This window comes from Bradyrhizobium sp. UFLA05-108 (genome assembly GCF_059803455.1).
In genome coordinates, this window is record NZ_JBANAZ010000031.1 from 1 (window position 1) to 56,164 (window position 56,164).

A 56,164-nucleotide genomic window follows, 5' to 3' on the forward strand; every position below is an offset into this window, starting at 1 on the left:
GATCACGGCGTTCGAGGGGTGTCCACACCCTCACCGCCGCTTACCCCAGTCGCCGCTTACCCCATAGCATCTGGATTGCCCGCGAAAGCTATCGCGGGCAATGACTGCGAGGGTGAGGTTATTCCTTCCGCGCAAATTCCGTCGGCGTGCGTCCCGTCACCTGGCGGAAGGCTGCCGAGAAGGCAGGCACGCTGGCATAGCCGAGCTGCGAGGCGAGCTGCTTGACCGAGACTTCAGCATCGGTCGACAGTCTTTCGATCGCGGCCGCGATGCGGGCGCGCTGGCACCAGCTCTTGAAGCTGAGCTGCGTCTCGGAGGAGAACAGCCGGGACAACGTGCGCGCGGAGGTTCCGACCTCGTGCGCGAGCGTCTCGATCTCGTAGCTCCCGGTCGGATCATCCAGCACGATCAGGGCGGCGCGTCGGCAGCGGGGCTCCCGCGGCAGCGGCACGAAGGTCGCGGAATCCTCGGCCTGGTGCAGTTCCAGCATCACCAGGCGAACCAGCAGCTCCGTGCGCTCGGGCGCATTGCGAGAATCAAAGAGCGCCAGGATCGCCTGGTGCAGGAGCGGCGACACCCGCACCACGAACTCCTTGCCGAGCCCCTTGGCGCGCTGCTCGCGTTTCAGCCAGGGCAGGTCGAAATAGAGGGTGCGCATCTCGATGTCGGCGAGCACGTCGATGGCGTGTTCGAGATGGGCCGGCACCCAGACCGCGCGGTCCGGCGGCACCAGCCAGCGGCCCTTGGGCGTGGTTACCTGCATCGTGCCTTTCGCGGCATAGACGAGCTGCGCCTCGCGGTGCATGTGCGGGTCGAGCCGCAGGCCCTTGGGGTAGTCGCGCGCGACGAGGTGCACGCCGGCGGTCGAGCGGTGATTTCCGTGCACTTCCTTGATTGGCGTTTCGACGACAGTCATTGGCAGCATCCCGTCATGACTCCGACATATAACCCATTTCGGGACAGGAGAGGATTCGCACGTCATGAACAACCCCGGCCGGGTGATCGGTTTCGTCAACGCCGCCCATTTCATCGATCACTATGCGATGCTGATCTTCGCCGCCGCCGTGATCATCATGGGGCCGGCGCTCGGCATGGCCTATTCGGAGCTGCTGCCTTACGCGACACCGGGTTTCATCGCCTTCGGCGCGGGATCGCTGCTGACTGGTTGGCTGGGCGACCGTTGGAGCCGCCGCCACATGATGGTGATCTTCTTCATCGGCATCGGCGTCTCGATGATCTCGGTCGGCTTCGTGCAGACGCAGGTCGAGCTTGGCGCGGCGCTGCTCGCGATCGGCATCTTCGCCTCGATCTACCATCCCGTCGGCACCGCGATGATCGTGTCCTATGCCGACAGGCTCGGCCGCGAGATGGGGCTGAACGGCGTCTGGGGCAATCTCGGCGTTGCATCGTCCGCCTTGGTCACTGGCGTGATCGGGCAATATCTCGGCTGGCGTTTTGCCTTCATCGTTCCAGGCGTCGTCACGATGCTGATCGGCATCGCCTTCGCCATGACAGTCGTGCATGAGGATCGCAAGGGCAGCAAGCAGGCGGCGGCGCAGGCGCGCGTTGCAAAGCAGGACATGTGGCGCGTGGTCCTTGCACTGCTGATCGTCGTGATCGCGATCTCGACGACCTTCAATGCTGTGACGGTGGCGCTGCCAAAGCTGTTCGCCGAACGGCTCGCGGATCTCACCAGGAGCCCGGCGCTGTTGGGGGTGATCGCCGCCTGTGTCTACGTGTTCGGCGCGATGACGCAGTACACGATCGGCCGGCTGCTCGATCATTATTCGCTGAAGACGGTGGCGCTGCCGCTGTCCTTCATGCTGGCGCCGTTCCTGTATCTGGCGGCGAGCCTGTCCAACCTGCCGCTGATCGTGGTCTCGATCGGCATCGTCATGGGCGCGTTCGGGCAGGTCACGGTCAACGACGCCATGGTCGGCAAATACACCACCGAGGAATGGCGCTCGCGCGCCTATGCGGTGCGCTATTTCGTCGGCTTCACCGCGGCCGGCGCCTCTGTCGGCCTGGTCGCCTGGCTTTACGAGCAGGGCGGCTTCGTCACCATGCTGCGGGCCTTCGCCGCGCTCTGCCTGCTCGCCATCGCGGCTGCGATCATCCTGCCGCGCGAGATCAGGACGCCGCAGCCGGCGTGACGGATCATGTCCACCGGAGGCGGGAACTCGCTCCGCCTCCCGCGGGTTCTACCCCTAGTCGCCGGCACCGCGCTGGATCAACCGAAGGGGAAACGATATCTGCATGCAGTGGAGCCTGCTCCGACCGGTCGGCTTCGTTCCCGCGGCGCTTGTCCTCACGACCATTGCGGCCGGCGCCGAGGGCGGCAAATCCACAGGTCCGTCTGAATTTCTCCTGGTGGCGCAGATCGTGGTCCTGATCGCCGTGGGCCGCGGCCTCGGCGAGATCATGCAGCGCGTCGGGCAGCCTTCGGTGATCGGCGAATTGCTTGCCGGCATCCTGCTCGGGCCGTCACTGTTCGGCTGGATCTGGCCCGAGGCGCAGCAGGCGGTGTTTCCGAAGACGCCCGAGCAGAAGGCGATGATCGATGGCATCGCCCAGTTCGGCATCCTGCTTTTGTTGCTGCTGACCGGCATGGAGACCGACCTCAAGCTGGTCAGGAAGATTGGCAAGGCAGCCATCGCGATCTCGATTGCCGGCATCATCGTTCCCTTCGCCTGCGGCTTCGCGCTCGGAGAATTCCTGCCCGATGCGCTCCTGCCCAATCCGCAAGCGCGGCTGGTGGCCTCGCTCTTCATGGGTACGGCGCTGTCGATCTCGTCGGTGAAGATCGTGGCTGTGGTCGTGCGCGAGATGAATTTCATGCGCCGCAATGTCGGCCAGATCATCGTCGCGACCGCAGTCATCGACGACACGATCGGCTGGATCATCATCGCCGTCATCTTCAGCCTCGCATCGCAAGGCACGCTCGATGTCGCTTCCGTCGCCAAGGCCGTGATCGGTACGCTGGCCTTCCTCGCCGTCAGCTTCACCGTCGGCCGGCGGCTGGTGTTCCACCTTATCCGCTGGGCCAACGATACCCTCGTCAGCACCGCGCCGGTCATTACCGTGATCCTGCTGCTGATGGGTACCATGGCGCTGATCACGCATCTCATCGGCGTGCACACCGTGCTCGGCGCCTTCGTCGCCGGCATCCTGGTTGGGGAGTCTCCGATCCTGACCCGGCAGATCGACGAGCGCCTGCGCGGATTGATCTCGAGCTTTTTCATGCCGGTGTTCTTCGGTCTCGCCGGGCTCAGCGCAGATCTCACGGTGCTCCGCGATCCCCATCTCCTGATGCTCACCGGCCTGCTCGTCCTGATCGCGAGTGTCGGCAAGTTCGGCGGCGCCTTCGTCGGCGGGACCATAGGCGGTCTGAGCTACCGGGAATCGCTGGCGCTCGCGAGCGGGATGAACGCGCGCGGCTCGACCGAGGTCATCATCGCGACCATCGGCCTTTCCATCGGCGTGCTCAGCCAGAACTTGTTCACGATGATCGTGACGATGGCGATCGTGACGACAATGGCAATGCCGCCGATGCTGCGCGTGGCACTGTCGAAGCTGCCGATGAGCAGGGAGGAGAAGGAGCGGCTCGAGCGCGAGGAGTTCGAGAAGCGCGGTTTTGTCGCCAATCTCGAGCGGCCCCTGCTGGCCGTCGACGAAAGCGTCAACGCTACCTTTGCCGCCCACATCGCGGGCCTGGTCGCCGGCATGCGTGGCCTGCCGATCACGGTGCTGCAAATTGGCCGACGAGCGAAGGAACAAGAAAAGGGAGTCAGCGAAGGGGAGAGTCACGAAGCCGTGGTGAAGAGAGCCGCCGAAGCTGTCGCCGGCATTGGCGGCGGAGAGGGCGGCCACGTCGACGTCATCACGCGAACCCGGCGGGCGGAGCTGGGCGAAGCGATCGCCGACGAAGCGCGGAAGGGATTTGACCTCCTGGTCGTGGGCGTCGACAAGGTTACCGCGACCAAGGATCGTTTCGACAGGAAGGTCGAGGATGTCGCAGCGGAGTTCGAAGGGCCGCTTGCGATCGTGGCGGCCAAAGGCAAGCACTTGAAGCAACCGATGCCCGACGCATTCAACATTCTCGTTCCGGTCTCCGGCAGCGGCGTCTCCAAGCGCGGCGCGGAAGTTGCGGTCGCGCTGGCGCAGGCGGGATCAGGCTCGCTCCGCGTCGTCTATGTGGCGACGACCCGGGACAAGGGCGCGCAGCGTGGTACGTCCCGCGGACTGACCAAGGAGGAGGGCATCCTCAAGGACACAAGCGATCTCGCCGCTCGTTACGACGTCGACATCACGACGACGTTGCGCGTGAACCGCGCGCCGGAGGCGGCGATCCTCCGTGAGATCGACACCACCGATGTCGATCTCGTGGTCATGGGCGTCGACCGCATCCAGGCCGATCATCTCTCCTTTGGAGGCGTCGCTGATGCGGTGCTCAGGCAGTCGAAGGTTTCGGTGCTCCTGGTGTCGAGCGGCGAGGCACGCCGGACTCCCGCGGAGAAAGCCTAGCACTTCATCTCTGCGCCTTGCAGGTCGCGGTTACCCGCCTTGGTCCACGCTTGGCCACTCACAAGCGGGATACTTTGGGAGCCAAAGCGAAGTGCGAAATTGGCTGGCGCCGACATTTCGTTTTTGTTACATTTTTGTGACATAGGCCACACCTGCTGCTCTGCTCGACTTGATAGGGTTGAGTCCATGATGGCGCATCTCAGGCTACCGATCATCTTCATCGCCCTTGTCGTTGCGACCCAGAGCCTGGCCGCCGAGACCAGGGGTGCGGGCTCCACTTTCGTTTCGCCCGTGATGGCGAAATGGATCGACGCCTACAAGGCAACGACCGGCAATACCGTCAGTTATCAGGCGGTGGGCTCGAGCATTGGCGTCGGCTTGATCAAGAAGGAAGCCGTCGATTTCGGCGCGACCGATATGCCGCTTGACCCGAAAGAGTTGCAGAAGCTCGACATGATGCAATTTCCGATCGTGATCGGGGGCGTCGTCCCGGTTGTCAATATCGAGGGCGTGAAGCCGGGCCAGATTCGCTTCACGGGCCAGATGCTGGCGGACATCTACCTCGGCAGGCTGAGATCATGGGATGATCCAGCCATTCAGGCGGTCAACCCCGATCTGAAGCTGCCGGCCAAGCCGATCACCGTCGTCCATCGCATCGATGGATCCGGGACGACGTTCAACTGGTCGAACTATCTCTCGAAGATCAGCGCGCAATGGAAGGCAAGCGTAGGCGAGGGTACCTCGGTCGAGTGGCCGCTCGGGCTGGGCGGAAAAGGCAATGATGGCGTCGCCTCGCTCGTCAGTCTGGTCCCCGGCTCGATCGGCTACCTTGAATATTCCTACGCGCTGCAGCGGCTCGACAGGATTTCCTTCGGCGTGGTCCAGAACAGCGCCGGCAACTTCGTCAGCCCCAACGCCAAATCATTCCAGGCAGCAGCCTCGAGCGCAGCCTGGACGACGGCGAAAGATTTCTATCTCGTTCTCACCAATGCTCCCGGGGAAGATGCATACCCCATCACGGCCACGACATTCGTGTTGATGCACAAGCAGCCAAAATCGCCGGAGAGGTCGACAACCACCATCGACTTCGTTCGCTGGTCTCTGGAAAGCGGCAAGTCCCAGGCCGAAATGCTCAACTACGTTCCCCTGCCGGCCGCGTTGATCCAGCAGATCGAGTCGTATTGGCAGCAGAGCCTTCAAGCCTCCACGATGTCGGCATCGGCCGCCAGCAAGCAATGACATTTGTGTGTGGCGTTGGTATGCCGATCGCCTAGGGTCTCGCGAACCGTCACATCAAATGAGCGATGGGGAATTGGGTCGCAACGGAACGACGGCTTGGGCTCAATCGCGTCGACATGGCCACATCCTCTCTCTCGTCCGCCATGGACAACACCTGACGTCACCACATTCGTCCGAGAGCCGTCTGCAGGTCATGAGAGCCAGAGGCCCAACAGGGCTGGCTAGGTCGTCCCCACGTGTTGCGACAATGACATCATGCACCTGATTTGCCGCGACGCGTCAAATTGTGTCGGAAAATACGAAAATCTCCGTTCCGTCGCGTCGACAGGGGCACGGCCGCCAGCGTTAACGATGTCTGCATCCTGATAATTCGTCGATACTTCTTAGCGAAGTCTTATGGGGTTCATCCTTAGGTAGCAGGCGACTTCAGTGTCAGGAGTAACCACAATGTCGTTCGGCAAGCGTCAATCCGGAGTTGGTGCCGGTGCACAAGCTCTTAACGTCGACATGGCTGCTGCACGAAGCTCGGCCGGCACCGACGCGGCTCAGGCGACAGGCGGCCCGCTTCGCTGGCTCATCCTGTTTCTCGCTTGTTGCGGGGGGCTTTACGGGCTGTTTGTCAGCTATGGTCCGGACATCGTGCGCGACCATCGCCTGGCCGGAACCTGGCAGCCAGCGTATGACTTGCAGGCTATGGAGGGTAAGTGCAAGCGAACAAACTTCGTGATCACCTTCTGCACGGCCAAGATCAAATCTGTCGCCAAGCCTGATCAAGCGCCGATCGATGTTGGTTTCTACATGCTCTTCTCAGGCGGTGGCGGGGAGGCGCTCGTGCCGGTGCGCTCAACGACCGACCGCACGGCGGTCTCGATCTTCTACGCCGCGGAAGCAAAGCTCTGGAACCGTACGCTGTCGTTTGTTGTCTCGGCGGGCATATTGGCTCTGATGGCCTTCGTCGCGCTCTCGCTTCTCGGGAAAGCGGTCAGGTCATGATGACCGACGTCTGACCGCGAGCGTCACCTCGCCGATCATTTCGAAAGCACCGTTCATTGTATCCGTAAGGTTTCTGAAGAACATCCCGGATTCATCCACTCCCTTTGCAGATCGAGTGCGTAGGCCGTGTCATTGCTCAAAGTTCTTGGCGCCATCTGCGGCATTTTGCTGTTTTGGGGCTATTTCCAATTGCCTTCCGGCTCCGGCGACGTGGCGTCTCGACAGACCCTGTCCATCAGCGAGGAGACGGACCGCGTCCTGCTCGGCTGGAGCGGGCCGGTGCAGGAGCCGATGAGCGAGCGTGTCGCTGCGGCCCTTGATCGTTACAAGGCCGATCGACGCCGGCTCGTGCTCGTCCTCAACTCGCCGGGCGGCTCGATCGAGCATGGACGCAAAGTCGTCGCCGCGATCCGCGCCCGCGATCGTGCGATCGATACGCTCGTCCAGAAAGCCGGCGTCTGTGCCTCGATGTGCGTTCCGATTTTTCTCGCTGGCGCCAGCCGGATGGCCGATCCCGAAGCCTACTTCATGTTTCACCAGGCCAGCTTACAGAGCAGTGCCAGGGAAAGCATGAAGCAACGGGAGTTCGGCAGCGTCGAGAATGCTTTCTTCTCGGAAATGGTCAAGTCGATCGAGACGCATGCCACCGACGAGTTCTTCCGTAACGACATCGGCATCCGCGGCGTTAGCGAGGTCTGGCTTGCCATGATGCGTAAGAAGATCTCGGGCAGCGATATCTGGATGAGCGGTCAACAGCTCGTAGATGAGGGCTCTGGCATCGTCGATAGCCTTGTTCGCACGCCCGCTCGTTAGCAGACATCAGCCAACTGCACCAAGTCTGAGGGCACGTACCAGGGCACAGGATCAGCTCGGCCGCCCGGTATCCGTCCTAACGCAGGCGTTGCGATCATGACTGTATGCACCTGATTTGCCCGACGCGTCAAGTTATTTCGTAAAATACGAAATTTTCGTGCCGGCGTCGTCAGCTACTTTGCATGGGGTTGTTTTCGACATTTTTGCTCCTCCCTCGTCGGAGAGAGGGGAGCGCTTAGGATTTCGCCTCGACGGCCGGCTTCGCCACCGGCGCTGTCTTCTTCGACGCACGCCAGTTCTCGAAACGCTGCACCACCACGAAGAAGGCAGGCACGAACAACACGGCGAGGCAGGTCGAGGCGAGCATCCCTGAGAACACGGTGATGCCGATCGACTTGCGGGCGCTGGCGCCGGCGCCGGTTGCGAGCACCAGCGGCACGACGCCGAGGATGAAGGCGAACGACGTCATCAGGATCGGCCGGAAGCGGGCGCGTGCCGCTTCGATCGCGGACTCCAGCAACGGTTTGCCGTCGCGGACGTGCAACTCCAGCCCGACCTCGACGATCAGGATGGCGTTCTTGGCCGACAGCGCGATGAGGAGGATCAGGCCGATCTGGCAATAGAGGTTGTTGTCGATGTTGAGGCCATTGAGCACCAGCATCGGCCCGATCAGCGACAGCGGCACCGCGAGGATCACCGAGATCGGTGCGTACCAGCTTTCGTACTGGCCTGCGAGCACGAGATAGACCAGCAGCATGGCGAGGCCGAACACCCAGTAGATCTGGTTGGAGACGGCCTTCTCCTGATAGGACATCGCGGTCCATTCGAAGCCGGTGCCGGGCGGCAGCGTCTTGTCCGCGATCTCCTTCATCAATTGCAGGGATTCGCCGGACGAGTACCCCTGCGCCGGCAGGCCGACGATGGTCGAGGAGGGATAGAGATTGTAGAGGCTGATCAGCGACGGACCCGTGGCCGGCGTGATCGTGGCGACGGTGCCGATCGGGATCATGTCGCCGTTCGAGTTGCGAACCTGCATGTTGGCGATGTCGCGCTCGGTGACGCGGAACGCCGGATCGGCCTGGGTATAGACCTGGAACACGCGGCCGAACTTGTTGAACTGGTTGACGTAGGATGAGCCGAGATAGGTCGACAGCGCCGAGAATACCTGGTCCGTCGTCACATGCAGCGTCTGGGTCTTGATGCGGTCGATCTCGACGTTGAATTGCGGCACCGACGAGCGGAACGAGGACGAGACGCGCTGGAGCGCACTCTGGCTCTGGGCGTTAGAGACCATCGCGCTCGTGATCGCCTGGAGCTTTGCGAAATCGCTGTTGCCGTCGCGCAGCTCGACCTGCATCGAGAAGCCGGCGGCGTTGCCGATGCCCTGAATCGGCGGCGGCGGCAGCACCAGCGTGCGTGCCTCCATGATGGTCGCGACCCTGTCGTTCAGGCCGTACACCAGCGAACGCAGATCCTCGCCTTTGCCCCGCGCATCCCAGTCCTTCAGGATGATGTAGGCGACGCCGGCATTCGCGAGGCTCGCGCTGTTGTCGAGCGCGGAAATGCCGGCAATGGTGATGACCTGCTGGACGCCCGGCGTGTCCTTGATAAGCTCGCTGGCCTTGTCGAGCACCTTCTGGGTTCGCTCGAGAGAAGCGCCGTCGGGTAGCTGCACGGCGGCGATCAGATAGCCCTGGTCCTCGATCGGCAGGAAGCCGGTCGGCACCCGTGAGAGGCCGTAGCCGCCGATCGCGATCAGGACCAATGCAATCGCGACCGAGACCGTGGCGTTCCTGACGAGGGCGCCGATCAGCCGCGTATAACCCCGCTCGACGCGGTTATAGACGGCGTTGAAGCCGCGGTAGAAGAAGTTGCGCTGCTCCGGCGGCACGGTCGGCCGCAGCCACAGCGCGCACTGCGTCGGCTTCAGCGTCGCCGCGTTGATGGCGCTGAGCAGCGCGGTCGCGGCGATCACCAGCGCGAATTGCGAATAGATGCGACCCGTGAGTCCTGCGAGGAACGAGGCCGGCAGGAACACCGAGATCAGCACAAGAGTAATTCCGACGATCGGCGCGAACAGCTGGTCCATCGCCCGGATCGCGGCGTCGTGACCGTTCATGCCCTGCTCGATGTTGTGGGCGGCGCCTTCCACAACGACGATGGCGTCGTCGACCACGATGCCGATCGCGAGCACGATCGCAAACAGCGTCGACATGTTGATGGTGAAGCCGAGCGCGGCCATGGCGGCGAACGCGCCAATGATGGTCACCGGCACCGTCGTCGCCGGCACCAGCATCGCGCGCCAATCCTGCAGGAACACCAGGATCACGACCAGGACCAGGAGACCCGCCTCGATCAGGGTCATGTAGACCTCATGCACCGAGGCCTGCACGAATTTGGTGGTGTCGAACGGCGTGTCGTATTTGATGCCTTCCGGAAATCGCTTGGCGAGTTCCGCCATCTTCTTTTCGACGGCCTGCTCGACCTGCAGCGCATTGGCGCCGGGCGACTGGAACACGCCGATGCCGGTGGCGGGCTGCTTGTTGAGCGAGAATATCTGGCTGTAGGTCTGCGCGCCCAGCTCGACCCAGCCGACGTCGCGCACGCGCGTGACGTCGCCGCTGGTGCCGGTCTTGACGATGATGTTCTCGAACTGCGTGGTGTCGTCGAGGCGTCCGTTGACGTTGAGAGTGTACTGGAACGCCTGACCCGGCGGCGTCGGCGGCGCGCCGACCTGGCCGGCCGACACCTGTTGGCTCTGCTGCTGGATCGCGTTGATGACGTCCTGCGGCACCAGATCGCGGGCCAGCAGCTTGTTGGGATCCAGCCACACCCGCATCGAATACTGGCCGGCGCCGAATACCGTGACGTTGCCAACGCCGGGCAGGCGCGAGAGCTCGTCGCGGATGTTGATGGTGGCGTAGTTGCTCAAATAAAGGCTGTCGAACCTGGAGTCCGGCGAGGTCAGCGTTACGAACAGCAGGATCGAGGTCGACCGTTTCTGCACGGTCACGCCCTGGTTCTGCACCGATTGCGGGAGTTGCGACAAAGCGCTGGAGACGCGGTTCTGCACCAGCACTTGCGCGAAGTTGAGGTCGGTGCCGATCTTGAAGGTCACGGTCAACGTGTAGGTGCCGTCGGAGCCGCTGTAGGACTGCATATAGAGCATGTCCTCGACACCGTTGACCTGCTGCTCGATCGGCAGCGCGACCGTGTCGATCACGGTTTTCGCGCTGGCGCCGGGATAGCGCGTGGTGACCTGCACCGTGGGCGGTACCACGTCCGGATATTGCGCGATTGCGAGGTTGAACAGAGCGACGCCGCCGATCAGGATCATCAGAAGCGCGATGACGTTCGAGAGGACCGGCCGCTCGATGAAGAATTTTGAGATCATGGCCGGCAGCTCCTACTTGGCAGACGCCTGTGGCTGCTCGATCTTCGTCAGCTGCGGATCGATCTTCTGGCCCGGGATCACCCGCAACAAGCCTGCGATCACGACACGGTCGTCCGGCTTCAGGCCGTTCTCGATCACGCGCAGGCCGTTGTCGACCTGACCAATTTGCACCTTGCGCTGCTCGACCGTGTTCTCGTTGTTGACCACCAGCAGATAGCGGCCGCCCTGGTCGCTGCCAAGGGCTGTGTCGGGGACAAGAAGCGCATTCTTGTCCTGGTCGAAGGGCACGCGGACGCGGACGAAATAGCCGGGCAGCAAAACCCGCTTGTCATTGGGAATGAGGCCGCGCACCGCGAGCGTGCCGGTCGACGAGTTGAGGGTGGGCGAGACATAATCGAGGTGGCCCTCATGCGGATAGCCGGTCTCGGTTTGCAGGCCGACCTCGACCGGCAACTGCTTGAGGTCGGCGACGGTCATTCCGCGGCGGGCTGCTTCGGCGCGGATGCGTAGGACGTCCTGCTCATTGACCGTGAAGTTCACCCAGATCGGGTCCAGCGCGACAATGGTCGCGAGCTGCGTCGGGGAGGAGACGCCGACGAGCTCGCCGATCGAGACCAGGTGCGCGCTGACGATGCCGTCGAAAGGCGCCGAGACCTTTGTGTAGCCGTAATTGACCTCGGCGAGCCTCGTGTTGACCTGGGCCTGCTGGAGACTGGCTTGGGCGTTGTCACGGGTGGATGTCGACGTGTCGAGGGTCGATTGTGAGACCGCCTGGCGCTGCACGAGCTCGGTCTGCCGCTTGAAGTCGGCTTCGGCCTGCTTGAGCGTGGCCTGCGCGCCGACCTCGGCGGCCTGCGCCTGTTCGACCTTCAGCTTGTAGGTTTCCGGCTCGATCGTGAAGAGCTGGGTGCCCTGTTTCACGAAGGTGCCGTCCTGATAGTCGATCGTTTGCAAAAAGCCCTGCACGCGGGCCACGAGATCTACGCTCTTGATCGGCGCAGTGTTGCCGGTGGCCTCGACATAGCGCGTCACTGCGCGCTGCACGGGCACTGCGACATCCACCTTGGGCGGCGGCGGCGGCGCGTAGACGTTCTTCTGATCGCACCCCGCAAGTGCGACGACGACGGTCATTGCGGCGAGGAGCCGCCCGATCTGTCCAGGCTGTTGATCGTGCCGTGCGGGACAAGCGAGATTCGCGCGCGTCATTGCGGTGTTCCCCGTCTGTTGTATGCCTGCGGCAGGCCGCCTCGCGATTTGATAGCAACAAACGGGGGGCCGTGGAACACCATAGCCATGGCGGCGCGATGGTCTTGCACTGCGAAGAGCGGCGCGGCATGTGACAGTTTTGTCTGTGATTACGGCAAATCCGCTTTTCACCGGGCGCACGATCGATCACAATTTCGACGGGGTACGGATGACGGACGAGCGGACGGGGAGACACATGACATGCCAATCTCGATCTGGCCGGCCTGCGCCGGTCTCGCGCTCGCGGCGATGATGGCGGTGCCGGCGATGGCGGAGGATCTCAGGGCTGAAATTGCGCCGAGCGGCAAATTGCGCGTCGCCATCGCGATCAGCCCGGCCGGCGGCGCGTTCTGGTCGACCAGGACTGAAGCAGGCTTCGCCGGCGTGCCCGTCGACCTCGGCAAGGCGATGGCGGGCGAGCTCGGCGTGTCAGTCGAATATGTGGTGCACAACAATTCCGGACAGATCACCGACACGGCCGCGAGGGGGAGCTGGGATGTCACGTTCCTGCCGAAGGATCCCGAACGTGAGACCAAGATGGCGTTCGGGCCGATCTACGAGGTCGCCGACGCCACATACATCGTCAAGCCGGGATCGGGCGTGACCAATTTTGCGACGCTCGACCAGCCCGGCATCAAGGTTGCCGCCGTCAACGCCACGACCACGATGCGCGGCGCCGTCGCGCATCTAAAGGCTGCGAAGGTGACGGGCTATCAGACCTATGACGAAATCTTCGAACTCCTGAAGAACGGTGAGATCGACGCCTTCGCGCTGTCGCGCGACCAGCTCAACAAGATGGCGCAAAAGATTCCCGGCACGCGCGTGCTGGACGAGACCTTCAAGAAGACGGTCACTGCGGTCGCCGTGCCACTCGGCCATTCGCAGGCGCTGGCGTTCGTCACCAAGTTCATGACCGATGCGCTCGTCAATGGCACCTTGCGCAGAGCCTATGACGCCAACGGCCTGAAGGACGCGCCGATCCGGACGGAATAGGGCGTCCCTTCGTCGAAACGAGCGCGCTGAGGATCTCGGCCAAACACGCCGCCCAAAAAAAACGCAGCCTCGCGAAGGCCGCGTGATGCGGTCTGCGTCAAACCGACACAGACCTGTCATTCACGGCGGTTAGTTTGCCGCGCGTCGATGTCATAATTTTTGATCTTGGGGCAATAAGATGAAAAACAAACTTCTCGGCACGACCGCGATTCTCGCGGTCGCGATGGCGCTCGTGTGCGGCGCACCGGTGTTCGGTCAGGACGACTTCGATCGCGATCAACGCCACCACCACACCGAGACGCCGATCAAGCATCTCGTGGTCATCTTCAACGAGAACCGCTCGTTCGACAATTATTTCGCAACGTATCCGAATGCGACCAACCCGTCGGGCTCGATTCCTTTCGTTGCCAAGCCGCATACGCCGAAGGTGAACAACCTCGCCAACGCCAACTTGCTGACAAGCAATCCGAACAACAACGCGGCCAACGGCGCCGGCGCGACGAATCCTTTCCGTCTTGACCGCACGCAGGCCAACACTCAGTCGCAGAACCATGCCTACACGCCGGAGCAGCAGGCCTATGACAACGGCAAGGCTGATCTGTTCCCGAAATATACCGGTCGCGGCACAGCCGGCGGCGTCGGTGCTTTCGGCACCACCGGCCAGGTGATGGGCTATTTCGACGGCAACACCGTCACCGCGTTCTGGAATTACGCGCAGCACTTCGCGATGAACGACAATGCCTACACCGACACCTATGGTCCGTCGACGGTGGGCGCGTTGAACGTGATTTCGGGCCAGACCAATGGCGCAGTGGCGGTGCTCGGCAATAATCCCACGCAAATCATCGCAGACGGCCAGGGTGGCCTCACGGTGATCGGCGACCCCGGTCCCGCCTATGATCCTTGCAGCACGCCGGGCTACACGACGCAGGTCACGATGACCGGCAAGAACATTGGTGATCTGCTCAACGATGCCGGCATCAGCTGGGGTTCGTTCATGGGCGGCTTCGATCTTTCCGTGACCAACTCGAACGGCACCACCGGCTGCGCACGCAGCTCGTTTTCGACCGTCGTCGGCGCCGCCAAGGCGGACTATGTTCCGCATCACGCCTGGTTTCAGTTCTACAAGTCGACCGCGAATTCGACCCATGCGCGGCCGAGCTCGGTCCATGCGATCGGCCACACCTACGAGAAGGACGGCAAGACCCTCGATCCCGCCAATCACGGCTACGACCTCGAGGATTTTTACGCGGCGGTGAAGGCAGGCAATCTCCCAGCGGTCTCCTACGTCAAACTGCCTGCCTATCAGGATGGCCATGCTGGCTATTCCGATCCCCTCGACGAGCAGCAGGGAACGGTCGAGCTGATCAACTTCCTCCAGAAGCAGCCCGAGTGGCGCGAGACGGCTGTCATCATCACCTATGACGACTCGGACGGCTGGTATGACCACGCTTACGCCACGCCTACGAGCGCCTCCTACGACACGACCGCCGATCAGCTTAACGGTTCCGGCCAGTGCGGCCTCGGCACCGCCAAGCAGCCGCAACAGAACGGTGTCAGCGGCAAGCCCGTCAACGGCCGTTGCGGTCCCGCCACCCGCGTGCCCTTCGTCGTGATCTCGCCCTACGCCAAGACCAACTTCGTCAGCCACACCGCCATCTCACAGGCTTCGGTGGTGCGCTTCATCGAAGACAACTGGCTGCACGGCAAGCGCCTCGGCGGCGGCTCGTTCGATGCAACGGCCGGTTCGATCATGGATCTGTTCGATTTCCATCAGGACCATGGCCACGATCTCAGGATCGACGCGCTGTTCCTCGACCCGACCTCTGGCACGGTCGTGGTCAGCCCCCCGGACGAGCACCATCACCACTAGGATTATTGGACGTCATATGAACAGCCGCATCGTGTGGCTCCTCGGCGCCGGCCTGCTTTGCATGGCCGGCGCCGTCGTTGCGGCGGAGACGCAAGAGCGTCCGGGCATGAATCCGAATCCGGTTCGCTTCATGCGTCCGCCCGTCGCGCCGCTCTCTGCGATGGCGCAGCTTGGGCGCGAGATCTTCTACGACGCCTCGCTCTCCTCGTCCGGCGCGCTGTCCTGCGCATCGTGCCACAGCCCGGACCACGCCTACGGTCCGCCGAACGACGGGCCGGTGATGCTCGGCGGCCGGACGGTGTCGCAGCAAGGTGCGCGCGCCGTTCCCTCGCTGACTTATCTCGAGCGACAACCGAATTTCAGCATCGGCCCCGACAAGGGCGACGACGACAACGTGATTGATCTCGCGCAGATGGCCGCGCTCGGCCAGCAGGCCGCGCGCGCGACGAAAGTCGCCGGGGGCGCCGGATCCGCTGCCAACATCGTGCCGCAAGGAGGTCTGTTCTGGGACGGCCGCGCCGACACGCTCCAGGAGCAGGCGCTCGGTCCGCTGCTCGATCCCAACGAGATGGACGGCGGTAGCATCGAGGTGGTGGCGGACAAGTTGCGCCACGCGGCTTACGTCCCGCGTTTCACCGAGCTGTTCGGCGCCGGCGTGCTCGAAAACCAGCGGCTGCTGGTCGCGGAGGCGATGTTTGCCGTTGCACGCTATCAGGTGGAAGAGCCGAGCTTCCATCCCTATACGAGCAAGTACGACTACTGGCTGGAGGGCAAGGCGCGGCTTTCCGAAAGTGAGCTGCGCGGCCTCAAATTGTTCAACGATCCCGAGAAGGCCAATTGTGCCGGCTGCCACACCTCCGCGCCGACCCGCGATGGCCTGCCGCCGCTTTTCACGGACCATCAATACGAAGCGCTCGGCGCGCCGCGCAATGCCGCGCTCGCGCGCAACCGCGATCCCGATCATTTCGATCTCGGGGTCTGCGGCCCGTATCGCACCGACATCGCCGAGCAGACGCAATATTGCGGCATGTTCCTGACGCCGACTTTGCGCAACACGGCAATACGCCGCGCCTTCTTCCACAACGGCGTCTTCCGCACGCTCGAAGAGGTGATGGACTTCTACAATTTCCGCGACACCAATCCGGAAAAAGTGTTTCCGCGCGGAGCCGACGGGATCGTGCTGAAATACGACGACCTGCCGGCGAAATATCACGCCAATGTCGACGTCAGCGATCCGCCGTTCGACCGCCACCTCGGCGACACGCCGGCGATGACGGCGCAGGACGAAGCTGACATCATCGCCTTCCTGAAGACGCTGACGGACGGCTATCAGCCGGAGCGCTGAGCTCGGGGCCTCACGGCGCGACGGGACCTGCGACGGCGATGGCGTGCGGTTGCTCGCGCCGCAAGCGGCGGCCGTTCAGCACCGTGCCGATGAAGGTGTAACGCACCATCCATTGGTAGCTCGCCAGCATCACGGGAATGGCGACCACGAGAATGGCTGCGAATTTGAACGGCCATGCCCAATCGAGCTGGGAGACCACGACCTGGAGCGCCATGACGATCGGCATGTGGATGAGATAGAGCCAATAGGAGGCATCGGCGAGATAGCGTCGGGCCGGGCTGAAGCCGGACAGAAACCGCAGCGCAAGCCCGATGATAGCAAAAGTCGTCGTCCAGATCGCAGGCGCGTAACAGATGGCGCTGGCGAGCCTGATCGTTCCGACGCTGACCGGCAAGGCCCGCGCAGCCGGAGAAGACAGCACAAGCGTCAGGACGAAGCTGATAGCAATCAGAATGACGGCGGCGACGAGATTGGAGAGCCAGCGCGTCCTCAAGGTGCCGAGCAGATCGATCTGGCGATGCAGGAGCCAGCCGAAGCCGAACGCGACGCCGTAGCTGATCAACGCCTGCGCGTTGGTCAGGAAAGACTGATCCGGCGTGCGGACGCCGAACCAGCCGATCCATTTCGGATCGAGGCTGAGAGCGACGCCGATCGGCAGGGCGAGAAGCAGAGGCGCCAACCGGCTTCCCATGAGGTGGGCGATCAGCCGGTCGACGCCGGCGCGAAACCGGCCGGTCCGGTCCAGCCGGACAATGCCGCCGCGTAGCAGCAGCGTGGCGGCATAGAGTTCCAGCAGCACGTAGAGAAACCAGAAATGGGCGAGGGGAAATTTGGGCAGCGCCGGAGGCCAGGGACTGCCCGACACCGGTCCACCATGCGGGAAGGCGCTGGCCCAGATCGTGACGGCTGCCATCGCTGCGAAAATAATCGGCCAGCCGACGAGGAGCGGAAGTCCTATCCGGTGCAGCCGATCGGCAATGAAGTCGCGCGGCCCGCGGCGATGGAAGCTCATATGGGCGAAAAAGCCCGCCATGACGAAGAAAGTCGTCATCCGGAACACGTGGATGACGAAGAACAGCAGCGCCAATGTCGTGCTGGGCTGGGTGTCCTGGATCACCCAGAACCGTGTCGGCGCCGGGACGAACGAGAGCGTTGCGTGCAGGACGATGCCGAGCAGGAGCGCAAAGCCCCTGACGGCATCGAGGGCGTGGAGACGTTCCGCAGCGGAAGTGGTCGGGCTGGACATGAAGGCCTCGGGGATAGGAGGGACGACGTCAGTGAGCCTGCCGGACGGCGAGGATCCGCTCTCGCCCGATCCACAATTCGGCTAGCCGAATCCTTGGGACGATTGGCCGATTTTGCGATTCGTCTCGCTTTCGACCTCCGGCGGCTGCGCGCGCGCCAGGGCGTCGCGCCGGAATTCGGTGGGCGTCATGCCGGTTGCGACCTTGAAGGCGCGATTGAAAGGACCTATCGACTGGAAGCCGGCGTCCATGGCGATGGTGAGGACCGGGACGTCGCGCTGGCTTGCCTCCGACAGCGCCGCCTTGGCCTCCTCGATCCGGTAGCTGTTGAGGAAGGCGTTGAAGTTGCGATGGCCCAGCCCCTCGTTGATCGCTTCCCGGAGTCGGTATTCGGGCAGATCGAGCATCGCCGCCAGCCGGCCGATCGAGAGCCCTTCCTGCCGGTAGACCCGCTCGACGGTCATCAGGCTGTCGAGACGGCGCAGCAGCGCCGGGGCGATCGATGCGCGATCACCCCCGTTCGGGGTGGCCGCGGCCTCGCTGTCAGCATTGGACGAGGCGATTGCCGCGGTCGCATCACGCGGAGTCGCGGTGATCTGGGCACTGAACAGACCGAAACCTCCGAGCATCGCCAGCATGAACAAGCCGGCCGCTGTGGCAAGACTGCCGGATATGCCGGCGCCGGTGACGGGCGGAGGCGGCAGGCCTGATGCGGCGATGAGGACGACGAAGACGAGGTTGATGACCAGTGCCACGGTGCGCAACCGGCGCCGCTGGGCAACCAGGTCGGCACGCCAGGTCCTCACCATGTGAACGGCGGCGGACAGCATCAGCAGGACGACGACCACGGCCAGCACATCGGCGCCGCGGTGCGCGATCGCCGGATAGCTCGTCCAGGCGAGGCTGACCGCGAAGCTGAACCCGACCATGACAAGCCACATTGCAGCATGCCAGGGCAGGGGGACGAAATCGTCCTCGAACGTGATCCGGGCCCACAGCCAGATTACGACGGGTTGCCCGGACAGGATCGACAGGGTCCACCAGAGCGAGGATTTCGGGATGAACGGTGCGGTCGCGATCGCGAAGGCCGCGCCTCCGGCCGACATCGCGATGCCAAGCACTATGTGCTTGTTGACGGGCCGAAGCCGCAGCAGCACGAGCACCATCAGGAGAAACACGCCGCTTGCCGCGCCGCGGAGCCCGAGATCAAGCGCCGTGAAACCCATCATGGTCACAATTCAGATTATCCCGTTCGATGCTTCCAATCTCGCATCAGCCGTAGGCCGGGACAATCCAAAATTGCGGACGGCGGTCGGGCTTTCCCGGCCGCCAAGTAAAGCTGTAGCCAAGCCTACAGGGCGTGTTTTGAACTCTCCGGCGCCAGGAGGATGCCGATGAAGGCGCAGGCCGCGATCGCTTCGAAATAGAGAATGACGGGCGTGAAGCTGCCGCCCGCTCCTCCCATCAGTGCGGTGCCGACCAGCGGCGCGATGCCGCCGCCGAGGATGATGCCGAGCTGCTTGCCGAGCGAGGAACCGCTGACGCGGACCTCGGTCGGAAACAGTTCTGCCGTGAAGGCTGCTTCAGGTGCGAACATCAGCGCGTGGATGATGCCGATGGAGACGACGAGGCCCATGATGAGCAGCGTCGGATCCTTGGTCGCGACGAGCTGGAAGTAGATCGGGTACCACGCCGCGGCGAGCAGGATGCCAACCGCCATGAACGGGCGCCGGCCGAACCGGTCCGAAAAGCTCGCGATCAGCGGCACCATGCACATCTCCAGCACGTTGGCGACCATGGTGCCGAACGTGACGTTGGACTGCGCCATGCCGAGCGTCTTCACGGCATAGCCGAGCACGAACACCGTGCTCATGTACTGGAACGTGCTGTGCACCATGTTGGCGAGACAGCCGAACATGACGGACTTCTTCCACGACCGCACCACGTCGAGCAGCGGCGCCTTCGGCCGCGCGGCCGATGCCTCGACCGCCCTAAACAGCGTGGACTCGTCGACCTGGAGGCGGATGTAAGTGCCGAGCACGACCAGCACGAGGCTCAGCACGAAGGGCACGCGCCAGACCCATTGCGCAAAATCCTGCGGGGTCGAGACGAAGCCGAGCAGTGCGATGAAGCCGGACGCCAGGATCACGCCGATCGGGCCGGAGGCGTTGACAAAGGAGGCGAAGAAGCCGCGCCGTGCCGAGGGCGCATTCTCCAGCGTCAGCGAGACCGCGTTCATGTATTCGCCGCCGAAGGCGAAGCCCTGCACGAAGCGCAAGACGACGAGCGCGATCGGTGCCAAGAGCCCGATCGCGTCATAGCTCGGCAGGCAGCCAATCAAGAAGCTCGCGACGCCCATCAGCACGAAGGTAATCGTCAGCATCGCCTTGCGGCCGAGCCGGTCGCCGTAATGACCGAACACCATGCCGCCGAGCGGGCGCGCGACGAAGCCGACCGCGAATGTCGCGTAGACCGCCAGCATGCTCGCGGTCGAATCCATCTTCGGGAAGAAGAAGCGGTCGAACACCACGGGGGCGGTGAAGGCGTAGATGAAGAAGTCGTAGTGCTCGATCACCGATCCGAGCGAGGACGCCACGACGAGCTTGCGATACGCGGGCGTGACCGGTGCCGTGTCGGTCCGGCCCGTTCCTCCGACCATGACATCTGCGCTGTTACTCATGATGTTCCCCCTGTTTTGTCTTGTTGTGTGTTTTGACGTCAGAAGTGCGCTGGCGCGCGGGCGAAGCCGCCTGGGCTTCGCCGCAGTTGCAGGCCGCTTCTGGCGCGCGGATTGCTCACCGTGCCTCGTCGACGATCGGATTGCGCAGCACGGCGAGCCGCTCGACTTCGACCTCGACGACGTCGCCGGGTTTCATCCACAGCGGCGGAGTGCGCTTGGCGCCGACGCCGCCCGGCGTGCCGCTGACGATGACATCGCCGGGCTCGAGCCGCGTGAAGGTCGAGCAGTATTCGATCTGGCGCGGAATATCGAAGATCATGTGCTTGATCTGCGCCTCCTGCACGACCTGCCCGTTGAGGCGGGTGGTAAGCTTCAACTCGGCAAGTTCGCCGAGCTCGTCCGGCGTCATCATCCACGGGCCGAACGCGCCGGTGTCCGGAAAATTCTTGCCCGGCGTGAACTGATGGGTGTGGCGCTGGAAATCGCGGACGCTGCCGTCGTTGTAGCAGGCATAGCCGGCGACATGGCCCATCGCTTCACTGCGGGAGATGTAGCGCCCGGCCTTGCCGATGATGACCGCAAGCTCGCCCTCGAAGTCGAGGTCGGTCGAGACGCGCGGCCGGATGATCGGCTTGAGATGCCCGGTCTGGCTGTTGGCGTAGCGCGAGAAGATCGTGGGGTGCTCGACCTCGGCGCGGCCGGTTTCCTTCCGATGCGTCTCGTAGTTCAGGCCGACACAAAGGATCTTGTCTGGATTGGGTACGACCGGCAGCCAGATGAGCTTCGCAAGCGGGCTGGCAGCCGCTTTCGACTTGGCATCCGCAACGCCGGCGAGGGCACCTGCGAGGGCCGCCCGGAGATCGGCATAACGTGACGCGAGCACCGCCCCGACATCGAAAAAGTTGTCACCCTCGACGACGCCCCAGGTCGTCCGTCCGTCTATCGCAATGGTTGCGAGTTTCATGCTGTCTTCTCCATTCTCAAGTCCGGATTGTGCTTGCCGTGCAGGCGTGCGCTGATGTCTTGCAAGAGGTGGTCGAGCTCGGAGGCGCTACGCGCGGTGCCGAACACGTAATGGTCGGGCCGCACGATCGCGGCGACGATGCCGTGACGGTCGAACCAGCCGGCGAGCACGCCGTCGATCTCTTCCAACGTATCCGGTTTGCCGGCGCCGGCCGGCGCGATGGCCGTTGCGGGCAGATCGAGATATGCCGCGCAGAGTGAGGCGAGCAATGACGCGTCGCTGCTGCGGCCGTCGATGAACACGCGCAAGCCGAAACCGGTGACCTTGTCGAGCAGGCGGGAAGCGCCCTCGCTCGCGATCCTCGGCTGCGGAAACAGGCTGCCGCGCGCCGCGCCGTCCTGCTCCGACAGAAAGCCTGCGCGCAGTGGCGGGATGATCTCCTGTCGCGTCAGCGCGAGCGGCTTGCCGCCGCCATCGGCCAAAATTTGCGCGTCGCGACGGCGCGCGGCGGCGGGATCGCGCTCGCAGATCGACTGGCCGATCGCCTTGATCTTCCCGGTCAGCTCGATGACGTGCTGCTTGCGCTCCGCTGTGTAGCTGTCGAGCAGTGCGTCGGGCGACGTGCTCCTCAGCACGCGATCGAGCTTCCAGACGACGTTGGTCGCGTCGCGCAGGCCCTGGCACATGCCCTGCCCGATGAAGGGCGGCTGCTGATGCGCGGCATCGCCCGCGATGAGGATGCGGCCGTTGCGCCAGTTGGCTGCGACGAGCGCGTGGAAGCGATAGGACGCAGCGCGCCACAGCTCGCCGTCTTCAGGTGCAAGCCAGGGCGAGAGCAGCGACCAGACGTTCTTCGGCTGCTCCATCTGCCGCGGGTCCTCGTCCGGCAGCAGCATGATCTCCCAGCGGCGATGGTTCTTCGGGCCAATCAGGAAGCTCACGGGCCGCGCCGGATTGCAGAACTGCGCGGATTTTTGCGGCAGCTTTGCGAGAGCGTCTTGATCAACACGCACGTCGACGACGAGCCACGGTTCGTCGAAGATCAGGTCTTCGAGCGCGATATCGGCGATCTGCCGCACTGTGCTCGATGCGCCATCGCAGCCGAGGACATAGCGCGCGGTCACCATTTGCGACTGTCCATCGGCGTCTTTCAGCTTTGCTTCGACGCGGCCGGGCCGCTGCATGAGATCGACCAGCTCGACGCCAAGCTCGGCTCGCACGCAAGGGAAGCTCAAAGCGTGACGGCGCAGCTCAGCCTCGACCGGCGGCTGGCTGAACACCATGCTCGGCGTGTACCCGAGCGGGTAGGGCTTTGCGACCATGTCGATGCGGCGGATCAACTGGCCGTCGGCGCCAAAGTGCTCGGACGCGGTGAAGGGCTCGACGTAAGGCGCGATTGCGTCCGCAACGCCCATATTGTCGAAGTGACGAAAAATCTCGTGGTCGAGCGCGATCGCGCGCGGCTTGTCGTAGATGCCGGTGAGGCGGTCGATGACAAGCGTGCGATGGCCGAGGCGGCCGAGCAGGCCGGTCGCAACCGCGCCGGTCGGTCCGAAGCCGACGACGAGCACGTCGTAGTCGGTGGTGGCTGAAGACATCGTCATGCGCGCCGACCCGTGTCGAACAGCACGGAGAGCTGCGCCCTCTTGCAGGCCTCGCTCTTGGGCGGCGCGATGCCCCATTGATCCGTGCGCCCGGGCGGCCAGACCCACTCGGTCGGCCCCTTGGCACGGTAGCTGTCGTCGACCTGCAAGACTTCGGCGGTGTATTCAATGACGATTCCGGTCGGATCGACGAAATAAGCGAACACGTTATCGCCGGGCCCGTGCCGCCCGACGCCCCAGCCGATCGGAAAGCCGTGATCGATCATGCGGCCGGAGCCGCGCATCACCGACTCCAGGTCGGGCATGAGGAAGGCGACGTGGTTGAGACCATTGACCTGTGCTTCTGCAAGGACGACGGCGTGGTGATCGCTGTTGCAGCACAGGAACGCCATCAGCTTCGAGCGATCCGTCAGGCGAAAGCCGAGAACTGCCTGATAGAAGGTCGAGAGCCCTTCGATATCGGCGCTGTTGATGTTGACATGCGCGAGCCGCTCGGGCCGGTTGGCGATGATGCGCGCCGTCTTTGTGCGATCGCCATGGACGAACTCGATGCAGCAGCCCTGGGGCTCGCGGATCACGAAATGCTCGCCGCCCGATGGCGCCCGCGATGGGCCCGGCGGCGTGATGATCTCGCATTTGGCCTCGCCTGCGCGGGCGAACAGGCGATCGAGGTCCTCACGCGAGCGCACGCGAAAGCTGATCTTGCGGAGCGCTGCCTGCTCACCTTGAGTGAGTTCGAGCACGTGGAAGTCTGCACCGGTCGCTGCGAGATAGATCGTGCCGCCAGCTTCCGCGACGAAATCGAGCCCCCAGACCCTCTGGTAGAAATCGGCGGAGGTGCTTGGCCGCGGCGTCGTGATCTCGACGCTGCGCAAGGCGACCACCGGAAAATCGGACATCGGGCTTCCTCGTCTAGGCGGAGGGCGCACCCGACGCAGCCGCGGGAGCGCCACTGGACCTGTTGTTGTTAGTGAAGCGATAATATATACAAAATAGATCGTAAAGCTGAAATTTATAAATTATTGGCTTCAGGTCAGCTGCTGTACAAAAAATGTCGATGAATCAGTGGGACTTTCATGAGCTCTGACCTGTCGAACCAGAAGACGGAGCCGGCGACGCTGGCGACGAGCATCTATGCCCGCCTCAAGGCCGACATCCTGACCACGCGTCTCCCGCCCGGACGCAAGCTCCAGTCGCGCTTCCTGATGGAGCACTACAATGTCGGGCAGACCCCGCTCCGCGAGGCGCTCAACCGCCTGACCACGGAAGAGTTCGTCGTCGGCATGGAGCAGCGCGGCTTCTATGTGAAGCCGGTCAGCAAGGATGAGCTTCAGGAGCTGACCAAGACGCGCTGCTGGGTCGAGGGCCTCGCACTTCGCGAGTCCATGCAGAACGCGACCCAGGCCTGGGAGGAATCACTGCTGGTTACGCATCACCGGCTCGATCGCACGCCGCGCTCGCTTGATCCCGAAAGGTTCGAGGACAATCCGGATTGGGAGAAGGCGCATCGCGCCTTCCACGCGACGCTCATCGGGCTGTGCGGCTCACGCCCGCTGCTCGGCTTCTGCGAGCAGCTCGCCGATCGGCTCTACCGCTACCGCATGATGTCGATCGCAAAGGCCTATCCGGTCCGCAAAGTCGGCGCCGAGCACGCACAGATCCTTCAAGCTGTGCTCGACCGGAAAACGGATGGGGCTGTCGCGCTGCTCCAGCAGCACTATCAGCGTACGGCGGATGTCATCTATTCGGATCTGGAGACGGTGCTGCCAAAATCCGATGTCGCTCACGCCGCCGCCGCGCGGTAATCCGGCGCCGAGGCGAGATACCGCGCATAGGCATCCGCATCCGGCGGCAGGAAGCGCTCCGCGAGGCCCCCTCGCTTCTGCTCCTTCGCGCCGATATCGGCGATCAGCTCGTCGAAATGCCGATAGTGGTAGGGCGCGACACAGAGGCCGCCATAGACGCCGGCCGCCGGGCGCTCGACGCGCTTGAAGTGCAGCATCATCTCGATGTTGTCGCGCATCTGTTGCGCCGTCGGCTGGTTCGCGAGCTGACCGTCGGCGTAGCGCACCAGCCAGTTGGCGGCGAGGTCCGCGCAGAGCACGGTGCAGAACGACGAGTTGAAGCCGACAAAGCCCATGTCCGGCAGATCGGGATTAGCGATCAGGCGATAGAGCCGGTACTGGCCGTCGGCGTCGACCAGTTTTGACTGATAGGCCAAGGGAAGGAACGGCACGCCGAGCTTGTAGCCGATCGCGAGTACGGCGACGTCGGCCTCGACGCGCTCGCCGCCGTTCATCACGATGCTGCTGTCCTCGTAGTGATCGAACGTGCCGAACACGGCTTTGATGCGGCCGTCGGCGACCATCGGGTAAAAGCCCGGCGTTGCGATCGGCACCGAGCAGTTGACGCCGTCCTCGATCCGCTCCTTCGGTACCATCCTGCATTGCTTCAGCTTGAGCTGCGCCTTGAGCACGCTCTCCAGCCCGCGCCAGTTCGCCCAGACCAAAGGCGCCGTGACGCGATGCGCGAAGCGTGCCAGCGCGCTCGCGCCCCAGCCGGGAAACATCTGCTCCTGGGCGCGGATGTAGAGGATGCGCTTGAAGTTGACGAGCCCGCCGATGAAATAGGGGATGCGCCATACCGGCTCGCGAAACACGATCGTGACCTCGCGCGCGCCGGCTCTTACCGCGTTCACCGCGATGTCGGTCGCCGATTTCGACCCGCCGAGCACGACGACGCGACGGCCTTTGGCGATCGAAGGGTCGTTGTATTTGGAGGAATGCAGGATCTGCCCGCCCTGCGCCTTGAAAGTCTCTTCACCGGGACAGCTCAGCTCGCGCGGCTCGTTGAACTGACCGGTGCAGACCGCAACGAAATCGAAATCCTCCTTCGTCGTCGCGCCGGCCTTGTCCGACAGTGCCAGCGTCCAGCCGGGCTTGCCGTCGGCGCGCCGCTGCATGTTTTCGACCTTGGTGTTGAGGCGCAGCATGCGCTCAAGGCCATAGCTTTTCGCATAGTCGTTGAGATAGGCGTGCACCTGCTGTCCCGTCGGCCATTCCGGATAGGCCTCCGGCATGGCGCGGTCGGTGTAGCGATAGAGATCCTTCGGACTCTGCGTCTGCACCTCCGGATAGGAGCGTGCCGGCTCCCAGACGCCGCCGAGATCGGCGCTGCGCTCGACGATTGTGACCTTGTGACCGCGGGTGGAGAAGGCTTTTGCGGCGGCGAGGCCGGAGACGCCGGCGCCGATCACGCAGACATGCTTGGGGCTGACCATGGGTTTGCTCGCAAAGGGTGACGTGTTGGACGCAGCAGGTCCCGTTCGGCCGCAAAGCGCGGCCGCAGAACTTGCGACGGACGTGAATTGGACGAGGAGGCGTGCCGCCTAGTCGTTGGCCTCGGGCGGCAGGAAGTCCACCTCGTGCTGCGCCGAGATGCGCACGACCTCGGCGGGATCGGTGAGGTTGTGCAGCATGTTGAACAGCGCTTCGAGCTTCTGCATTGGCGAGACCCAGAACATCGCGCGCGCCGGCTTGTCGGACTTGTTGAAATAGCCGTGCGGGATGCCGCGCGGCATGCGCACGAGATCGCCGGCTTTCGCTTTCGTCCATTGGCCGTCGAGCTTGAGGTCGAGCACGCCTTCCTGCACCAGGATGAACTCGTCCTGGGTCGGGTGGATGTGCACCGGCACGAACTGGCCGGGCTCGCTGTTGGTCTCGAACGCGAACGTGGAGTCGCAGATGGCCTTGGGGAAATAGAGCTGCCCCAAGATGTTCCAGCTCTTGCCGCCAAAACCCGTGCCGCTTGCAGTAATGCCTTTTTCGAGTGCAGTCATGGCTCCCTCCATCAAAAGACCGGCGGGAGAAGCATCCGCCCGGGGCGAGGAGGTGTCTATCCGCTAAACGAATCTGCTGCCGTGCAGCACGACGTTTTTTCGACCCGGCTCTTTTCGGGACGGCGGAACTATTATAGGCTTAAAATAATTCGTGACGCCAAGCGTGGTCGACGATGTCCGCAGCCGAGCTGGGAATGGGCGCGTTCCGGTCCGGAGCTGAAAGGCTCACGGCTTTCGCCCGCGTTGCGACCACTGAGGTCGATGAGGCGGCCGACCAGATCGGACGCATCTTCTGTCCGCATCAATTGCAGCCGCTTCAGGGAACGGCGCCCGGCTTCTACGCCCGACACAATTGCGCGGCATTTGACGGCTTTTCGATCAACTACGTCGCCTATGGCGGCTCGGTCACGATCGATCCCGGCTGCCTCGAGCGCTTCTTCCTGGTGCAGATTCCGCTTCACGGATCGTCGCGGATCCGCGCCGGTGCATGCGATCTCGAAACCTCGCCTGCATCGGCCGGCTCGCTGCTGTCGCCGACGATGCCGACCCGGATGGTGTGGGAGAATTGCGCCCAACTCATCCTGTTGCTCGACCGCCGTTTGGTCGAGCAGCGTGCCGCCGCGCTGTCGGGGCGTGCTATCGGCACGGTGGAGTTCGATCCGGCGATTGATCTCAATGCCGAGGCAGCGCGTAGCCTCGGGGCCCGGCTCGACGAACTGATGACGCTGGCCGAGCGCCTGGGGCCAGCCGGCCGCCTGTCCGCGATCGCCATCGCCGATTGGCGCGAGACGCTGCTCGATATGCTCCTCAATGGCCTGCAACACGGCCTGTCCGATGCGATCCGCACCTTCTCAGGGCAGGCCGAACGACTGCCGCGCGCGCTCCGCCTCGCGCGCGATTGCCTCGCGGCCAAGGCGACCGAGCCGCTCGACCTCACGGAGCTCGCCTGCGCCTCCGGCATCGGCATCCGCGCGCTTCAGCTCGGCTTCCGCCGGCATTTCGGCCTGTCGATCTCCGAGATGCTGCTCGACATGCGACTTGGCGCGCTCCACGCGCGCCTCTCGCAGGGCGCACCGGACTGCTCGATCACAGACGCCGCCTTCGATCTCGGCTTCACGCATTTGAGCCGTACGGCAGGCGCGTACCGAGAAAAATTCGGCGAGACGCCCTCGGCAACGCTGAGGCGGCGGTTGAGCTGACGCTCTGCCATTCCTCAGGCTGCTTGTCAGTGATTGGCCTGGACCTAACCGGCCTGCATTTCCAATGTTTTGATCTGACGACCGGCTTCGTCGAAATTTACATGGGATAGCCATCGCTCCAACGCTGCTTTGCGTTGAGGCCACTCGTCCTTCAGCATGGAGAACCATGCCACGTCACGCTGCCAGCCATCTACAACCGCCGCTCGTCGCCATGTTCCCTCATAGGTAAATCCAAAATTGTTGGCGGCCTTGAAGGACTTTGCGTTCTGTGCCTGACAACGCCAAACCAAGCGCTCATAACCAAGATCATCCATCGCGTGGCACATCAGCAAGAAGATTGCTTCTCGTGCGGCCCGCGTTCCCTGGAGGGGTGGCGCGAACCAAATACTGCCAATCTCGATACTGCCGTCCTCGTGGTAGACGTCACATAACGAAAGCCAGCCCTGTGGCTTCTGCCCTTTCGGAATGACAACCCAGAACGGTTGGTCGGGACGGTTGGAGAGATCGGTGAGACTCCGTTGAAGTTCATCAATATGGGCAAAGGGACCGTAGCGCAGGTAAGTGAAGCTCTCCGGCGCGGCGCTAGCGAAAGGCCAGAGGTCGGTTGAATGTTCCTCCAGCAACGGCTCCAAATCCACATAGCGACCGGAACGGGATTGCTTTATCGGCAGGGGCCAGCGGGATTCATGGATCGGCCTGCCCAAGTCTCGTTCGATTGCCATTCAGTACACCTGTAAGAGCGGTCGCGGTTTCCGTTTTGCCGAGCACCGGGATTCCGCATCTTCTGCCGTGAAGACGTTACATCTGCGCTGATCGCGCTCGCAAGGCCATGTGGAATACGGCGTGATCGTCCATGCGCCGCTCGACGCCTTGCCAACAGCTTGATAAGCCCCTCGTCCGCGAAGGAAGGGCTTGAGTCGAGATATGACCGTTGCGATCGAGATGGGGCACACGGCGGCAGGCGCCCCGGCGACTCTGGACCTTGAGGAACTGCTGGCGACTCGCCTTCTCGTGCAGGGAAATTCCGGCTCGGGCAAGTCGCATCTCCTGCGCCGGCTCCTGGAGCAGAGCGCGCCCTGGGTGCAGCAGGCGATTCTCGATCCCGAAGGCGACTTCGTCACGCTGGCGGAGCAGTTCGGCCACCTCGTGATCGAGGCCGAGGATCACACCGAGCGGGGCCTCCAGGTCGCGGGCGAGCGCGCGCGCATCCATCGTGTCTCCACGGTGCTCAATCTCGAGGGGCTGGACGCGGAGAATCAGATGCGCCGTGCGGCCGCCTTCCTCGGCGGGTTGTTCGAGACCGAGCGCGATCACTGGTACCCGATGCTTGTGGTGGTGGATGAGGCGCAGCTCTTCGCGCCGGCGGTCGCGGGTGAGGTGTCGGACGAGGCGCGAAAGCTCTCGCTCGGCGCCATGACCAACCTGATGTGCCGCGGCCGCAAGCGCGGGCTCGCCGGGGTGATCGCAACCCAGCGGCTGGCAAAGCTCGCCAAGAATGTCGCGGCCGAAGCCTCCAATTTCCTCATGGGCCGTACCTTCCTCGACATCGACATGGCGCGTGCCGCCGATCTGTTGGGGATGGAGCGGCGACAGGCCGATGCGTTCCGCGACCTGGAGCGCGGACAGTTCATGGCGCTCGGCCCTGCGCTCTCCCGCCGTCCGCTCGGCCTGCGCATCGGTGCGACCGAGACGAAACCGCGCAACGCGACCCCGCGGCTCCTGCCGCTGCCGGAAGCGACATTGGAGGACGTCCGCGCCATCATCCTCGCCGCCCCGCCGCCAGAGGCGACCAGGCCACAGCGCCGGCCGGCGCCTGACCTGCTCGGCCAACTTATGGCGGCAAAAGCGGCGACGCCGGAGATCCGCTCTGAACCGGTGGAGCAGCAGCCGAGCGCTGAGGAGCTGGCGGAGCGGCGGGAGCGCCTGGACCGCATCCTGCGCGCCATCCTGGCCGAGCCCGATGCCGGCTTCCGCGCAATCGGCGTGCTCTATCAGGAGTTTGTGGTCCGCTGCCGCATCGAAGGTCTCGGTTCGGCCGCGCCGGACCTCAGCGAATTTCGCCGCATGCTGACGCGCGCCCGCGCCGGCCTCGCGACCGATATCGCGCAGGACGACGCCTGGCAGGACGTTTCGTTGCGTGCCTCGATCCTGCCGGAGGACATGCAGGGCGTCTTCATGATGATCGCCCGCGCGGCCAAGGAGGGCTGGCCATGCCCGGGCGATGCCGCGATCGCACGCGCCTATGGCTCCCACTCGCTGCGCCGTGCGCAGCGCCTTCTCACCTATATCGAGGAGCAGGGCCTCATCGTCTGCCAGCTCGATGGCACCGGGCGGAGAATTGTGACGCTGGTCGAGCTCGCCTGGGCGACCGCACCGGGTGACCCCAATGCCGACGAGCTGTCGGCCGAGCAGGATTGCAGCAGCGCGTCGCTGTGATGCCATGACCGGAACGGCGCTCCGCTAAGGTTTAGCCGTATCCGACGTCCACTGCGTGTGACAACCGCGGCGGCCGTTGCCTTCGCAGACGAAACGGCAGGCCTCATCCATTGCGCAGTCGAGATAGAACCACACGAAATACGACGCGATCACGATGAAGGCGATCCACAGCGTGGCCTTGGTCTGTCGATCCATGTCTCAGTCCCGCGTGCGGTCATCGGATGCCTGCTTGCGCAGGAAACCATCGCGCTCGGCCTCGACGGAGTAGGGCGTGGGGATCGGATCGCCAACGGAATCCACGGCCGTGTCGAGGCAGCGGCGCAGCATGCGCGCTAGCTCTGCCTTGCGGTAGGGTTTTGTCAGAAGCGGCGCGCCTTGACCCGCACGTCCCTGCGCAGAGAGCGAGTCGTGTGCGTAGCCTGAGGTGAAGAGAACGCGCAGGGACGGCCGTGAGGCTACCATCTGTTCGGCGAGCTGCTGTCCATTCATGCCGCCGGCCATCACGATATCGGTGAACAGCAGGTCGAATTGCGCGCCTTTGGCTGCGATCGCGAGCGCCTCGGCCGCATTGGCGGCAGCAACGACTTTGTAGCCCAGGTTCTCGAGCTGGACCGTGACGTAGTTGCGGACGTCGCGGTCGTCCTCGACGCAGAGGATGGTCTCGTGACCGCCCGGCACCTTGCGCGCGTCCTCGCCCGCCGGGCGCAGCGCGCGCGTGTCGGCCTTGGGGAGGTAGATTTTGAACGTGGTGCCGCGGCCTTCCTCGGAAGCGACCTTGATGCTGCCGCCGGACTGCTTGGCGAAGCCGAACACCATGCTGAGCCCGAGCCCCGTTCCCTTGCCGACCTCCTTGGTCGAGAAGAACGGATCGAAGATCCGGTCGACGATGGACTGCGGAATGCCGGTGCCGGTATCAGTGACCTCGATCTCGACGTAGTCGCCGGCATAGCCGACGCCGACGGCCACGGCTTCGCGCACGCCGAGCACGACGTTGCGCGTTCTCAGCATAAGTTTGCCGCCCGCAGGCATCGCGTCGCGGGCATTGATCGCGAGGTTGAGCAGCGCCGAGCTGAGCTGTCCGCGGTCGACCAGCGCAGGCCAGACCTCGCGATCGAGCCTGATGGTGATCTCGATCTGCTTGTCGAACGTCGCCCGCAAGAGTCGCGTGGCCTCTTCGAGCAGGTCGTTGACGTCGATCTCGGTTGGTTGCAGCGCCTGCTTCCGTGCGAAGGAGAGCAGGCTCGAGGTCAGCGCCGCGCCACGGTCGGCAGCCTCGCTGATCAGCTTGGTGATGGTCGAAAGGTGCGGGCTGTCCTTCACGGCGTCGGCGAGGATCTCGATCGTCCCCGTGATGACGGTGAGCATGTTGTTGAACTCGTGCGCGATGCCGCCGGTGAGCTGGCCGACGGCCTCCATCTTCTGGGCCTGGATGAGTTGCTCCTCGGCGATGCGCCTTTGGGTGACGTTCCTAGCAAAGGTATTGACGATGGTGCGGTCGCCAAGACGCAAGCCCGTGCTCGACGCCTCGATCAGGATCTCGTCGCCGCCCTTGTGGACCATGACCGCTTCGAAACGCATGCCGATCGGTGTTTCCGACAATTCGCTCAAGCGCCGTTTCATGCGCTGCCGGAAGGCGGCGCGGAGCGGCCCCGGCACCACCAGCTCGACGACGTCGGCGCCGACCGCCTCGGTTCGCGTCCATCCGGACAGCGCCTCGGCCTGAGGGCTCCAGGCGACGACGACACCGTCTTCATCGGTCTGCACGAAGGCGTCGAGCGCGGTCCGGATCACGGCCTGCGTTTGCCGCGCGCTGTCCGCAAGCGCCCGCCGTGTCTTCGCCTGATCCGCATCCAGCGCCGCGGTGCGCTTGATCTGCGATCGCTCGATCACGCGCGCGCAGCCGAGCGCGAGCAGCGGGACAACAAGACCGCTTGCCAGCAGAGCGAGCAGTTGCGCCATGCCGAACCGCGCCGGATTGGCGGCGCCGCCTGTCACGACGTCGGACACAAGCAAGGTCGCGGCGGTCACGGCGGCCTGCGCAGCCATCGCGAGTGTCAGAAGCCCTCTGAGTCTCATGCTTTCATACCCAAGACTTCCGCCGCAAAAGCGGACGGACGCCGGCCGTTCTCCTGACGTGCTCGCGGAGCGAACTGAGCGACAGACTCCAAGCGGTGGACTTTCCCCAGAAAGGAACATTCCCGTCGGGATTGTAGCGCAGATGCACCGCTACGTAATCCGGGGGGCAGCACGGTCGACGCACCGTCCGGACTGCGTTTCACGCCGTCCGGGTCGGAAAGGAGCGCAGCCGGTTCAGGAGTTGACGTGCACGAAATCGCGCAGCAGCGGATAGATCTCGCTATTCCAGCGCTTGCCCGAGAACACACCGTAGTGGCCGACGCCGGCCTGCATGTGATGCACGCGGCGGTAGGCGCGCACGCCGGTGCAGAGATCCTGCGCTGCGAGCGTCTGGCCGATCGAGCAGATGTCGTCCTTTTCGCCCTCGACCGTCATCAGGCCCATGCGGCCGACCGCCTTCGGGTTTACCGCCCGCCCGCGATACGTCATCTTGCCGAGCGGCAAAAGATGCTCCTGGAAGACGTCGCGCACGGTCTCGATGTAGAACTCTGCGGGCAGATCCATCACCGCGAAATATTCATCGTAGAAGGTCTTGATGGTCGCCGCCTTTTCCCTCTCGCCCTTGGCGATGTGATTGGCGAGGTCGAGATGCTGCTTGATGTGGCGCTCGAGATTCATCGAGACGAAGGCCGTGAGCTGCACGAAGCCCGGATAGACTTTGCGAAACGCGCCGCGGCACTGCACCGGCACGTAGTTGATCAGATTGCGCTCGAACCAGGTGATCGGCTTGCTCTTGGCGAACTCGTTGACCTTGGTCGGCTGCACGCGCGTGTCGATCGGGCCGGCCATCAGCGTCAGCGTCGCTGGCCGCGACGGATGATTGTCCTCGCACATGATCGCTGCGGCCGCGAGGGCGGAAACCGAGGGCTGGCAGATCGCGACCATGTGCGGACGCGGGCCGAGCTGAGCGAGGAAGTCGATGAGGTGCTCGGTGTAGTCGTCGAGGCCAAAGCGGCCCTCGCTGCGCGGGATGTCGCGCGGATTGTGCCAGTCAGTGATGTAGACGTCGTGGTCCTGGAGCAGCGTCTTCACCGTGCCGCGCAGGAGAGTTGAGAAATGGCCGGACATCGGCGCCACCAGCAGCATGCGCGGCTGCTCGGGGCCATCGTCCTTTTTGAAATGCAGCAGCGAGCCGAAGGGCGTGGCGTAGGCGATCTCCTCCCGGATGCCGACCTCGCGATTTCCCACCAGCACGCTGTCGATGCTATAGGCCGGGCGGTCGTAGGTGATGGTGGAGCGCGAGATCAGCTCCAGCGCGGCCGACAGGCGGCCGACCACGGCACCCGACATCCCCTGCGGCACCAGGTTGAGATATTTCAGGGCAGACGAAGCCCCGGCCCGCCATGGCTCCATCAGATCCATGTGGTTCTGAAAGGCCTGATAATACATCGACATCATACTGAAACGCCCACCCTGACCCCAAGCCATCATGCAATATCGACGCCAGATTCGAGTCAATTAGCTCTGAAAACTGGCATGTCGCTTGCTGTGGAATACGGGGAAGCACAAACTGTGGGCACCGCGCAGAACGGGATGGCGGCGTCAGGAATTCAGGCGCGAGGGAAGGCCATATGGCGAAGGCGACACTGACCATCAGCAGCAAGAACTACTCGTCCTGGTCGCTGCGTGGCTGGCTTTTGACGAAATTCTCAAAGCTCGATTTCGAGGAGATCGTCACAGCGCCGGACGACCCATCCGCGCGCGCCGAGATCCTGCTCTTGTCCTCCTCGATCCTTGTGCCCTGCCTGCGGCACGAGGGCGCCACCATCTGGGACACGCTGGCGATCGGGGAGTATCTCAACGAGGTCATGCCGGACGCCGGGCTGTTGCCGGCCGACCGCATCCAGCGCGCCCATTGCCGCTCGATCTGCGGTGAAATTCATTCCGGCTTCACCACACTGCGCGCCTCGCTGCCCGTGAACCTCAAGGGCCATTTCCCCGGCTTCAAGATCTGGTCCCGGGCGCAGGCCGACATCGACCGCGTCTGGGCGATCTGGCGCGACTGCCTGGAGAAGTCCGGCGGTCCGTTCCTGTTCGGCGAGAAGCGCACCATGGCGGATGCGATGTACGCGCCCGTCGTGACGCGCTTTGTAACCTATGACGTCAAGCTCGAGCCGCGCCTCAAGGCCTATGCCGACATCATCATGGGCATGGACGAGATGCAGGAATGGATTGCGGCCGCCAAGGCGGAGCCGGCGGAGATCGAGGAGCTCGAGGTCGAATATTAGGCGGTCTTTCGGGGGGCTGCCCGTTTGTGCGGCGCGATTAACCTTTGCCGCCGGCCGCGGGGCTTTGCCCGCGCGCGGCTTTCCTTGATCTGGTACGTCGATGCGGCGCAGCATCGACATCTAGGGGTGAACAGGTCGACAACGGAGCCCGGCGGCTGATTCGGACGCGATTCGTTCGGTCAGCGTTCCGAACCTTAAAATCCGGCCAGGCTCCGTCGCATTTCGAGACAGTCAGTCAGCCTGCTTCCTACACGGCACCCGTCTGTTTCACTCGCGGCAGGCGCCAACCGATCACGGTCGCCTCGACGGCGATGCCCGCTTCGTGGTTTTGCCAGCGCCCGCCGACGTAGCGGCAGGCGAAGGGCAGCTGGTAGGTTCCACTATGATCTTCGCAAAGCACTTCGACCGGCATCCCCGACGGTGGTTCTCCCTCGCCATTGAATTCGGCCAGACGTCTTTCGCGCGTTGCCATTCTAAATAATCTCCCCTCAAAAAGAACGCGAACAGATCCGCCCCACTCTTCGCGTCCGTCGTTATTCCTCCATATCGAGGAACCGCCCAAGCTCAACGCGAGAATGCGGTGCCAGTATGGTATCGTTGCGTGCCTGCGTACCGTCTGCGCAATTTGCCGTGATCGATGTTCTCGTGAGGAACCTGCATGCCGGGCCGGAATGTTTCGCTATGTGTCGTGATTTTGCTGCTTGTGATGATGTCAACGGAACACATCCACGCGCAGGATGTTCCCGGCATCGAGATCTGCACGGTCGAGAAGACGTGGGAGCGGCGGACGAGCTGCCTGCAAAGCAATGTCGACTTTCTCCAGAAGACGATAACCAAGCTCACCCTCGATCATCAGCAAAAGATCGACGCCGCCAATCGCCAGATCGACGCGTTGAAAGCGACGGTGGCGGGTTTGCAGAAGGCGCTCGGCGATCTTCAGGCCGCGCAGACGAAGATGGCGGAAGATCTGAAGAAGAAGCAGGACGCGCAGGCCGTGAAAGATGCTACGCCCGCGAAAGAAAAGTAGGGTGGGCAAAGGCGCGCCTGCGCCGTGCCCACCATCCTTCCACGATTGCGACGAAAGTGGTGGGCACGCTTCCGCCTTCGCTCTTCGAGCTACGGCGGGCAAGTCGCTTTGCCCACCTTACGAAACCGCATGTGGGCGATAGCAATCCTGATCAAGCGTGGCGTCTGCCATTCGTGCACCATCGCCACGCTTCGAATGAGGACCTCTAGTTCATGAACCCAGCCCAGCGCGCACTCTGGTACATCGAAAGCCATCTTGCCGAGCCGCTCACGCTCGACGAGATCGCCGAGATCGGCGGCGTGTCGCGCTTCCATATGGTGCGCGCGTTTGCGGCAGCGACCGGCCTTCCGGTGATGCGCTACGTGCGGGCGCGGCGGCTCACCGAGGCCGCGCGCGACCTGGCGCGTGGTGCGCCGGACATCTTGTTGCTGGCGCTGGATGCGGACTACGGATCCCACGAAGCATTCACACGCGCGTTCCGCGATCATTTCGGCGTGACGCCCGAAGCGGTCAGAGCGGCGACGTGCGTCAAACACCTCAAGCTTCAGGAGCCGATCCTCATGGATTCCACCATGCTCGACAATCTTGCACCACCCCGTTTCGAAACCGCAAAAGCGTTCCTCGTCGCAGGCATCGCCGAGCGCATCTCCTGCGACAACGGAGCCGCCATTCCGGGCCTCTGGCACCGCTTCCACCAGGAGGTTGCGGATATTCCCGCGCGCATCGGAAACGTCGCGTATGGCGTCTGCTACAACGGCGATGATGCCGGCAATTTCGACTACATCGCCGGCGTGGAGGTCTCCGATTTCTCCGACCTGCCGCGGCGCTTCGGTCGCATTCGCATCCCCGAGCAGCGCTATGCGGTGTTCACCCACGCCGAGCACGTCGCCTCGATCCGCCGTACCGTCAATACGATCTGGAATCAGTGGCTGCCGGCATCAAGCCTGAAGGCCGCTGACGCGCCGAACTTCGAGCGCTATGACGAAAAGTTCGATCCCAAGACCGGCCATGGCGGCTTCGAGATCTGGGTGCCGGTGAAGGAGTAGCATGATCCGGGCCCGAAGGGCCGCTAGCGCAAAGTGCGCAGCGGTTTTCCGAAGAAGATCATGCTCAAACAACAATCTAAGGTGCGATGACCGATCTTATCGCGCTTTAGCGCGCAACGCTGGCATACCCGGCCGCTTGCTTGGCAAGCGGGAGCGACTTTGCCATAACCGCGTGCAAATCTTGCGTGCGGGGCCGACGTCTCCCGCGCAAGCCATAACAAGCCGCCGGGAGGCCAAAATGTCCGACGTTCGCGTCCTCGCCACCGATCTCGAATTTCCGGAAGGGCCGGTGGTGATGCCGGACGGCTCGGTCGTGCTGGTGGAGATCCGTGGCCAACGCTTGACGCGCGTTTATCCCGACGGACGGAAAGAGATCGTCGCGAAAGTCCCGGGTGGGCCGAACGGCGCGGCGCTCGGTCCCGACGGCAAGATCTACATCTGCAACAATGGCGGCTTCTCCTGGATCCCGGCCGGCAAGATGATCATGCCGGGGGCACAGCCCGACGATTATCTGGGCGGTTCGATCCAGCGTGTGGATCTGCAATCGGGCAAGGTCGAGACCGTCGTGACCAAATGCGGCGAGCATGATTTGCGCGGTCCCAACGATCTCGTCTTCGACCGGCATGGCGGCCTGTGGTTCTCCGACCTCGGAAAGCGTCGTGCGCGCGATATGGATGTCGGCGGAATGTACTATCTCAAGCCCGGGATGAGCGAGATCGTCGAGGTCGTGCACGGTGTGCTGCCGGCGAACGGCATCGGCCTGTCGCCAGACGAAAACACCGTCTACATCGCGGAGACGCCGACCGCGCGGCTGTGGGCTTATGAGCTCTCTGCGCCCGGCACGCTGAAGCCGCGCGAAGTGATCTATCGCGGCGAGCGCGGCAAGCCGATTGCGGGGCTCGGCGGCTACCAGATGTTCGATTCGCTTGCGGTCGAGGCCAACGGCAATGTCTGCGTCGCGACCCTCGTCTCGGGCTGCATCTCGGTGATCGCGCCGGACGGCAAGCTGGTCGAGCAGGTCCCGACCGGCGACCGCGTCACCACCAACATCGCCTTTGGCGGCCCTGAGCTCAAGACCGCCTATATCACGCTGTCCGGCAAGGGTGAGCTGATCGCCATGGACTGGCCGCGCAGCGGTTTGCCGTTGAATTTTTTGAATAAGTGACAATCGCGTAAAACGCGATTGTCATCCCGGGGCTATGCGGAGCATAGAACCCGGGATCTCGAGATTCTCAGGTGCGCAAGTGCGCACCACAGTTCGGCTCTTCGAGCCGCCCCGGAATGACTATCATGAGGAACGACAGAATGCCTTGGCCTGATCCCGTCACCCTTCGCGGCGAGCATGCGCGGCTCGAGCCGCTGTCGCAGCAGCATTGCGACGCGCTCGCGGAGGCCGTGAAGGACGGCGAGCTCCAGAAGCTCTGGTACACCGCGATCCCCGCGCCCGAGAATATGGCCAAGGAGATCCACCGCCGCCTGGGCTTGCAGGCCGCAGGCTCCATGCTGCCCTTCACGGTGTTCGACGCCGAGGGCAAGATCGTCGGCCAAACCACCTACATGAACATCGATGCCGCCAACCGCCGCGTTGAGATCGGCTCGACCTGGTACGCCAAGAGCGCGCAGCGCGGGCCCCTCAACACGCAGTGCAAGCTGCTGCTGCTCACCCATGCCTTCGAGCAGCTCAACTGCATCGCGGTCGAGTTCCGCACGCATTTCTTCAATCACCAGAGCCGGCGCGCGATCGAGCGCTTAGGGGCCAAGCAGGACGGGATATTGCGCAGTCACCAGGTGGCGCCGAACGGCACGCTGCGCGACACCGTGGTCTACAGCATCACCGCCGCCGAATGGCCGACGGTGAAGTCGCATTTGACATATCAACTCAACGACAAGCCGCGCTGAGGCGGTTCGAGGCAAGATGGACAGATTCGACTATGTGATCGTCGGCGCCGGCTCGGCCGGTTGCGTGCTCACCAACCGCCTGAGCGAGGATCCGAACACCACTGTGTGCGTGCTCGAGGCGGGCCCGAGCGACTGGCATCCCTACATCCATCTTCCGGCAGGCTTCATCAAGACCTTCCATATGAAGAGCATCAACTGGGCCTACCAGCAGGAGCCGGGGCCCTGGACCGGCGGCCGCAGCATCTATGCGCCGCGCGGTAAGACGCTCGGCGGCTCGTCCTCAATCAACGGCCACATCTACAATCGCGGCCAGAATCTCGACTTCGACACCTGGGCGCAGATGGGCAATCGCGGCTGGAGCTATGCCGACGTGCTGCCTTACTTCAAGCGGCTGGAGAAGCGTGTCGGCGAAGGGGAGTCGCTCTATCGCGGCCGCGACGGCAGCCTCACCGTCACCACCATGGAGTGGCGCGATCCGCTCTGCGAGGCCTTCATGGAAGGCGCGGTGTCGCTCGGCATTCCCCGCAACCCCGACTACAACGGCAGGACGCAGGAAGGCGTGTCCTACTGCCAGCGCACCATCGAAAACGGCCTGCGCGTCTCCGGCGCAACCGCGTTCCTAAGGCCTGCGATGAAGCGGCCGAACATGCATGTGCACACCCATGCGCACGCGACCGAGATCGTCTTCGAGGGCAAGCGCGCGGTTGGCGTGCGCTACATGAAGGGCGGCCGCGGCGGCACGCAGATCGAAGTGCGCGCCAATAAGGAAGTGATCCTTGCCGGCGGCGCATATAATTCGCCACAACTGCTTCAGCTCTCCGGCATCGGCTCGCCCGATCTCTTGCAATCGCACGGCATCGCGGTACGCCACGCGCTCCCGGTTGGCGAAGGCTTGCAGGACCATTACGCGCCGCGCACGGTGGCGCGGGTCAAGGACATCAAGACCATCAACGAGCTTCGCCGCGGCTGGCATCTCTGGGTCGAAGCGCTGAAATGGGCGACGGCGCGGCGCGGCTTGCTGTCGCTGTCGCCGACCATGGTCTATTGCTTCTGGTATTCGGGTGAGAGCCCGGATCGCTCGGACCTCCAGCTCACCTTCACGCCGGCGAGCTACAAAGAGGGCGTGCAGGGCCAGCTCGAGGACGAGCCCGGCATGACGGTCGCCTCCTGGCAACAGCGGCCCGAAAGCCGCGGCTATGTGCGCATCCGCTCCAATGATCCCTTTGCGCCGCCGATCATCCAGACCAATTATCTCGACGCCGAACTCGACCGCCGCGTCATCGTCGGCGGCATGAAGCTCGCGCGCAGGCTTTTGAAGTCGGGGCCGCTGTCGCCCTACTACGCCTACGAGGATTTCCCTGGGCCGAACATCAACACGGATGACGAATTCCTCGCCGCAGCCACCGAGCGCGGCACCACCACCTTCCACCCCGGCTGCAGCTGCCGCATGGGCCCGGCGGAGTCGACCTGGGCCGTGGTCGACGACCAGCTCCGCGTCCACGGCCTCCAGGGCCTGCGCGTCGTCGACGCCTCGGTGATGCCAAGGATGATCTCGGCGAATCTGAACGCCTCCACGATGATGATCGCCGACCGCGCGTCCGATCTGATCCGGGGCAAGACGCCGATGGAAGCGGCGAACGTGCCGGAAAGCGCAGTCGCGTGAGGGCGCCACTTCGTCGGGTGGGTTAGCGAAGCGAAACCCACCTCTTTGCTTCCCGCTTGGTGAGAGAAGTGGTGGGTTACGCTGACGCTAACCACCCCACGGTTTCTTCAGCAAGCTCGCAGATGGTACCGCGCTGTCGACCATCGAGTGGGTCTCGACGTTAGGCATTGAGCTGGAGTCGTGCCGCGGAGATAGTCTGGATTGCTTCGCTGCGCTCGCAATGACGAGCTTGGGGCACGCGCGCTCCACAATCTCGGTGTCATCGCCCGCGAAAGCGGGCGATCCAGTATTCGAGAGGCGGCGGTGGGATACGGAGAGGCCGCGGCGTACTGGATTCCCCGCTTTCGCGGGGAATGACAGCGGCGTTTGAGGCTACAACAAAGCTTTTATTGCGAGCTTGCGCCTCAGACCTCCCGCCGGCTCAGAAACGCCAGCCGCTCGAACAGATGCACGTCCTGCTCGTTCTTGAGCAGCGCGCCGTGCAGCGGCGGGATCAGTTTGCGCGGGTCGCGCTCGCGCAGTTGCTCGGGCGTCATCTCTTCGTTGAGCAGCAGTTTCAGCCAGTCGAGCAGCTCGGAGGTCGATGGCTTCTTCTTCAGGCCGGGCACCTCGCGCACCTCGAAGAAGATGCGCAGGGCCTCTTCCACCAGGCGCTTCTTGATGCCGGGGAAGTGGACGTCGACGATTCGGCCCATTGTCTCGGCGTCGGGGAACTTGATGTAGTGGAAGAAGCAGCGGCGCAGGAACGCGTCCGGCAGCTCCTTCTCGTTGTTGGAGGTGATCATCATGATCGGGCGCTGCTTCGCCTTGATCGTCTCGCCGGTCTCGTAGACATGGAATTCCATGCGGTCGAGCTCGAGCAGCAGGTCGTTCGGAAACTCGATGTCGGCCTTGTCGATCTCGTCGATCAGCAGCACCGGGCGCTGCTCGGCGGTGAAGGCGTCCCACAGCTTGCCGCGCCTGATGTAGTTCTTGATGTCGGAAACGCGGGCGTCGCCGAGCTGGCTGTCACGCAGGCGCGACACCGCGTCGTATTCGTAGAGGCCCTGCTGCGCCTTGGTGGTGGACTTGATGTGCCAGGTCAGAAGCGGCGCGTTCAGCGCTTTGGCGACTTCCTCGGCCAGCACCGTCTTGCCGGTGCCAGGCTCGCCCTTCACCAGCAGCGGGCGCTCCAGCACGATCGAGGCGTTGACGGCGACCTTGAGATCGTCGGTCGCAACATAGTCCTTGGTGCCGGTAAACTTCATCGCGCGTCCTTGTCGGTCATCGGGCGAGGTGCACCTCCGCCACAACATGGGAACGGCCGCTTCGAGCGGCCGTTCCGGGTTAGGTCAAGCTTTTCAGGCCCGTTTTATCAGCGAAAGGATGACCAGCACAATCACCGCGCCGATGGTGGCGTCCAGGATCGAGCCGAATGTGCCGGTGGCGAGCCCGATGCCGAGCTGCGGCAGGATCCAGCCCGCGACCAGCGCTCCGATGATGCCGACCACGATATTGCCGATCAGCCCAAATCCCGCCCCGTGAACAATTTTCCCCGCGAGCCAGCCGGCGATCGCGCCGATGATCAGCGCTGCGATAATTCCCATGGCAAAGATCCCCAAAAACCAAGCCTCAAGTGCAGCAATTCTAGAGCAAAAAGCCCCCCGGTCCATGTTGAATCATTGCGCGCTCGAACTCGGTTCATTCTCCCCGACGTGGAGAGGTGGATTTGCGCAGCAAATCGGGGGAGGGGGCTCAAGTCGCACGAGGGAGCGAAACCCCTCACCCGGCGCTGTGCGCCGACCTCTTCCTGTGGGAGAGGTCGGCGCCCCTTGACGGGAGCCATCCGACGGGCAATCTGTCACCCATGTTCCTGCAATTCTTCACCTCGTTGCGCGATGCGCAGGTCCCTGTGACACTGCGCGAATACCTCACGCTGATGGAGGCGCTCGACGCCGACCTCGCGGACTACACGGTTGAGAATTTCTACTATCTGTCGCGCGCCTCGCTGGTGAAGGACGAGCGCAACCTCGACAAGTTCGACCGCGTCTTCGGCACTGTCTTCAAGGGGCTGGAGAGCCTGCTCGACGCCATGGACAAGGCGGAGATCCCCGAGGAGTGGCTGAAGAAGCTCGCCGAGAAATACCTCACCGAGGAAGAGAAGAAGCAGATCGAGGCCATGGGCTGGGACAAGCTCATGGAGACCCTGAGGAAGCGGCTCGAGGAACAGAAGGGCCGGCATCAGGGCGGCAGCAAGTGGATCGGCACCGCCGGCACCTCGCCATTCGGCGCCTATGGCTACAACCCGGAAGGCGTGCGCATCGGGCAGGAGAAGAACCGCAACAACCGCGCCGTAAAGGTGTGGGACAAGCGCGAGTTCAGGGATCTCGACGGCAATGTCGAGCTCGGCATCCGCAACATCAAGGTTGCGCTGCGCCGCTTGCGCAAATTCGCCCGTACCGGCGCGCCGGACGAACTCGATCTCGACAACACGATCAAGCAAACCGCCAATCACGGCTATCTCGACGTCGTCATGCGCCCCGAGCGGCGCAACGCGGTCAAGCTCCTGGTGTTCTTCGACATCGGCGGCTCGATGGATTCGCATATCGAGCAGGTCGAGGAGCTGTTCTCGGCGGCGAAGAGCGAGTTCAAGCACATGGAGTATTTCTACTTCCACAACTGCCTCTATGAGGGCGTGTGGAAGCAGAACAAGCGGCGCTTCACCGACCGCACGCCGACCTGGGACGTGCTGCACAAATATCCGCACGACTACAAGGTCGTGTTCGTCGGCGACGCCTCGATGTCGCCTTACGAGATCATGGTGCCTGGCGGCTCGGTCGAGCATGTCAACGAGGAGCCGGGCTCGGTCTGGCTCGAGCGCATCATCCGCACCTATCCGCATGCGGTGTGGCTCAATCCGGTGCAGCAGAAGCACTGGGACTATTCGGAATCGACCACCATCATCCGCCGCATCTTCGCCAACCGCATGTTCCCGATCACCATCGAGGGGCTCGAGGGCGCGATGAAGGAGTTGACGCACTGATGTGCGCCGCCGTCATTCCGGGCTCGCGCTTCGCGCGCCCCGGAATGACAACAAGAGGGAGAAGCACATGCCCCAAAACATTACCCGCGGCATCAAGGCGCTGATCGACGAGGCCAATGCCGAAATCGAGACGCTGTCGGCAAAAGACGCCATCGAGATCTCCAAGAATGGCGACGTCGTCATCGTCGACATCCGCGACCCCCGCGAGATCGAGCGCGACGGCCGTATTCCCGGCGCGTTTGCCTGCACCCGCGGCATGCTCGAATTCTGGATCGATCCGCAGAGCCCCTATGCGAAGCCGATCTTCCAGGAGGACAAGAAGTTCGTCTTCCATTGCGCCGGCGGCCTGCGTTCCGCGCTCGCCGCCAAGACCGCGCAGGACATGGGCCTCAAACCAGTCGCCCACATCGCCGGCGGCTATGCCGCCTGGCGCGACGCCGGTGGCCCGGTGGAAAAATGGGAGCCGAAGAAGGGGTGAGGGGTGCTTCGCTGTCACTCCAATCTCCGGCGTCATTCCCGCGAAAGCGGCGAATCTGGTACGCCGCGGCCTCTCCGCTCGATCACAGCCGCCTCTGGAATACTGGATCGCGCGGACAAGGCCGGGCGATGACGGCGGAGTTTGACGCGCACTGCTTCAACCTCGCTCACGCGCGCTCGGGAATAACGAAAAGGAAATGCAAGCAATGACCACCCCGACCGACCCCCTCGTCTCTACTGAATGGCTCGCCGCCCACATCGGCGACGCCAACGTGAAGGTGCTCGACGCCACCTTCAAGCTGCCGGGCGTGCTGCCGCTGCCGAAGGACGACTATCTCGCCGCGCACCTGCCGGGCGCGGTGTTCTTCGATGTCGACGCTGTGTCCGACCATTCCAATCCGTTGCCGCACATGTTTCCGAGCGCCGAGCAGTTCGGCCGCGACGTCGGTCGTCTCGGCATCAGCAATGCCGATACCGTCGTGATCTACGATGCCGGCGGCTGGGTCGCCGCGCCGCGCGCGTGGTGGATGTTTTTGTCCTACGGCCACGGCAACGTGCGCATTCTCAATGGCGGCCTGAAGAAGTGGCGCGCCGAGGGGCGTCCGGTCGAGAGCGGCGAGGGGAAGCCGAAGGCCCAGGCTTTCAAGGCGAGCTACGATCCGAAGCGTGTGCGCAGCATGCAGCAGTTGATCGCGAACGTCGAAAGCCGTGCCGAGCAGGTGATCGATGCGCGTCCCGCGGAGCGCTTCGAGGGCCGCGTTGCGGAGCCGCGGCCGGGCATCCGCTCCGGCCACATCCCGGGCGCCCGCAACGTGCCCTATGCCCAATTGTTCGATGCCGCGACCGGCGAAATGAAGCCGCCCGCCGATCTCAAGCAGACCTTCACCGGCGCGGGCGTCAAGCTCGACGCACCGATCGTGACGAGCTGCGGCTCCGGCGTCTCTGCCGGCGTGCTGACGCTCGCGCTGTACCGCCTCGGGATCACCGACACCGCGCTCTATGATGGCTCTTGGTCGGAGTGGGGCCAGGAAGGCGGCCCGACGATTGCGACCGGGCCGGCGTGAGGCTCGCTTAGCGGACGCGGGTGGTCGCCGCGTAGGCCGGCTGCCGATATTGTTGCAGCGGCTGCATGGCGAAGGGATTGAATGTCTGCTGCACTGGCGGCGGTGGCGGCCGCCGCACGGTCCGGTGCTGCTTCTTGGCGCGCTGCTTGGCGGCCTGCTTGTCGGACGCATCGCTCTCCGCCTTGGCTTTCGCCGGCGGGGCCTGCGGAGCGGCTGCAGCGAGCGCTGCGACCTCTGTAATTGCCTCTGATGGCGCGATGGTGCTGGCGGCATCAGCCTGTTGCGGTTCGGGTGAGTTGACCGGCGTCGGCACCGGCTCGCCGGTGGCGGGCATGGTCGTGCTGGTCGAGGGTGTGGTTTCGGCCGATGCGGATTGCGGCGCCGGCGTCTCGGCCGGTGGAGAGGGAGCTTCAGTCGCGGCCGGTTCGCCGGCGGCCGACGCAACCGGCCCGCTGCTCACCTCCGATGTCGGTGCGGCCACCTGCTCGGGTCCGCTTTCGGGAAGGCCGACGGTCGGGACGTAGTCGCGGACCGAGGTCGAGGGCGGCAGCGGCTCGGCGCGGAGCGCTGCGAGCACCGGCTGCGTCGGTTCGTTTGCCTGCGCGAACACCTGCTCCTGCGGGCCGTTTCGCCAGGACGGATTGCTGACGAACTGTTCATGCGTCGCCCGGAGCAGCGCGGCGGCACCTAAGCCGAATACCAGGATGGAGGTTGACAACAGGATCGCCGCAAGCAGGAAGCGGAAGCCGGGAAGCATCGAAGGGCAATTTCCGCCTTGGCAGGTTGATGCCGAGGCCCTTGAGCCATCTGAACGCGGTGACGGTACTGACTGCCGCCTTCGCCGCGCGGGAAACTGGTCAAAGCGGAGGGCGAATCAGGCTGATTCGAGAATACCCGAACGGTCCCGGGCCGTTCCGTAAAAATCGGGAGCGGAGAGTCCGGCGACCTACGGCCCCGCGCGATTTCCGCTCCGTGATGCACCGGCGCAACGGTCGCGCCGCCGATCACAAATCACCAAATCAGGCCCGGATCGGCCTGTTTTGTCTTGAATGCGCCGCGATCTTCGTCCATGTGCCGGTTAACGGTCCGGTCGGGCCTGGGGACTACACTAGGGCGATGATGATCAAACATTTTCTGACGATTTGCGCTGCCGCAACAACTGCTGCGGCGGGAGCCTCGCTCGCGCACGCTCAGCAGGGCTATCCGGTCCAGCAGGCCCCGGTCTATCAGCAAGGCTATCCGTCCGAATATCGTCCCGGCGACCGCGTGCCGAATTTCGACGCGCTCGAGGATGACGACGACGCGATGCCGTCGCAGCCGCGGAACTCAGCCGCGCTGCCTCCGCCCGGCCCCTCCGGTCCGGTGATGTCGCCGGACGATCCGCGCTACGGCCGGCCGGCCGGTGCGCCGGTCTACTCCAACAACGCTCCGCAGGGTCCGGTGGTGTCGCCGGATGACCCGCGCTACGGCCGGCCGGCCGGTGCGCCCGTCTATTCCAACAATGCGCCGCAGGGTCCGGTGATGTCGCCGGATGATCCCCGTTATGGCCGCCCCGCCGGCCCGCCAGCGGTGATCTATGCCGACCGTCCTGCCGGGCCGCAGGGCGCCAACGACGGCCTGCGTCCGCCGGAAGGCGTCGGTGGACCCGCCGCGACCGGCGCTGTCCAGCAACAGCAGCCTGCCGGTCCGAATGGCCAGCCGATGACGGTTGCGGCGCTTCCGCCCGAGGAGCAGCCTGACGCAGCGCCCACGCAGTTGCCGGCGAACCTGCGCCGCCAGGAGGTCTCGTTCCAGACCAAGGAGCCGGCCGGTACGCTCATCGTCGATACCCCGAACACCTACCTCTATTACGTCCTCGGTAATGGCCGCGCGATCCGCTACGGGGTGCGCGTCGGCCGTGACGGTTTCACCTGGACCGGCGTGCAAAAGATCACCCGCAAGGCGGAGTGGCCGGATTGGCATCCGCCGACGGAAATGATCGAGCGCCAGCCCTATCTGCCGCGCTTCATGGCTGGCGGTCCCGGCAATCCGCTCGGCGCGCGCGCGATGTATCTCGGCTCGACGGTGTACCGGATCCACGGCACCAACCAGCCCTCGACGATCGGCAAGTTCGTCTCCTCGGGCTGCATCGGCATGCTGAACGAGGACGTCTCCGACCTGTTCGATCGCGTCAAGGTTGGCACCCGCGTCGTCGTGATGCCCGGTGGCCCGTCGCCGGGAACGGCAACTGCATCTGCCGCGCCGACGCCCGGCGCTGCTGCGCCTGCGCCTATGGCTGCCCAGGCCGGTCCGGCCCCGGGCACGCAGCCGACCGTCGTGCCGCCGCTGCCGGCGCCCGTCACTGTGCGCTAAAAGCTTCGAAAGACACTTGATTGCGAAGGGCGTGCCATCGGCACGCCTTTTTCGTTTCAGGCCAACCGCTTCGGCGGCTCGCTGCCCTTGGTCCAGGCGTCGATCGCCTCGACCATCTGCCCGTAATGGATGCGCAGCCCATCCTCGGTGGCGTAGCCGAGATGCGGCGTCAGCACGACATTGTCGAGCTTGCGGATCGGATGATCGGTCGGCAGCGGCTCGACCGAGAACACGTCGATGCCGGCGCCTGCGATCTTCCTCTGCTGCAGCGCCTCGAGCAGCGCTGCCTCGTCGACGATCGGTCCCCGCGCGGTGTTGACGAGATAGGCGGTCGGCTTCATCCGCGCGAGATCGGCGGCGCCGACCAGCCCGCGCGAGCGCTCGCTCAGCACCGCGTGGATGGTGATGATATCCGCCTTCGCAAACAGCTCCTCCTTGCTGGCGTAGCCGACGCCCACCTCCTTGCATTTCTCAGCGGTCAGATTCGGGCTCCAGGCGATGACGTTCATGCCGAACGACTTCGCGATCCCCGCGACCTTGCTGCCGAGCTTGCCGAGCCCGACGACGCCAAGCGTCCGGCCCTCGATCTCGATGCCCGCAAAACTCTGCCAGGGTTCGCCCGCATGCATGCGCGCGTTCTCGCGGCCGATGCCGCGGGTCAATTCCAGGATCAGGCCCATGGTAAGCCCGGCGGTCGGATCGCGGGAATATTGCGTTCCGCAGATCACGACGTTGCGCGCTTTCGCCGCTTCCATGTCGATCGCGGCATTGCGCATGCCGGAGGTCAGCAGCAGCTTCAGCCTGGGGAGCGCCTCGAACAGGCTGCTCGGAAACGCCGTGCGCTCGCGCATCGCGCAGACGATCTCGAAGTCCCCCAGCGCACCGACAGCGGCTTGCTCGGAGGCGAACGGATGATTGAACACCGTCATGTCGACGCGGTCGGAGATCTTTGACCAGTCGGCGACGTCTTGGGCGATGTTGAAATAGTCGTCGAGAATTGCACAGCGTAGCCGCGTCATCGGGGAAAACCGTCCATCCATGGCGAGGAACGACGGCGCGGGCAGGGGCGCCATCGATCGAACCTCGCCATGCTTGCGCGCAATCGGCAGCCGGCGCAAGCAGCAGGACGCTTCAAAAATCCGGCAGCAGGCGGGGCGTCAGAGATCGCGCGGTTTGAGGCGGAACGGCGCGTCCATGCCGTGCTTGGCACGCCAGGCGGGACCCGGGCCGCGCATGTAGTGAAGTTCCGGGCGGTAGGGGTTGAAAGCCGTGGCGAAGAACCGGACCCAGAACGCGCGGAGCTCTGCGAAGAGGGTGGAGCCTCCGGCTCCTGCCGGGACGGGATGAGAGGTTGTCTCGATCATTGCCATGATGCGGCCTCGCTGTTTTCCCCGCCGCTTCTGCCGCAGGTGGCGCTTTTTGTGGCGCCACGGCCAGCTTTGGCCTGCTTTATTAAAAAATGGTTTCAATTGTAGGGATCAGCTTCCCGGATGGTGTCCATTCCGTATTCATCCGTGGTGAACGGAGGGAAAACGTTGCCCTTTGGGGGCGGGATCGCTACATCGGCGGCAAGCAAATTTCCTCAAATCGAAGGTTTTACGGGACCGATGGCGCGCCAGTTCGTCTACTTCATGCAAGGCCTGACCAAGAGCTACCCGACCCGCAAGGTGCTCGATAACATCCATCTGAGCTTCTACCCGGACGCCAAGATCGGCGTGCTCGGCGTCAACGGCTCGGGCAAGTCGACGCTGCTCAAGATCATGGCCGGCCTCGACAAGGAGTACACCGGCGAGGCTTGGGTCGCCGAGGGCGCCCGCGTCGGCTATCTCGAGCAGGAACCGCAGCTCGACCCCAAGCTTTCCGTCCGCGAGAACGTCATGCAGGGCGTCGCCAAGCAGAAGGCGATCCTGGATCGCTACAACGAGCTCGCCGTCAATTATTCGGACGAGACCGCCGATGAGATGACCAAGCTGCAGGACGAGATCGAGGCCCAGGGCCTCTGGGATCTCGACAGCAAGGTCGACCAGGCGATGGACGCCTTGCGCTGCCCGCCCGACGATGCCGATGTCACGAAACTCTCCGGCGGTGAGCGCCGCCGCGTCGCGCTGTGCCGGCTGCTGCTCGATCAGCCCGAGCTGCTGCTGCTGGACGAACCGACCAACCATCTCGACGCCGAATCCGTGTCGTGGCTTGAAGGACACTTGCGCAACTATCCCGGCGCGATCCTGATCGTCACCCACGATCGCTACTTCCTCGACAACGTCACGGGCTGGATTCTCGAGCTCGATCGCGGCCGCGGCATTCCCTACGAGGGCAACTACTCGTCCTGGCTGGTGCAGAAGCAGAAGCGGCTCGAGCAGGAAGGCCGCGAGGAGGCCGCGCATCAGAAGACGCTGGCCCGCGAGCAGGAATGGGTCGCGTCCTCGCCGAAGGCGCGTCAGGCAAAATCCAAGGCCCGTTATCAGCGCTATGAAGAGCTGTTGAAGCAGGCGAGCGAGAAGCAGACCCAGACCGCGCAGATCATCATTCCCGTCGCCGAGCGGCTCGGCGCCAATGTCGTCGATTTCGAAGGCCTCAGCAAAGGCTATGGTGAGCGTCTCCTGATCGACGATCTCACGTTCAAGCTGCCGCCCGGCGGCATCGTCGGCGTGATCGGTGCGAACGGCGCCGGCAAGACCACGCTGTTCAAGATGATCACCAAGCAGGAAACTCCGGACAACGGCACCATCACGGTCGGCGAGACCGTGCATCTCGGCTATGTCGACCAGTCGCGCGATGCGCTCGACGGCAAGAAGACCGTGTGGGAGGAAATCTCCGGCGGCAACGAGCTGATCCTGCTCGGCAAGAAGGAAGTGAATTCGCGCGGCTACTGCTCGTCGTTCAACTTCAAGGGCGCCGACCAGCAGAAGAAGGTTGGCGCGCTGTCAGGCGGTGAACGCAACCGCGTGCATCTTGCCAAGATGCTGAAGTCCGGCGCTAACGTCCTGCTGCTCGACGAGCCGACCAACGACCTCGACGTCGACACGCTGCGCGCGCTCGAAGAGGCGCTGGAGGATTTTGCCGGCTGCGCCGTCATCATCAGCCATGATCGCTGGTTCCTCGACCGCATCGCGACCCACATCCTCGCCTTCGAAGGCGACAGCCACGTCGAATGGTTCGAGGGCAACTTCCAGGACTACGAGAAGGACAAGATGCGCCGTCTCGGCCAGGACAGCATCATTCCGCACCGCGTGAAGTACAAGAAGCTGACTCGGTGATTTCAGCATGATGCGGCGGACGTTCATCGCTGCGGTGATTGTGCTCACCTGCGGCTTGTCGTCCGCCCACGCCGCCGACGCCGCCTTCACCCAGTTCATCGCTTCGCTGTGGCCGGAGGCGCAGGCGGTCGGCGTGTCGCGCGCGACGTTCGACGAACAGACGCGCGGGCTCGAGCCCGACTACAAGCTGCCTGATCTGATCCTGCCGGGACGGCCCGCGACCGGCGCTCCGTCCCAGGCCGAGTTCGTGCAGGTGCCGGCTGATTACATCAAGGAAGCCTCGATCGCGCGGCTTGCCGGCGAGGGTCAGCGGCTGCTGCAGAAATATCGTGACGCGTTGACCCAGATCGAGAAGAGCTCGGGCGTTCCCGCCACCGTCATGCTCGCGATCTGGGGACGTGAGACCGACTATGGCCGCTACACGCTGCCTTATGACCTGGTGCGCGTGCTTGCGACCCAAGCCTATGTCGGCCGGCGCAAGGACACGTACCGCAACGAGTTCGTCCTTGCGCTGAAGATTCTCGGCGAGGGCGTGGTGGCGCGCAAGGACATGCGCGCGTCCTGGGCGGGCGCCACCGGCCTCACGCAGTTCCTGCCATCCGAATACTACAAGCACGGCGTCGATTTCGACGGCGACGGCCGCATCGACATCTGGCATTCGGTGCCGGACGCACTGGCCTCCGCCGCGCAGCAGCTCGTCAACAAGGGCTGGCAGAGCGGCGTACGCTGGGCCTATGAGGTGCAGGCGCCAGCCAAGGTCGATTGCACGAGCGGCGTGCCGGAGGTGACGAAGCCGATCAGCCAGTGGCTGCGCGAGGGCTTTGTGCCGGTGCGCGGGCAAAAGTTGAATGCGGCTGAACTCGCGCAGCCGGCATCGCTGCTCCAGCCCGAAGGCATTTATGGCCCCTCGTTCCTGACGACGAAAAACTACTTCGTCATCAAGGAATATAATTTCTCCGATCTCTACGTGCTGTTCGTCGGCCATCTCAGCGATCGCATGACGAGCCCGCTGTCGTTCGCGACACCCTGGTCAGCCTCGAAGCAACTACGAACGAAGGACGTCGAGGCGATGCAGCGCGGGCTGACGCGGATCGGGCTCTACAAGGACAAGCTCGACGGCAAGGCCGGCATGCTGACGCGCGCGGCGCTCGGCGCCTATCAGAAGTCGGCGGGACTGAAGGTCGATTGCTGGCCGAGCGAAGAGGTGCTGCGCTCGATCCAGGCGGCGCGTTAGCGAGCACGAAAGAAAAAAGCCCGGCCGATGATCTCGGCCGGGCTTCGATCGCGGCGCGAGGTGCGCCCGTCGATCAACTCAGTAGCAGACGCGGACCGGGCGAACGACCCAGCCGTAACCGTCCCAGTAACGCTGGCGCTGCCAGTAGCAGGGCGCAGGCGGCGGGGGCTCGGCCACGTAGACCGGTCCACCATAGGCCGGGCGGCTCGACGCGATGGCGCCGCCGACGATGGCTCCGCCGATCAGGCCGGCTGCGATGCCGGCGCCGACGCCGTCATGGGCCTGAGCGGGCGGAGTGGCGGTCGCCAGCGTACCGGCGATCGTCGCAACCGTGAGGGCGGCAACTAAAGTCTTCTTCATGCTTAGGGCTCTCCTGGGAGAAGGCGCTCGAAAGAGCGCCGGGTTTCAAAGGCTCACGCACACTCTGATGGAATTAGCCGTCCTGCTAGGAAGCGCGCAAATGGTCAATCCACCGTAAACACTCGCGGAGCTGTGACGAGAAAAAGCGGTCTTTTTCGGGCTTTTGGCTGAACGGAGGTCCCGTAAAAAACCGGCCGTTCCGGCACAAATCTGTGGGAAAGCCCTCAGCCGCAGACGCGCACGCGACGCACACGCCAGGCATAACCGTCCCAGAAGCGCTGACGCTGCCAGACGCAGCCGCCGTAATAGTCGTCGGCGGCATAGCCCGGGCCGTAGTAACGGGGCGGAGGCGGATAGCCGGGACCATAATAGTAACCGGGACCGGGTCCGTAATACGGGGATGCCAGCGCGCCCCCGACGATAGCGCCGCCTACGATGCCGGCGGCCACGCCCGCGGCGACACCACGCTGCGCATGGGCCGGCGCAGGCGCAAGCGCCGATGCGGCCAGGGTGGCGGCGGCAGCGAGTGCCAGGAGCGATTTCTTCATGGATTTCACCTTTCACAGCGAGCGCGGACGTGGTTCCCCACCCAAGGTTCCATATTCTGCTTGAATGATCAATGAACGGAAGGTCTGCCGGGGGCGACGAATGCGTGCGGGAGGCGGCTCCCGCGAGGCACGAAACCCGAGAAAGAGCCATGAACAGTTTGATGATGAGCGCCCTGATCGCCATCGGGGCCACCTCGGTCATCTGCTTCGTCCTGATGACTCATGTGCAGGACCGCAGCCGGCGGCGCTCGCGCGCGGCTGCCGGTGCCAATGGCGGCGACAGCTATTCTGGAAACACTGACGGCTTTGCGCTGGGGAGCTGGTTTTTCAGCGACAATTCATCGTCGTCGGTCGATAGTTCCGGCAATCCGATCGGCAGCGGCTCTTGCAGTTCCAGTGACAGCATCAGTAGTGACAGCAGCGGCGGCGGTGGCGGTGATTGCGGCGGTGGCGGGGACAGCGGTGGTGGCGGCGGCGATTAGGCCCCAATTCGGTTGCAACCTTGATCCAGCGCAAGTTGTCTTTTTAGACCCGTTCTAGGCTGAATCGCGGCTCAGTTTGGAATAGCTTCAAATACCGGTTTTTCCTTTTGCATCCGGCCGAGCCTTTAAATATCGATGATGGTGCATCACCGAAGGGCCTGCCGCTTTCCATGATCGTCTGTTCCTGTAACGTGCTGAGCGATGACGACATCCGCGCCGCCGTCGCCGATTCCGACGACGCCGTGCGACATGCCAAGCAGGTCTATGGCTGCCTCGGTTGTAGCGCCGAATGCGGACGCTGCGCGCGGACCATCAAGACCATCATCGATGAAGCTCTCGGCCCGTGCGCCACGTCCTGCTGTGCCGGTTGCCCGCACAGCCACCAGGTCGCTGCCAACGACGAGATCGTCGAGCCCGCCTCGTTCGCACTCGCGGCCTGCTGACTTCTCTTTCTTCAATCGGCTGAGCTTATCCCCGGGTGCGACCCTGCGATGGGTTGCTCCCGTTCCAAACTTGTTTTAGAAGCGTTCTAAATTCGGTTTATTACCGATGAGGCCGCAAGAGCTGGAGTGAATCATGCAGGGCGACGCGAAAGTTATCGAATATCTCAACAAGGCACTGCGTCACGAGCTCACCGCGATCAATCAATACTGGTTGCACTACCGCTTCCTCGACAATTGGGGCTTGCGCGACATGGCCAAGGTCTGGCGCAAGGAATCCATCGAGGAGATGGAGCACGCCGACAAGCTCACCGAGCGCATCCTGTTCTTCGACGGCTTCCCGAACATGCAGGTGCTCGATCCCCTGCGCATCGGCCAGAACGTCAAGGAGATCATCGATTGCGATCTCGCTGCCGAGATCAGCGCGCGTGCGCTCTACCAGGAAGCGGCCACCTACTGTCACAGCGTGAAGGACTACGTCACGCGCGACCTGTTCGAGAAGCTGATGAGCGACGAGGAGCATCACATCGATTTCCTCGAGACCCAGCTCGACCTGATCGGCCGCATTGGTCTCGAGCTCTACACCCAGAAGCACGTCGGCGGACTCGAGGGCGAGGGGCATTAAGCTCCGACGCTAGCCGCAAACTCCCCATGTCGTCCCGGCGAAAGCCGGGACCCATCACCCCAGGGAGAAGTTGTGGTGCAGAGCCGGTAACCACGAGTCTTCGCCAAACTACTCCCTGCGGCTATCACGACGAGCGAAACGCGCGGGGGTCCCGGATCTGCGCTTCGCTTGTCCGGGACGACACTGTGCTCGTTGCGCCGGCCTACAACTGCGTCTTGTAGCGCGCTTCCACCACGTCCTGGCTCTCCGGTTCGCCCAAGCCCGTCTGGTCGTGAATGACCTGGACGATGCTCGGCATCACCGCGCGCTCAACCTTCGCCTCCGGCGACCACAGCTTTGAGCGCATCAAGGCTTTGCCGCAGTGGAAATAGACCTCGCTCACCGCGACGCTCAGCACCGCGCGCGGCGGCTTGCCGAACTCGACCATCGAGGCGAGCAGCTCCGGAGCGGCGGACAGCGTGCCGCGACCGCCGACGCGCAGCGTCTCGTCGATACCTGGCACGAAGAACAACAGATGCACGAAGCCCGAGCCTTCGACGACGTTCCTTAAACTGTCGATCCGGTTGTTGCCGGAGCGATCAGGCATCAGCAACTCATTGGGGCCGGCGACGTGGACGAAGCCGGCACCACCACCGCGCGGCGAGGCATCGACGCTGCCATCAGTGCCCGACGTCGCCAGCACGCAGAACGGCGACATCTCGATGAACTTCCTGGCATGCACGTCGATCGCGGGCCGCGCTTTCGCGATCACGCGCGGGCTCGGCTTCGCATAGATGGTGGAGGTCTTCAGCGCAAAGATCGGTCAACGGCGGGCCTCCGCTTGAGCTGGCGCGTCAAACTACCTGATAGGGCCGCTCGCAGCCAACGAAATCCGGCTTTGGCCCGCGAAATCAGTGCCTCGCCTTGTCATGCAGTGCGAGTAGCGATTTGGGCGCGACGTTGCGCCAGGCCATCGTGAGTGCGCTTCGCAACGTCACCTGATCAGCTTTCGCCAGCCTCACATTGGTGCTGCCCGTCTTGCCCCACGCGCCGGGCACCGGACGAAACATCTCCGGTTCGGCGGCGACCAGCATCGTCTGCTGCTCCGGGGTGAGCTTGACCATGCCCCATTCGTCATCGGGATAGCCGAGCGTTGCGAAGACGCGCTTGCCGACGCGAAAATCGGCATGTCCGTGATGCTCACCCTCGACGGCGCCGGGCAACGCGAGCGCAGTCCGGCGAAAGCGAGCGGTCGACATCGGATCCTGTTGCTGGTGTCACATCGTCCGCTGCGGTGCCGTCTGCAGCAATTGCCGGAGCTGCTCAGTGTAGAATTTTGCGTTGCCGGTGGTGCCGTGGCCGCGCGTCTCCGTGCTCGCGGGGATCAGATACAGGCGGCCGTTCTTGACCCGCTTCATCGCCGCTTCCGTAACGCCCGTCTCCGGCGGATTGCGCTCGTCGTCGGCAGCGTTGATCAACAGCAGCGGTGCTTCGATGCGCTCCAGCCGCTCTGAGGCATTGTAGTCGTGCGAGGACTCCCACTGATAGACGAAGTCATTGGCATCCGCGGTGATTGGTGCAGCGAGTCGTTCGTCGACCATCTTGTCGGCCTTGGCCGCCGTCGGCGCCTGCGCCTGATAGGCGAGCGTCCCGCCGATGCTGGCGATGCCATAGGCGACGATGGCGTATTTCATCATGCGCGGTTGGCTCGTGTAGTTGCCGCCATTGTAGTCGGGATCGCTGCGGATGGTGTCGAGCATGATCCGCCGCATCATCCAGTTGCGCGAGGCCATCTCGGTCGGCTGCGAGGCCATCGGCGCCAGCGCATCCATGCTTTGCGGATATTTCTCGCCCCACAGCCAGGTCTGCATGCCGCCCATGGAGTTGCCCATCACGAGGCGCAAGTGCTTGACGCCGAGCCCCTCCGTCACGAGTCGGTAC

At 63.8% G+C, this 56,164-nt stretch carries 52 protein-coding genes (1 of these 52 cut by a window edge); 26 read left to right on the plus strand and 26 right to left on the minus strand.

Translation table 11 applies throughout. The annotated features are described in order from the left end of the window. Positions 1–118 precede the first annotated feature (118 nt). Positions 119–916 carry an AraC family transcriptional regulator gene (locus SO140_RS22525; protein WP_449383135.1) on the minus strand — a complete coding sequence of 266 codons (798 nt, stop codon included), beginning with the start codon at positions 914–916 and terminating at the stop codon, positions 119–121. A gap of 64 nt (positions 917–980) precedes the next feature. Between SO140_RS22525 and SO140_RS22530 the strand changes: the two genes are divergently transcribed. The 5 genes from SO140_RS22530 to SO140_RS22550 all read left to right on the plus strand — a co-directional run bounded on the left by SO140_RS22530 (position 981) and on the right by SO140_RS22550 (position 7,569). Next, positions 981–2,153: an MFS transporter gene (locus SO140_RS22530; RefSeq protein ID WP_449383134.1), complete on the plus strand. Its 1,173-nt coding sequence runs from the start codon at positions 981–983 to the stop codon at positions 2,151–2,153. Between the two features lie 103 nt (positions 2,154–2,256). Continuing rightward, positions 2,257–4,524, plus strand: coding sequence for a cation:proton antiporter domain-containing protein (locus SO140_RS22535; RefSeq protein WP_449383133.1), 2,268 nt, complete (start codon positions 2,257–2,259; stop codon positions 4,522–4,524). 186 nt (positions 4,525–4,710) lie between these two features. Next, positions 4,711–5,763 (plus strand): phosphate ABC transporter substrate-binding protein PstS, encoded by a 1,053-nt coding sequence (gene pstS, locus SO140_RS22540; RefSeq protein ID WP_449383132.1) that lies wholly within the window; start codon positions 4,711–4,713, stop codon positions 5,761–5,763. Between the two features lie 447 nt (positions 5,764–6,210). Next, the gene (locus SO140_RS22545; protein WP_449383131.1) at positions 6,211–6,756 is read left to right on the plus strand and encodes a hypothetical protein; all 546 of its coding nucleotides are present in this window, start codon (positions 6,211–6,213) and stop codon (positions 6,754–6,756) included. 126 nt (positions 6,757–6,882) lie between these two features. Further along, entirely contained in the window at positions 6,883–7,569 is a 687-nt protein-coding gene (locus SO140_RS22550) for an ATP-dependent Clp protease proteolytic subunit (RefSeq protein WP_449383130.1), read from the plus strand. Between the two features lie 235 nt (positions 7,570–7,804). Here the strand turns inward: SO140_RS22550 and SO140_RS22555 are convergent, their stop codons facing one another. Both SO140_RS22555 and SO140_RS22560 read right to left on the minus strand, forming a co-directional pair. Continuing rightward, complete coding sequence (locus tag SO140_RS22555) at positions 7,805–10,963, minus strand: efflux RND transporter permease subunit (protein WP_474801303.1); 3,159 nt, start codon at positions 10,961–10,963, stop codon at positions 7,805–7,807. 12 nt (positions 10,964–10,975) lie between these two features. Beyond that, positions 10,976–12,169, minus strand: coding sequence for an efflux RND transporter periplasmic adaptor subunit (locus SO140_RS22560; protein WP_449383128.1), 1,194 nt, complete (start codon positions 12,167–12,169; stop codon positions 10,976–10,978). A gap of 240 nt (positions 12,170–12,409) precedes the next feature. Between SO140_RS22560 and SO140_RS22565 the strand changes: the two genes are divergently transcribed. The 3 genes from SO140_RS22565 to SO140_RS22575 all read left to right on the plus strand — a co-directional run bounded on the left by SO140_RS22565 (position 12,410) and on the right by SO140_RS22575 (position 16,419). Further along, positions 12,410–13,201, plus strand: coding sequence for a transporter substrate-binding domain-containing protein (locus SO140_RS22565; protein WP_449383127.1), 792 nt, complete (start codon positions 12,410–12,412; stop codon positions 13,199–13,201). Between the two features lie 178 nt (positions 13,202–13,379). Then, positions 13,380–15,074 (plus strand): phospholipase C, encoded by a 1,695-nt coding sequence (locus SO140_RS22570; RefSeq protein WP_449383126.1) that lies wholly within the window; start codon positions 13,380–13,382, stop codon positions 15,072–15,074. Positions 15,075–15,090: 16 nt separating this feature from the next. Beyond that, complete coding sequence (locus tag SO140_RS22575) at positions 15,091–16,419, plus strand: cytochrome-c peroxidase (RefSeq protein WP_449383125.1); 1,329 nt, start codon at positions 15,091–15,093, stop codon at positions 16,417–16,419. A 10-nt stretch (positions 16,420–16,429) separates the two neighbouring features. Here the strand turns inward: SO140_RS22575 and SO140_RS22580 are convergent, their stop codons facing one another. The 6 genes from SO140_RS22580 to SO140_RS22605 form a co-directional block, all read right to left on the minus strand. Further along, positions 16,430–17,665 (minus strand): acyltransferase family protein, encoded by a 1,236-nt coding sequence (locus tag SO140_RS22580; RefSeq protein ID WP_449383124.1) that lies wholly within the window; start codon positions 17,663–17,665, stop codon positions 16,430–16,432. A gap of 81 nt (positions 17,666–17,746) precedes the next feature. Further along, the gene (locus SO140_RS22585; RefSeq protein ID WP_498543168.1) at positions 17,747–18,889 is read right to left on the minus strand and encodes a helix-turn-helix domain-containing protein; all 1,143 of its coding nucleotides are present in this window, start codon (positions 18,887–18,889) and stop codon (positions 17,747–17,749) included. Between the two features lie 125 nt (positions 18,890–19,014). Beyond that, positions 19,015–20,343, minus strand: a complete 1,329-nt coding sequence (locus SO140_RS22590; protein ID WP_449383122.1) for an MFS transporter — start codon at positions 20,341–20,343, stop codon at positions 19,015–19,017. Positions 20,344–20,458: 115 nt separating this feature from the next. After that, positions 20,459–21,307 carry a fumarylacetoacetate hydrolase family protein gene (locus SO140_RS22595; protein WP_474801297.1) on the minus strand — a complete coding sequence of 283 codons (849 nt, stop codon included), beginning with the start codon at positions 21,305–21,307 and terminating at the stop codon, positions 20,459–20,461. Continuing rightward, positions 21,304–22,911, minus strand: a complete 1,608-nt coding sequence (locus SO140_RS22600) for a bifunctional 3-(3-hydroxy-phenyl)propionate/3-hydroxycinnamic acid hydroxylase (RefSeq protein ID WP_449383120.1) — start codon at positions 22,909–22,911, stop codon at positions 21,304–21,306. Before SO140_RS22600 ends, SO140_RS22595 begins: the two co-directional genes overlap by 4 nt. Further along, complete coding sequence (locus tag SO140_RS22605) at positions 22,908–23,810, minus strand: VOC family protein (RefSeq protein WP_449383119.1); 903 nt, start codon at positions 23,808–23,810, stop codon at positions 22,908–22,910. Before SO140_RS22605 ends, SO140_RS22600 begins: the two co-directional genes overlap by 4 nt. Positions 23,811–23,987: 177 nt before the next feature. Between SO140_RS22605 and SO140_RS22610 the strand changes: the two genes are divergently transcribed. Further along, on the plus strand, positions 23,988–24,716 hold the full coding sequence (locus tag SO140_RS22610) for a GntR family transcriptional regulator (protein WP_449383118.1): 729 nt from the start codon (positions 23,988–23,990) through the stop codon (positions 24,714–24,716). Here SO140_RS22610 and SO140_RS22615 read toward each other — a convergent pair. Further along, entirely contained in the window at positions 24,695–26,191 is a 1,497-nt protein-coding gene (locus SO140_RS22615) for a flavin-containing monooxygenase (RefSeq protein ID WP_449383117.1), read from the minus strand. The genes SO140_RS22610 and SO140_RS22615 overlap by 22 nt on opposite strands. Positions 26,192–26,299: 108 nt before the next feature. Continuing rightward, entirely contained in the window at positions 26,300–26,749 is a 450-nt protein-coding gene (locus SO140_RS22620) for a cupin domain-containing protein (RefSeq protein WP_449383116.1), read from the minus strand. A 173-nt stretch (positions 26,750–26,922) separates the two neighbouring features. Between SO140_RS22620 and SO140_RS22625 the strand changes: the two genes are divergently transcribed. Beyond that, on the plus strand, positions 26,923–27,948 hold the full coding sequence (locus tag SO140_RS22625; RefSeq protein ID WP_449383115.1) for an AraC family transcriptional regulator: 1,026 nt from the start codon (positions 26,923–26,925) through the stop codon (positions 27,946–27,948). Between the two features lie 44 nt (positions 27,949–27,992). On the opposite strand, the gene SO140_RS22630 is transcribed toward SO140_RS22625, so the two are convergent. Continuing rightward, positions 27,993–28,670 carry a GNAT family N-acetyltransferase gene (locus SO140_RS22630; protein WP_474801293.1) on the minus strand — a complete coding sequence of 226 codons (678 nt, stop codon included), beginning with the start codon at positions 28,668–28,670 and terminating at the stop codon, positions 27,993–27,995. Between the two features lie 202 nt (positions 28,671–28,872). On the opposite strand from SO140_RS22630, the gene SO140_RS22635 reads away from it, so the two are divergent. Beyond that, positions 28,873–30,384, plus strand: a complete 1,512-nt coding sequence (locus tag SO140_RS22635; RefSeq protein WP_449383113.1) for a helicase HerA domain-containing protein — start codon at positions 28,873–28,875, stop codon at positions 30,382–30,384. 24 nt (positions 30,385–30,408) lie between these two features. Here SO140_RS22635 and SO140_RS22640 read toward each other — a convergent pair whose 3' ends face one another. The 3 genes from SO140_RS22640 to SO140_RS22650 form a co-directional block, all read right to left on the minus strand. Continuing rightward, positions 30,409–30,579: a hypothetical protein gene (locus SO140_RS22640; protein ID WP_449383112.1), complete on the minus strand. Its 171-nt coding sequence runs from the start codon at positions 30,577–30,579 to the stop codon at positions 30,409–30,411. Positions 30,580–30,582: 3 nt separating this feature from the next. Continuing rightward, positions 30,583–32,460, minus strand: coding sequence for an ATP-binding protein (locus SO140_RS22645; protein ID WP_449383111.1), 1,878 nt, complete (start codon positions 32,458–32,460; stop codon positions 30,583–30,585). Between the two features lie 234 nt (positions 32,461–32,694). After that, a complete protein-coding gene (locus SO140_RS22650; protein ID WP_449383110.1) occupies positions 32,695–33,918 on the minus strand; it encodes a polyhydroxyalkanoate depolymerase in 1,224 nt (407 codons plus the stop codon). Positions 33,919–34,091: 173 nt separating this feature from the next. Here SO140_RS22650 and SO140_RS22655 point away from each other — a divergent pair, with 173 nt between their 5' ends. Beyond that, a complete protein-coding gene (locus SO140_RS22655; protein WP_449383109.1) occupies positions 34,092–34,748 on the plus strand; it encodes a glutathione S-transferase family protein in 657 nt (218 codons plus the stop codon). 247 nt (positions 34,749–34,995) lie between these two features. Here the strand turns inward: SO140_RS22655 and SO140_RS22660 are convergent, their stop codons facing one another. Next, entirely contained in the window at positions 34,996–35,220 is a 225-nt protein-coding gene (locus tag SO140_RS22660; RefSeq protein WP_449383108.1) for a hypothetical protein, read from the minus strand. Positions 35,221–35,454: 234 nt separating this feature from the next. On the opposite strand from SO140_RS22660, the gene SO140_RS22665 reads away from it, so the two are divergent. The 5 genes from SO140_RS22665 (at position 35,455) to SO140_RS22685 (ending at position 40,383) form a co-directional block, all read left to right on the plus strand. Further along, positions 35,455–35,775 carry a hypothetical protein gene (locus SO140_RS22665; RefSeq protein WP_449383107.1) on the plus strand — a complete coding sequence of 107 codons (321 nt, stop codon included), beginning with the start codon at positions 35,455–35,457 and terminating at the stop codon, positions 35,773–35,775. 212 nt (positions 35,776–35,987) lie between these two features. Further along, positions 35,988–36,821: an AraC family transcriptional regulator gene (locus SO140_RS22670; RefSeq protein ID WP_449383106.1), complete on the plus strand. Its 834-nt coding sequence runs from the start codon at positions 35,988–35,990 to the stop codon at positions 36,819–36,821. A 238-nt stretch (positions 36,822–37,059) separates the two neighbouring features. Further along, positions 37,060–37,986, plus strand: a complete 927-nt coding sequence (locus SO140_RS22675) for an SMP-30/gluconolactonase/LRE family protein (RefSeq protein ID WP_449383105.1) — start codon at positions 37,060–37,062, stop codon at positions 37,984–37,986. Between the two features lie 140 nt (positions 37,987–38,126). After that, positions 38,127–38,720 (plus strand): GNAT family N-acetyltransferase, encoded by a 594-nt coding sequence (locus tag SO140_RS22680; RefSeq protein WP_449383104.1) that lies wholly within the window; start codon positions 38,127–38,129, stop codon positions 38,718–38,720. Positions 38,721–38,736: 16 nt separating this feature from the next. Beyond that, entirely contained in the window at positions 38,737–40,383 is a 1,647-nt protein-coding gene (locus SO140_RS22685) for a GMC family oxidoreductase (RefSeq protein WP_474801287.1), read from the plus strand. A gap of 404 nt (positions 40,384–40,787) precedes the next feature. On the opposite strand, the gene SO140_RS22690 is transcribed toward SO140_RS22685, so the two are convergent. Both SO140_RS22690 and SO140_RS22695 read right to left on the minus strand, forming a co-directional pair. Then, positions 40,788–41,630: an AAA family ATPase gene (locus tag SO140_RS22690; RefSeq protein ID WP_449384626.1), complete on the minus strand. Its 843-nt coding sequence runs from the start codon at positions 41,628–41,630 to the stop codon at positions 40,788–40,790. 93 nt (positions 41,631–41,723) lie between these two features. Beyond that, positions 41,724–41,969 carry a GlsB/YeaQ/YmgE family stress response membrane protein gene (locus SO140_RS22695; RefSeq protein ID WP_449384625.1) on the minus strand — a complete coding sequence of 82 codons (246 nt, stop codon included), beginning with the start codon at positions 41,967–41,969 and terminating at the stop codon, positions 41,724–41,726. A 260-nt stretch (positions 41,970–42,229) separates the two neighbouring features. Here SO140_RS22695 and SO140_RS22700 point away from each other — a divergent pair, with 260 nt between their 5' ends. The 3 genes from SO140_RS22700 (at position 42,230) to sseA (ending at position 44,946) form a co-directional block, all read left to right on the plus strand. Beyond that, entirely contained in the window at positions 42,230–43,405 is a 1,176-nt protein-coding gene (locus tag SO140_RS22700; RefSeq protein ID WP_449384624.1) for a vWA domain-containing protein, read from the plus strand. Between the two features lie 67 nt (positions 43,406–43,472). Then, positions 43,473–43,883: a rhodanese-like domain-containing protein gene (locus SO140_RS22705; RefSeq protein ID WP_474801283.1), complete on the plus strand. Its 411-nt coding sequence runs from the start codon at positions 43,473–43,475 to the stop codon at positions 43,881–43,883. 205 nt (positions 43,884–44,088) lie between these two features. Continuing rightward, positions 44,089–44,946, plus strand: a complete 858-nt coding sequence (sseA, locus tag SO140_RS22710) for a 3-mercaptopyruvate sulfurtransferase (protein ID WP_449381875.1) — start codon at positions 44,089–44,091, stop codon at positions 44,944–44,946. Positions 44,947–44,953: 7 nt separating this feature from the next. Here the strand turns inward: sseA and SO140_RS22715 are convergent, their stop codons facing one another. Next, positions 44,954–45,703: a hypothetical protein gene (locus SO140_RS22715; RefSeq protein WP_449381874.1), complete on the minus strand. Its 750-nt coding sequence runs from the start codon at positions 45,701–45,703 to the stop codon at positions 44,954–44,956. Positions 45,704–46,062: 359 nt separating this feature from the next. On the opposite strand from SO140_RS22715, the gene SO140_RS22720 reads away from it, so the two are divergent. Then, a complete protein-coding gene (locus tag SO140_RS22720) occupies positions 46,063–47,298 on the plus strand; it encodes a L,D-transpeptidase (RefSeq protein ID WP_449381873.1) in 1,236 nt (411 codons plus the stop codon). 56 nt (positions 47,299–47,354) lie between these two features. Here SO140_RS22720 and SO140_RS22725 read toward each other — a convergent pair whose 3' ends face one another. Both SO140_RS22725 and SO140_RS22730 read right to left on the minus strand, forming a co-directional pair. Continuing rightward, positions 47,355–48,317, minus strand: a complete 963-nt coding sequence (locus SO140_RS22725; protein WP_449381877.1) for a D-2-hydroxyacid dehydrogenase family protein — start codon at positions 48,315–48,317, stop codon at positions 47,355–47,357. A gap of 138 nt (positions 48,318–48,455) precedes the next feature. Further along, positions 48,456–48,668 (minus strand): hypothetical protein, encoded by a 213-nt coding sequence (locus tag SO140_RS22730; protein WP_449381872.1) that lies wholly within the window; start codon positions 48,666–48,668, stop codon positions 48,456–48,458. A gap of 237 nt (positions 48,669–48,905) precedes the next feature. Between SO140_RS22730 and ettA the strand changes: the two genes are divergently transcribed. Beyond that, the gene (ettA, locus tag SO140_RS22735) at positions 48,906–50,555 is read left to right on the plus strand and encodes an energy-dependent translational throttle protein EttA (RefSeq protein ID WP_449381871.1); all 1,650 of its coding nucleotides are present in this window, start codon (positions 48,906–48,908) and stop codon (positions 50,553–50,555) included. A gap of 7 nt (positions 50,556–50,562) precedes the next feature. Further along, positions 50,563–51,789: a lytic murein transglycosylase gene (locus tag SO140_RS22740; RefSeq protein WP_449381870.1), complete on the plus strand. Its 1,227-nt coding sequence runs from the start codon at positions 50,563–50,565 to the stop codon at positions 51,787–51,789. A 78-nt stretch (positions 51,790–51,867) separates the two neighbouring features. On the opposite strand, the gene SO140_RS22745 is transcribed toward SO140_RS22740, so the two are convergent. Next, positions 51,868–52,149, minus strand: coding sequence for a hypothetical protein (locus tag SO140_RS22745; protein ID WP_449381869.1), 282 nt, complete (start codon positions 52,147–52,149; stop codon positions 51,868–51,870). Between the two features lie 224 nt (positions 52,150–52,373). After that, positions 52,374–52,697 carry a hypothetical protein gene (locus SO140_RS22750; protein WP_474801278.1) on the minus strand — a complete coding sequence of 108 codons (324 nt, stop codon included), beginning with the start codon at positions 52,695–52,697 and terminating at the stop codon, positions 52,374–52,376. 161 nt (positions 52,698–52,858) lie between these two features. On the opposite strand from SO140_RS22750, the gene SO140_RS22755 reads away from it, so the two are divergent. From SO140_RS22755 to bfr, 3 genes are all read left to right on the plus strand, one after another. Next, a complete protein-coding gene (locus SO140_RS22755) occupies positions 52,859–53,179 on the plus strand; it encodes a hypothetical protein (protein ID WP_449381867.1) in 321 nt (106 codons plus the stop codon). Positions 53,180–53,349: 170 nt separating this feature from the next. Further along, positions 53,350–53,622 carry a (2Fe-2S)-binding protein gene (locus SO140_RS22760; RefSeq protein WP_449381866.1) on the plus strand — a complete coding sequence of 91 codons (273 nt, stop codon included), beginning with the start codon at positions 53,350–53,352 and terminating at the stop codon, positions 53,620–53,622. A gap of 133 nt (positions 53,623–53,755) precedes the next feature. Continuing rightward, positions 53,756–54,244, plus strand: coding sequence for a bacterioferritin (gene bfr / locus SO140_RS22765; RefSeq protein ID WP_027522416.1), 489 nt, complete (start codon positions 53,756–53,758; stop codon positions 54,242–54,244). 202 nt (positions 54,245–54,446) lie between these two features. Here bfr and SO140_RS22770 read toward each other — a convergent pair whose 3' ends face one another. From SO140_RS22770 to SO140_RS22780, 3 genes are all read right to left on the minus strand, one after another. After that, the gene (locus SO140_RS22770; protein ID WP_449381865.1) at positions 54,447–54,995 is read right to left on the minus strand and encodes an MSMEG_1061 family FMN-dependent PPOX-type flavoprotein; all 549 of its coding nucleotides are present in this window, start codon (positions 54,993–54,995) and stop codon (positions 54,447–54,449) included. Positions 54,996–55,134: 139 nt separating this feature from the next. Next, on the minus strand, positions 55,135–55,482 hold the full coding sequence (locus SO140_RS22775) for an MmcQ/YjbR family DNA-binding protein (protein ID WP_449381864.1): 348 nt from the start codon (positions 55,480–55,482) through the stop codon (positions 55,135–55,137). A gap of 18 nt (positions 55,483–55,500) precedes the next feature. Further along, on the minus strand, positions 55,501–56,164 hold the 3' portion of the coding sequence (locus SO140_RS22780) for an alpha/beta fold hydrolase (RefSeq protein WP_449381863.1). It continues 398 nt past the right edge of the window; the window shows 664 of its 1,062 coding nt (coding positions 399–1,062); its start codon lies beyond the right edge, outside the window; it ends in the stop codon at positions 55,501–55,503.

What these genes read in the sequence shown, in the direction of transcription:
- SO140_RS22525 (WP_449383135.1), bottom strand. Translation starts at nt 916, where the DNA reads ATGACTGTCGTCGAAACGCCAATCAAGGAAGTGCACGGAAATCACCGC.
- SO140_RS22530 (WP_449383134.1), top strand. Translation starts at nt 981, where the DNA reads ATGAACAACCCCGGCCGGGTGATCGGTTTCGTCAACGCCGCCCATTTC.
- SO140_RS22535 (WP_449383133.1), top strand. Translation starts at nt 2,257, where the DNA reads ATGCAGTGGAGCCTGCTCCGACCGGTCGGCTTCGTTCCCGCGGCGCTT.
- pstS (WP_449383132.1), top strand. Translation starts at nt 4,711, where the DNA reads ATGATGGCGCATCTCAGGCTACCGATCATCTTCATCGCCCTTGTCGTT.
- SO140_RS22545 (WP_449383131.1), top strand. Translation starts at nt 6,211, where the DNA reads ATGTCGTTCGGCAAGCGTCAATCCGGAGTTGGTGCCGGTGCACAAGCT.
- SO140_RS22555 (WP_474801303.1), bottom strand. Translation starts at nt 10,963, where the DNA reads ATGATCTCAAAATTCTTCATCGAGCGGCCGGTCCTCTCGAACGTCATC.
- SO140_RS22560 (WP_449383128.1), bottom strand. Translation starts at nt 12,169, where the DNA reads ATGACGCGCGCGAATCTCGCTTGTCCCGCACGGCACGATCAACAGCCT.
- SO140_RS22565 (WP_449383127.1), top strand. Translation starts at nt 12,410, where the DNA reads ATGCCAATCTCGATCTGGCCGGCCTGCGCCGGTCTCGCGCTCGCGGCG.
- SO140_RS22570 (WP_449383126.1), top strand. Translation starts at nt 13,380, where the DNA reads ATGAAAAACAAACTTCTCGGCACGACCGCGATTCTCGCGGTCGCGATG.
- SO140_RS22575 (WP_449383125.1), top strand. Translation starts at nt 15,091, where the DNA reads ATGAACAGCCGCATCGTGTGGCTCCTCGGCGCCGGCCTGCTTTGCATG.
- SO140_RS22580 (WP_449383124.1), bottom strand. Translation starts at nt 17,665, where the DNA reads ATGTCCAGCCCGACCACTTCCGCTGCGGAACGTCTCCACGCCCTCGAT.
- SO140_RS22585 (WP_498543168.1), bottom strand. Translation starts at nt 18,889, where the DNA reads ATGGGTTTCACGGCGCTTGATCTCGGGCTCCGCGGCGCGGCAAGCGGC.
- SO140_RS22590 (WP_449383122.1), bottom strand. Translation starts at nt 20,343, where the DNA reads ATGAGTAACAGCGCAGATGTCATGGTCGGAGGAACGGGCCGGACCGAC.
- SO140_RS22595 (WP_474801297.1), bottom strand. Translation starts at nt 21,307, where the DNA reads ATGAAACTCGCAACCATTGCGATAGACGGACGGACGACCTGGGGCGTC.
- SO140_RS22600 (WP_449383120.1), bottom strand. Translation starts at nt 22,911, where the DNA reads ATGACGATGTCTTCAGCCACCACCGACTACGACGTGCTCGTCGTCGGC.
- SO140_RS22605 (WP_449383119.1), bottom strand. Translation starts at nt 23,810, where the DNA reads ATGTCCGATTTTCCGGTGGTCGCCTTGCGCAGCGTCGAGATCACGACG.
- SO140_RS22610 (WP_449383118.1), top strand. Translation starts at nt 23,988, where the DNA reads ATGAGCTCTGACCTGTCGAACCAGAAGACGGAGCCGGCGACGCTGGCG.
- SO140_RS22615 (WP_449383117.1), bottom strand. Translation starts at nt 26,191, where the DNA reads ATGGTCAGCCCCAAGCATGTCTGCGTGATCGGCGCCGGCGTCTCCGGC.
- SO140_RS22620 (WP_449383116.1), bottom strand. Translation starts at nt 26,749, where the DNA reads ATGACTGCACTCGAAAAAGGCATTACTGCAAGCGGCACGGGTTTTGGC.
- SO140_RS22625 (WP_449383115.1), top strand. Translation starts at nt 26,923, where the DNA reads ATGTCCGCAGCCGAGCTGGGAATGGGCGCGTTCCGGTCCGGAGCTGAA.
- SO140_RS22630 (WP_474801293.1), bottom strand. Translation starts at nt 28,670, where the DNA reads ATGGCAATCGAACGAGACTTGGGCAGGCCGATCCATGAATCCCGCTGG.
- SO140_RS22635 (WP_449383113.1), top strand. Translation starts at nt 28,873, where the DNA reads ATGACCGTTGCGATCGAGATGGGGCACACGGCGGCAGGCGCCCCGGCG.
- SO140_RS22640 (WP_449383112.1), bottom strand. Translation starts at nt 30,579, where the DNA reads ATGGATCGACAGACCAAGGCCACGCTGTGGATCGCCTTCATCGTGATC.
- SO140_RS22645 (WP_449383111.1), bottom strand. Translation starts at nt 32,460, where the DNA reads ATGAGACTCAGAGGGCTTCTGACACTCGCGATGGCTGCGCAGGCCGCC.
- SO140_RS22650 (WP_449383110.1), bottom strand. Translation starts at nt 33,918, where the DNA reads ATGATGTCGATGTATTATCAGGCCTTTCAGAACCACATGGATCTGATG.
- SO140_RS22655 (WP_449383109.1), top strand. Translation starts at nt 34,092, where the DNA reads ATGGCGAAGGCGACACTGACCATCAGCAGCAAGAACTACTCGTCCTGG.
- SO140_RS22660 (WP_449383108.1), bottom strand. Translation starts at nt 35,220, where the DNA reads ATGGCAACGCGCGAAAGACGTCTGGCCGAATTCAATGGCGAGGGAGAA.
- SO140_RS22665 (WP_449383107.1), top strand. Translation starts at nt 35,455, where the DNA reads ATGATGTCAACGGAACACATCCACGCGCAGGATGTTCCCGGCATCGAG.
- SO140_RS22670 (WP_449383106.1), top strand. Translation starts at nt 35,988, where the DNA reads ATGAACCCAGCCCAGCGCGCACTCTGGTACATCGAAAGCCATCTTGCC.
- SO140_RS22675 (WP_449383105.1), top strand. Translation starts at nt 37,060, where the DNA reads ATGTCCGACGTTCGCGTCCTCGCCACCGATCTCGAATTTCCGGAAGGG.
- SO140_RS22680 (WP_449383104.1), top strand. Translation starts at nt 38,127, where the DNA reads ATGCCTTGGCCTGATCCCGTCACCCTTCGCGGCGAGCATGCGCGGCTC.
- SO140_RS22685 (WP_474801287.1), top strand. Translation starts at nt 38,737, where the DNA reads ATGGACAGATTCGACTATGTGATCGTCGGCGCCGGCTCGGCCGGTTGC.
- SO140_RS22690 (WP_449384626.1), bottom strand. Translation starts at nt 41,630, where the DNA reads ATGAAGTTTACCGGCACCAAGGACTATGTTGCGACCGACGATCTCAAG.
- SO140_RS22695 (WP_449384625.1), bottom strand. Translation starts at nt 41,969, where the DNA reads ATGGGAATTATCGCAGCGCTGATCATCGGCGCGATCGCCGGCTGGCTC.
- SO140_RS22700 (WP_449384624.1), top strand. Translation starts at nt 42,230, where the DNA reads ATGTTCCTGCAATTCTTCACCTCGTTGCGCGATGCGCAGGTCCCTGTG.
- SO140_RS22705 (WP_474801283.1), top strand. Translation starts at nt 43,473, where the DNA reads ATGCCCCAAAACATTACCCGCGGCATCAAGGCGCTGATCGACGAGGCC.
- sseA (WP_449381875.1), top strand. Translation starts at nt 44,089, where the DNA reads ATGACCACCCCGACCGACCCCCTCGTCTCTACTGAATGGCTCGCCGCC.
- SO140_RS22715 (WP_449381874.1), bottom strand. Translation starts at nt 45,703, where the DNA reads ATGCTTCCCGGCTTCCGCTTCCTGCTTGCGGCGATCCTGTTGTCAACC.
- SO140_RS22720 (WP_449381873.1), top strand. Translation starts at nt 46,063, where the DNA reads ATGATGATCAAACATTTTCTGACGATTTGCGCTGCCGCAACAACTGCT.
- SO140_RS22725 (WP_449381877.1), bottom strand. Translation starts at nt 48,317, where the DNA reads ATGACGCGGCTACGCTGTGCAATTCTCGACGACTATTTCAACATCGCC.
- SO140_RS22730 (WP_449381872.1), bottom strand. Translation starts at nt 48,668, where the DNA reads ATGGCAATGATCGAGACAACCTCTCATCCCGTCCCGGCAGGAGCCGGA.
- ettA (WP_449381871.1), top strand. Translation starts at nt 48,906, where the DNA reads ATGGCGCGCCAGTTCGTCTACTTCATGCAAGGCCTGACCAAGAGCTAC.
- SO140_RS22740 (WP_449381870.1), top strand. Translation starts at nt 50,563, where the DNA reads ATGATGCGGCGGACGTTCATCGCTGCGGTGATTGTGCTCACCTGCGGC.
- SO140_RS22745 (WP_449381869.1), bottom strand. Translation starts at nt 52,149, where the DNA reads ATGAAGAAGACTTTAGTTGCCGCCCTCACGGTTGCGACGATCGCCGGT.
- SO140_RS22750 (WP_474801278.1), bottom strand. Translation starts at nt 52,697, where the DNA reads ATGAAGAAATCGCTCCTGGCACTCGCTGCCGCCGCCACCCTGGCCGCA.
- SO140_RS22755 (WP_449381867.1), top strand. Translation starts at nt 52,859, where the DNA reads ATGATGAGCGCCCTGATCGCCATCGGGGCCACCTCGGTCATCTGCTTC.
- SO140_RS22760 (WP_449381866.1), top strand. Translation starts at nt 53,350, where the DNA reads ATGATCGTCTGTTCCTGTAACGTGCTGAGCGATGACGACATCCGCGCC.
- bfr (WP_027522416.1), top strand. Translation starts at nt 53,756, where the DNA reads ATGCAGGGCGACGCGAAAGTTATCGAATATCTCAACAAGGCACTGCGT.
- SO140_RS22775 (WP_449381864.1), bottom strand. Translation starts at nt 55,482, where the DNA reads ATGTCGACCGCTCGCTTTCGCCGGACTGCGCTCGCGTTGCCCGGCGCC.